This is a genomic window from Gymnodinialimonas sp., from assembly GCF_059726805.1.
Genome location: NZ_AP041059.1, coordinates 2581085 through 2637061 on the forward strand (window position 1 = coordinate 2581085; position 55977 = coordinate 2637061).

Below are 55977 nucleotides of genomic sequence, written 5' to 3' on the forward strand. Positions count from 1 at the left end.
GACCGACATTTCTCACGCGCAACTGGATGCATTGTCCGGCGGTCAACGCCAACGGGCCTATATCGCGATGGCATGGGCGCAGGCCACGCCGTACCTATTGCTGGATGAGCCGCTCAGCGCGCTTGATCCGCGCATTGCGAAGGCCATCATGGGGCGGCTGCACGACCTGTCCCGCGAGGGGCGCGCCGCCATTATCGTGCTGCACGATCTGCAAATCGCAGCGCAATGGGCGGATCATGTGATCGCCCTGAAAGACGGCGCCTTGTTTGCCGAAGGGCCCGCGGCGGAGGTCCTTGCCGATGGCCCCCTCAGCGCGCTTTACGACACCGAGATCACCGTGCGCACCCTTGAGGATGGGCGGGTCGCGGTGCTGACTTAGCGGGCCAGCTTCGCCTCATCCTCGGCGGCTTCCGCGTTCTTTACCTTCTGATGCTCATCCTCCGCCAAGCCGATCCGCCAATACCCTGAGGCATAGACATCCCCACGCGGCAACGCGCGGTCTCCGCGCAAGTGGAGGCGGAGTTTCCGGATGACACCTGTCTCTCCGGCGACCAATGTCTTGATCCGTCCTTTTGGCAGGGTCAACGCCTTGATCCGGTCCACGGCCTGCGTCGCCTCAACCTCAGCGTCATCGTGGATCAGCCAATGCTGCGCGATGCCTTCGGGGGCGTCGATAGGTTGGCGGTCGGCTTCACTCAGCACCTCAAAGAAGGCGATGCCTTTGGCGTCCTTCGGCAGCGCTTCCAGCCCGGCAGCGGCCACCGGAAGGGCCGACATATCTGCTGCGATCAGGTAGAAATCGGCACCCATGTCGGTCAACTTCGGCTGCCCCGGACCGGCAAAGCCAAGGAAGTCACCGGGTTTTGCGTGCGCGGCCCAGGCGGAGGCTGGGCCCCCGTCCGCAGTCGTGTCTCCGTGGGCGACGAAGTCGATGTCGATCTCGCAGGCCTCGGGCCGGGCATGGCGGATGGTGTAGGTGCGAGTGGTGGGTTTGGGTCCGTCAGCCATTTGCCTCCCGAGGTCCTCGGCGGTTTGCCCAACCGCAGGCACCATGATCTTGCAATGGCCGCCCGCAATGCTGGCGGGGATGTCCGCCATCTCTGCGCCCTTTAGGGTCACGCGGATCATATTGGGCGTCACATAGCGAGACGTCACAACCTCCAACACACAGGTGATACGCTTTTGGGCGGCGGGTTTGGGCGGGGTCATATCATTCGGCATCTGTTGTCCTTTCGGGCCTGGAAGGGAAGGATTGGGTGGCCGAATGGCTGCCTTATGAAGCGTTTAACCATAGGTGCCCCCGTTCATCGCGCGCAGGGGCACGACCAGCGGCAGGTCACTGTCGGGGCGCGCCATCACGGCGCATTTGATGTCAAATACAGTCTCAATCGTGGTGGAGGTCAGGATTTGCCGCGCCGGGCCCTCAGCCACGACCTCTCCGGCTTTAAACATCACGATCCGGTCCGCGACCATCGCGGCCATGTTCAGATCATGGAGCACGATCACCACGGTCTTGCCGCTGCCCTGCGCCATGTCGCGCACCAGCGTCAGGGTGGAAAGCGCATGGGACATGTCGAGGTGATTTGTCGGCTCGTCCAGAAAGATCACTGGCGATTGCTGCGCCAGCACCATGGCGAGCCAAGCGCGCTGCATTTGCCCGCCGGACAGATTGGCCAGCGGCGTATCGGCTAACGCCTGCGCGTGAGTCATCTTGAGTGCCGAGGCGATGGCGGCGCTGTCCTCCACATCAAGCCCCGCAAAGGGCTTGCGATGCGCATAGCGCCCCAGGGCCACCAGATCACGCACGCGCATTTCCTCGGGCGCGGACGGCGTCTGCCCCAGCATCGCGACGGCCCGCGCAAGCGCTTTCACATTCCACTGCCCAAGCGGCATCGCATCCAGAATGACCTGACCCGCTGTCAGTGGCAGCACTCCGCGCATCGCTTTGAGCGCCGTGGATTTCCCGCAGCCGTTGGGCCCACAAAACGCCGTCACCTGTCCCTTTGGGATTGTGAGGGTCAGAGCATTGAAGACCGGCGCGCCTCGGTAACCGATGGTCGCCGCATCGAGGGTAATCAATGGCTCAGGCATTGGCACGCCCCAGTCTCAATAACAGATACAAGAAGTAAGGCGCGCCGATCAGGGCCGTGACAGCACCCGCAGGCACCTCCAACGGTTGAAACAGGACCCTCACGAGAAGATCCGCCGCCAGCACCATGCCCGCTCCCAAAGACGCGGCACCAGTCAACTGCCATGCCGCGCCGGTGCCAAACAGCAGCCGCGCGGCATGGGGTGCGATCAGGCCCACAAAACCCACACCGCCCACGATGCTGACCATCGCGGCAGTCAGCAGGACCGAGACCACCAACGCGCCGATGCGTGTTCCGTTCACGGAAAGCCCGGTGGCTTGCGCGCTCAGGTCATCGAGGTGCAGCTGGTCAAGCGGGCGGACCAACGCAATCAGGAACGGCATCGCGATGAAGATAGCCGTGGCAAGCATCCAGACCTCTCGCCACTCCGAGCTTTGCACGGATCCTGCGAGCCAGATCAGCCCTTGTGAGGCACGGTACACCGGCCCCGCGATGATCAGGAGGATGACGACCGCATTGGCAAGGGCCGCCAAGGCGATGCCGTACAGGATCAGGGTCATTGGGCGGGCGATCTCGCGGGCAGCTAGGCGGGCCACAAGCAACGCAAAGACAACAGCGCCGAAGATCGCCGCCACAGGCTGCCAGGCGATGGAAACCGTCAGGGCATTGGCTTCATTCGAGAACAGTAGCAGAAACAGCAGCACACCGACCGCCGCGCCATCGACGATGCCAAGCACACCGGGAGAGGCTAGGGGATTGCGCATCGCCCGTTGCAAAAGCACGCCCGCCAAGCCAAGCCCCGCGCCCGCCAACATCGCCATGGCCACACGCGGCAGGCGCAGGTTCCACAAGATGACGGTATCGGGGCGGCTGCCCTGGCCGAGCAGCGCGGCCACAACGCGGTCCAACGGCATGAAAGAGCTGCCCATCGCCGTCGCAACAAGGGCCAGCGCCACGAGGGCGACGGGCAAGCTGAACCGTGCGGCGGTCATGCCAACCGCATCCGGGCGCTGCGCAACAGGCCGATCAGGATGGGTACTCCAATTAGGGCCATGACGGCGCTGACCGGAGCCTCGGTCGGGTACAAAACAAATCGCGCGATGACATCCGCCGAAAGCGCCAGGACCACGCCGCACAAGAGCGTGCGCGGGATCATCTGTGCGTGCCCGACTGCCCCGCTGAGCCGTGCCAAATGCGGCGCCACAAGGCCGAGGAAGGCGATCGGACCCGCCAGCGCCACGGCACAACCCGCGAGCAGCGCCGCCCCGCCAAGCAGCAAAAGCCGCAGCCGTGCGACATCCACGCCGAGACCAGTGGCAGTCGCGTCATCGGCGCGCAAGGCATCAAGGGCAGGCGCATGGAGAAGGCACATCCCTGCCCCGACGCCAAGGCCGCCTGCCACGATCCAAACGCCAGCCAGCGGCCTGTCCGCGAAAGAGCCTGAAAGCCAGAAAACCAACTCCTCCAGCGTTTGCTCATTCACGATGACCAACACCTGAACGCCCGCCATCAACAGCGCCGCGACGCTGACGCCCGCCAAGAGCAAATGCACCGGCGTGATTGCCGCGCCCACGGACAGCGCGAGGCCAAACACCAGCGCCGCCGCCGTGCCTGCGCCGAACGCCGCGGCCGCCATGATCGCCCAGAAACCGACGCTCGGGTTGAGCGTCAGCAGAACCACCACAGCAAACGCCGCGCCCGCGTTGACGCCCAGAAGACCCGGCTCGGCCACCGGGTTGCGGGCCACGGATTGCATCATCAGCCCCGATAACGCCAAAGCGGCGCCGACCAGAGCGGCCAACACCATCCGGGGCACCCGCAGATCCCGCACGATGATCGCGGTGGCGTCCATTTCAGCGCTCGTAACGGCGCGCCAGACCTCCCAGGGTGCATAGGCGCGCACCCCGACGTGCAGGCCCAAAACCGCCACGCAGGCAGCCACGCAAATCAGCAGGATGTTCACGGTGCGCATTGGTCTCTTGTAATTCTGACAAATTCAGTCAACTTATTATCTGACAAAAACACTCAACTTCAAGGATGAACCTCCATGCGCCCCCCTTATTCTTGCCGCCGCCAGCGTCATTGCTTTCGCTGGTGCCGCGTTTGCCGACACAATCATCCACGCGATGGGCGAGACAGAGGTGCCCGACGCGCCCCAGCGCATCGTGATCCTGACCAATGAGGGCACGGAAGCGCTGTTGTCTTTGGGCATCACCCCCGTGGGCGCGGCGAACAGCTGGCTCGGCGATCCGTGGTATGATCACATCACGCCCCTGATGGAGGGGGTGGAGCCCGTCGGCCGGGAAAGCGGCATCAATCTGGAGCTTGTCGCGGCGCTGGAGCCGGACCTGATCATCGGCAACATGCAGCGCCATGAAGAGGTCTACACGCAGCTGGACGCCATCGCTCCAACGGTCCTGTCCGAGCGTCTGCGCGGCGATTGGCGGGTGAACTACGAGCTTTATGCCGAAGCCGTTGGTATGGCCGATGAGGGCGCCACCGTGCTGGCCGAGTACGACGCCGAGGTCGCAGAGTTGTCAGCGGCTTTGGGCGATCACCTTACTGAGGAAGTCTCCATCATCCGTTTCCTCGCCTCACAAATCCGCATCTACCAGCTCGATAGCTTCTCTGGCGTGATCCTGAGCGATCTTGGCTTCGCACGGCCGGAAAACCAGGACGTCGAAGACTTCGCCCTGCGTGTGGGCCGCGAAAGCATCCCCGACATGGACGGCGACCGGATCTTCCACTTCACCTACGACAATGGCAACGGCGAAGGAAACACAGCCGCCGCAGCCGCTCTGGCCGACCCTCTTTGGCAGGGCCTCAGCGCGGTGGAAGCGGGACGCGTTCATCCCGTCAGCGACGCGGTTTGGAACACGGCAGGCGGCATTCTTGCGGCGCGCTTGATGCTGGGTGACATCGCGGAGATTTATGGCGTTGAGTAATTAGCCGCGCCTGCGGACAGTCATTTGGGGCGGTGGTGGCACAGCTCATACTGGACCTGAGCCACGAAATTTTTGTCCCGAAGTGTTGCTTCCCCGAAACGGCTCTCGCACTCATTGAGGCGTGAATAGTCCTCAGACCAACTGATGAGGACAATCTCGCCGTTCCCATCAGATTTTTCAGGGCATGGTCATGGCTTGGCGCACCATGACCCTTCTTCTGTGCCTTTTGCGCAGCTTCAGAGCCGCAATCCGGGACACCCATGCCCAAGGATTGCTGAGTTTCACTGTCACGCTCAATACCTGTGCGTTCCTCGCCTAATTATACACCAAGGTATGGGTCCTTTTAACGAGGTGTACTTTCCGGTACGCGCTACAATCAGAGACGGAGACATCGCTCCCGTGATCGCGCCGGGAAAGATCTTCAGCATCTCTAACGCTGTGAGTTGGTAAGGTCGTTCGTTTGTCGATGGATACAGAAGCTAAAGAATTCAAAGAACAGGTAAAGATACCTGCAATTTCGAGACGCCGGGAGCTTGAAGGTCTCTATGACGGCATATTCACAAGGAATTCATTTTTGCACAGCAGTTTCAACATCTTACGCACTCAATTGATAATCGAGTGGGAGTGAGGACCGGATGAACGTAAGGCAGTTCGGTCGGGTCCTTGGCTTCTGTCTGATGGTTTATGTGGCGACCATGGCCGTGGTGGCCGCTGTCCACGTCTATTGGCCAAGCGACAGCGCGTCGGCGGAGGCCGAGGCCATCGTCTGCCTGGGCGGCGGGTCAGAGGACGGGGTTCTGTTTCGCAGCAGCGGCTACCGGACGTTACAATGCATGGCGTTGTTCGAGGCTGGAGCCGCCCCCAGAATCGTTTTCACGGGCAGTGGAGCCGCACCCCTGATGGCGGATTATGCCGCCGCGCAGGGCGTGCCGCGGGAGGCGATGGTGGTGGAAAGCGACAGCCGCTCTACCCTACAGAACGCGCTCTTCACCTCGCGGATCGTGCCGCCAGACGCGCGGGTCATCGTGGTCAGCGACGCCTACCATTTGCCGCGCGCTTTTGTGGCGTTTCGGGTGATGGGGTTTGAGAACATTGCCCTTGCCGCCTCGACCTCCAGGCACCTGCGCCTCAAGTCCATGGCGCGTGAAGCGGCCGCCGTCTGGTTCAACTTTGCCCGTGTAGTGCTGTGGTGGGCGACGCCCTGGCTGCCAGACAATACGCGCGAGGCGCTATTGATCTGAAATAGGTGAGCGTGCCACGCGCTTGGGTGAAACGCCTACGCTACGGTGCCAAGCGCGTCAGCGGAACGCGGTCAGACGTCCGTCCTCGGTCACGACCAGAAGGGTATCGCCGACCACGATGGGATGGGCGGCAGCGCCCTGGCGCATCGCGACCGAGCCCACCAGCGCGCCGGATTCGGGGCTGAAGAACCGGATATTGCCATCGCCCGAAGCCATGACCAGGCGTCCGCCCGCAAGGATCGGGCCGTAATGGGTGAAGACCGCGCGGCGGCGACGCTCGCGGTCATTGACGTAAAGCGGCAGTTCCGTGCCCCAGATCCGCGCGCCGCTGCCCGCGTCCAGGCGGATCAGCTCATTGCGGTCAGAGACGAAGAACAAATCACCTCCGGTATGGAGGACCGGCGAATAGGCCCCTTCATTGGCTTGCCAGATCTGCCCGCCCCGGGCGGCATCGAATGCCACAACGCGGCCCGACTGGTTCCCGGCATAGATGCGGTTGCCCACGATCACAGGATCACTGGTGACATCATTGACGTTGGCATAGGCCACGCCGTTGCGCCCGGCCGCGACGGAGGTGTTCCACAGGAACGCGCTGGAGCGGCGCAGGACGCCGCCGATCTCGCCAGAGCCAAACGGCATGATGACAAGACGGTCGGTGATGGCGGGCGCAGCGCCGCCAGCCAGAAGCGCGGGGGATTCAGTCCCGGGCACGTTCCATTCCAGGCGGCCGGTGTCGACGTCAATCGCCCACCCCTGATTGTTGCGGCTGACGACATAGATGGTGCCGCCGGCGACGGTCGGCGCGCCGATGCCCGCATCCAAGCGCTGACGCCAGGCGATGCCGCCGGTGGCCGCGTCCATGGCAATCAACTCACCAAACCCGGTCGTCACATAAAGGCGCCCGCCCGAGACCGCCAGGCCGCCGCCCGAGACATTGCCGCCCCGGTCAAAGCCCGGCTGCAGGTCGGCGGTCCACAGGGCCTCGCCCGATGTCAGCGAGGTCGCCACGACGCCTGCCCGGCTGTCGAGCGTGAAGACACGCCCATCAGCGGCGACGGGATCGGCGGAAATGCGGTGACGGCGCGTGTTGCCCTGGCCGATCTGCGCGGTCCAGACCTGCGTGAGCGCGGTGCCGAGCGCTGCATGGGGCGTCCGGTTGAGCGCGTTATACCCGCGCTGGTCCCAGGAGCTGAGGCGCACCGGATTGGGCAGGCTGATCGCACGCGGCGCATCTGCGGTGACTTCAACACCCGTGCCCCCGTTCAGGACGGCATCAACGGACAAGCGCTCTCCCGGCAGGATCGTTTCCCGGTCACACCCCACAAGGAAGAGCGTCGCGGCCAGTGCCACGCCTGCCGTCAGATGCCTGCGGGAAGGGAAATTCGTGTCTACAAGGCTCATGCCACGTCCACCACTCGTTTCGGGACCATGGGATGCGGGCTGATGCCCGAACCGGTCCTCGCGTTGCTCGTCATGTGGACCTCGGGCGCGGGTGCGCGCGGGTCCTAGTTTTCCTCGGCCTCCGCCTCGGTTTCGCCCTCGGGCGCGGCGCCGTTTTCGGCGGGCGCTTCCTCGGTTGGTGCCTCCTCTGCGGGCGCGTCATCGGCCGGCGCCTCCTCGGCAGGCGTTTCCTCTGCCGTCGGGGCCTCTTCAACCGGCGCGTCCACCAAGACTGCACCACTTTCCAGCGCCACAATCAACTGCGCCGCGCGTTGTTGCAAGCCTGCCGTTGCAACCGCGCTGCGCTCGATCGCGCGCAAGCGGTCAAGTCCGGCGTCCAAATCGCCTGCACGCACCTCCATCAGGGCCAATTGCTCTTCGGCCAGCGCCGAATAGGGTGCGCCTGGGGCGGCCAGGGCTTCCAGGGTGGCGCGCGCCTCGGCCTCGGGCGCGGGGTCGAGCATTTCGGCCTTCAGAAGGGCAAGGTCAATGTAGCGGCGCGGCAGTTCCGGCGCTTGGGCAGCGGCGCGCAGGCGCGCAGCGGCATCGGCCCGGTCCTCGCCATTTGCGGCCTCTCCAGCGGTCAGAAGCGCCAGGATGATGCCCGCCTCGGCAGAGGGCACCTCCACGGCCTCCAACGCCGCGATGCGCGCCTCGGTATCTTCGCCGTCAAGGGCCGTCAGAAGCGCGTCCCCAAAGGCTTCGGCCTGGGACCGCGCCTGGGCGCTTTGCCATTCGAAATAAGCTGCGCCGCCGACGATGCCGACAACGATCAGGATGGGGATCCATCCCCACCGGCGCATCAGCGCATAAAGACGGTCGCGGCGGACCTCTTCGCTGACTTCATCGATAAAACTGTCGGTATTGGCCATGGACGCCGCCCCACCCCGGATCTTGCTCTGTTGCGTAGGGGCTTACCCCGCCTTGACCCATGGGGGCAAGGGCCGGTTAACGCCGCCCGCGGGCCTGCATTGCACAAGGCGTCCCAGGCCCGCGTGCCAGGCGGCGAGTTGGTGCCGAAATGGGCTATTCTGAACCGTTCAGTTCACCCTTGTACCTCAATACCATAAAAAGTAATCTGAACTGGTCAGTTCACCGTAAACGAACTGATGCGTGCATGAAGTTGGTTCGATGCCGTGTCCCGGATGCGAATCGAACCATGAGAGGTTTAGGGATGAAGTTGTTTCCACTGCTGACCGCAGCGCTTGTCTGCGTGGTCCTCTATTTTGCCATTCTCGACCGCGATACGCTGGTTGAGTTCGCCGAGCGCTATGTCCCCGAGCCGAATAACACCCCGACCGAGCTTGCGGAAAGCGATGAGGATGTCGCGCCCGAGGCCGCGGACGGGTTGATCAACGTCGTCGTGCGCCGGTCCGAGGCACTGGTGACGGAAAACGCCGTCCTGCTGCGGGGCCGGACCGAGGCCTTGCGCCTCGTCGATGTCGCTTCCGAAACGTCCGGGCGCATCATCTCCACCCCCATCCGCGCCGGTGCTTTCGTAGAAGAAGGCCAGGTGATGTGCGAAATTGATCCAGGCACATCCCAGACAGCCTTGGAAGAAGCGCAGGCGCGGCTTGCCGAAGCCCAGGCCCGGGTGCCGGAGGCCGAGGCGCGAGTGCCCGAAGCCGCCGCGCGCCTGCCCGAGGCGCGGGCCCTTCTGGCCCAGGCCGAGGCGCAGCTTACGGCTGCAGAAATTGACGGCAACGCGGCCTCGCGCCTGGCCGAAAGCGGTTTTGGCTCAGACACCCGCGCGGCATCGGCTGCCGCCAGCGTCGCAGGCGCCGAAGCGGGCGTGGAAAGCGCCATGGCCGCCGTTCAGGGCGCGCAGGCGGGCGTTCAGGCGGCGGAAGCCGGGGTGCAATCCGCGCTTGCGGGCGTGCGCGCCGCAGAAGCGGCGGTGACCCGCGCGGAAGAAGCCATCACCCAGTTGACGATTCATGCACCGTTCTCGGGCCTGTTGGAGACGGACACCGCCGAATTGGGCTCTCTCATGCAGCCCGGCGCTGTCTGTGCCACGATCATCCAGCTTGACCCGATCAAGCTGGTGGGTTTCGTGCCCGAAGCCCAGGTCGACCGTGTTCGCGTTGGTGCCACGGCAGGTGCGCAGCTGGCCTCTGGCCAGCAGGTCCAGGGCGAGGTGACGTTCCTGTCGCGCTCCGCGGATGAGCGGACCCGTACGTTCCGGGTTGAAATCACGGTCCCGAACTCGGCTCTCGCGATCCGCGACGGTCAAACCGCTGATATCCTGATCCAGACCGAAGGCACGCCCGCGCATTTGCTGCCCTCCTCGTCGCTGACGTTGAACGACGACGGGCTTCTGGGGGTTCGCGTCGTGGAGGACGGCGTGGTCCAGTTCATCGAAGTGCAACTGATCCGCGACACGCCGCGCGGGGTGCTTCTGGCAGGGCTGCCCGAAAACGCCGATGTGATCGTGGTGGGCCAGGAGTTCGTCACCGCAGGCATCGAGGTGGCGACAACGCTTGAGGAGTTGACCCAATGACGGGCCTCATCGACTGGGCCGCAGACCGCGCCCGCATGGTCATTGCCTTCGTGCTGCTGTCCCTGACGGTCGGCACCGCAGCCTACATCGGCCTGCCCAAGGAAGGCGAGCCGGACATCGATATCCCCGGCCTTTTCGTCTCGGTCCCCTTCCCCGGCATTTCCGCCGTCGATAGTGAACGCCTGCTGGTCCAGCCCATGGAGGCCGAATTCCAGGACCTTGACGGGATGCTGTCGATCAACTCGACCGCCGCCGAAGGCTTTGCCGGCATCTTTATCGAGTTCGAGTTCGGCTGGGACAAGTCCGGCACGATCGCGGATGTCCGCGACGCCATGGGCCGCGCGGAAGCGCAGTTTCCGGCAGGCGCGGAGAACTACCAGATCGACGAGATCAACTTCTCGGAGTTCCCGATCATCGTGGTCGCGATGTCCGGCGACGCGCCCGAGCGCACGCTTTTGCGCCTTGCCGACGAGATGCAGACCGAGCTGGAGACTCTGGCCCCCGTGCTGAGCGCGGGCATCGCAGGCTCGCGCGACGAGATGCTGGAGGTGATCCTCGATCCCCTCGCGCTGGAAGCCTACGACGTCACCGCCTCGGACCTGATCAACGCGGTGCAAGGCAACAACCAGTTGATCGCGGCAGGTGAAGTGACCAGCGAGAATGGCGCGATTTCCGTGACCATCCCGTCAAGCTTCAACGACGCGCAAGACGTCTACGACCTTGCCATCACCGTGAACGGCGACCGCGTCGTGACCCTGGGCGATCTGGCCGACATCCGCCTGACCTACCAGGACCGCGCCGGAACCGCGCGCTTCAATGGCGAGACGACGGTGGCGCTTCAGGTGATCAAACGCCTCGGCTTCAACATCATCGACATGGTCGAAGAGGTGCGCATGACGGTTGACGCCGTCCAGGCCGATTGGCCCGAAGACCTGCGTGCTTCCGTGCATGTGGAAACGTCGCTTGACCGGTCGGTCGAAGTGGACAGCATGGTGCGGCAGCTGGAAGGCTCGGTGCTGACAGCCATCGCCCTGGTGATGATCGTGGTGCTGGCCGCCCTAGGCACGCGCTCTGCGCTATTGGTGGGCTTTGCCATCCCGACGTCGTTCCTTTTGTGCTTCATCCTTCTGGGGATCATGGGGATCACGATTTCGAACATCGTGATGTTCGGCCTGATCCTGGCGGTGGGGATGCTGGTGGATGGCGCCATCGTTGTCGTGGAATACGCCGACCGCCGCCTGAAAGAGGGCGCGCGGCCCATGCAGGCCTACACCCAGGCGGCCAAGCGGATGTTCTGGCCCATTGTGTCCTCCACCGCGACGACGCTCTGCGCCTTCCTGCCGATGTTGTTCTGGCCCGGTGTGCCCGGCGAGTTCATGGGCATGTTGCCCGTCACGCTGATCTTCGTGCTCTCCGCATCGCTGATCGTGGCGCTGATCTACCTGCCGGTTCTGGGCGGTGTGGCCGCCCGCGCGAGCCGCCTGATCGATGAGGCGGCGGGTACCCTCAAAGGCCTCGTCCCGTGGTACCTCGTGCGGTTGGCCGCCACCATCGGCGCGGGCTACCTGATGTTCCTGAGCGCGCTTCAGGTCGTGCGCCCCGGCGTCCTCTTCCCGCTGCCCGAAAGCATCTCGCCCCTCGCGCAGACCGGTATTAGTGGTGCGATCTTCGTGGCCTTGTGTTTCGCGATGTCGATCCTGCTCGCCTCTGTGCAAATCCAAACACGCGCCAAGAAGGTGAAATCGGGCTACCGTCGCAGCTGGTTTGGCTGGATCATCCATGGGTTGACCGGCAACCCGGTGATGCCGGTGGTCTCCATCATCACCGTGGGCATCTTTGTCGCCAGCGTGTTCTCGTACTTTGGAGAGAACAACAACGGCGTCGAATTCTTCGTCTCGACCGAGCCTGAAAGCGCCATCGTCTACGTGCGCGCGCGCGGCAACCTTTCGCTGGACGAGCAGGACGTGCTGGTCCGTCAGGTCGAAGAAATCGTGCTGACCCAGGACGGCGTGCGCGATGCCTTTGCATTCGCGGGCGCCAGCGGGCTCGACAGCAACACCGGGGGCGCGGCGGTGCCCGCCGATACCATCGGCCAGGTGCAGATCGACCTGGAACCCTGGGGCACGCGCCCCGCCGGTCAAAGCATCCTGGATCAATTGCAGGCGCGCCTGTCGGTCATCCCGGGCATCCGGACCGAGATCCTGGCCGCCAGCGGCGGGCCTGGCGACGCCAAGCCCGTGTCCCTGCGCCTTGCGGGCAACAATTGGGAAGAACTGCAGGAAGCAACGCGCATGGTGCGCGGCTTTTATGAAGACCTCGACGGTCTGATCCTGATCGAAGACACCCTGCCCCTGCCCGGCATCGACTGGGAGATCGACGTGGACGTCGAGGCAGCCGGTCGCTTCGGGGCCGATGTCTCGACCGTTGGCGCTATGGTGCAGTTGGTCACACGGGGCATTCTGCTCGACACGATGCGGGTGCCCACCTCGGACGAGGAAATCGACATTCGCGTGCGCTTCCCCGAGGAAGCTCGGGTGCTCTCCACCCTTGACAGCCTGCGCGTGCGGACCAATGACGGCCTCGTGCCGCTGTCGAACTTCGTCAGCTACGCGCCGACCCCGCAGTTGGCCGAGATTGCCCGCCGCGATCAAAGCCGCATCTTCGAGGTCAAGGCCGATGTCGTCGACGACGTCACGATCTACGAGGTTGTCCCCCTGTCCGTTGAAGGGGAGCCGCTGGAAGATGACGTCATCTCACTCGGCTATGGCACCCGTGTCACCCAGGAAGAGATCGACGCAGGCGCCGAGGCCAATCTGATCATCCGCACGCCCCCCGCGGGCCTCGCGGCGCTTTTCGGCGGCGCCGAGACCGTGGCTTATCACAACGTGCCCGATTACGACGGCGCACAAAGCCTCGACGCTTTGGCAGGTGATATCATGGCGGGCGAAGCGGAGCTGCGCACCACGCCAATGACACCCTCCGAGCGGATCGAGCGCATCACCGAGTGGCTGGAGACGGAAACGCCCCTGCCCGCCTCGGTCTCGTGGGAATGGGGGGGCGATCAGGAAGAACAGGAGGAATCCGGCCAATTCCTGATGAGCGCGTTCGCCGCCGCCCTGGGCCTCATGTTCATCATCCTGCTGGCGCAGTTCAACTCGATCTACAACTCCGTGCTGGTTCTGTTGGCGGTGGTTCTGTCCACGACCGGCGTGCTGATCGGCATGCTGGTGATGGATCAGACCTTCTCCATCATCATGACTGGCACCGGCATCGTGGCGCTTGCGGGGATCGTGGTGAACAACAACATCGTGTTGATCGACACCTACCAGGAATACTCCCGCTTCATGCCGAAGCTGGAGGCCATCGTGCGCACCGCCGAGGCGCGCATCCGGCCCGTCCTTCTGACGACGATCACAACCATGGCGGGCCTGGCGCCGATGATGTACGGCATCTCGCTCGACTTTGGCTCGGGCGGCTACACCATCGACAGCCCCACAGCGCTGTGGTGGAAGCAATTGGCCACGGCAGTCGTCTTCGGCTTGGGCATCGCAACGGTTCTGACGCTGGTCTTCACGCCGTCGCTCTTGGCCCTGCGGGTCTGGTTCTGGACCATCCTGGGCGGCTTTTTCAGCGGCCTCGCCCGCCTGGGTGCCCGCCGGATGAGCAAGCGCGGCCAGGATTGGGCCCTGCAACGTCAGGCCCGCCGCACTCGGGAGCCGGTGATCTATTGGGATGAAGAGCCCTTCGTCGAGGAAATCGCGCCTGTCGCGATGCCAAAGGCGGAAGAGGCCCCTGCGCCCGAGCCCGAGCCTGAGCCCGAACCGGCCTCACCAGCCCCCGTCGCGGAAGAGCCTCCAGTGCCCCCGGCCCCGGAAGACCTGCCCGACACGCCCGATCCGTTTGAGGATACGGAACTCGACAGTGACATCGGGCCCCAGCCCCCGCTCCGCGCCGCAGAATAAGACACAGCGGAGCGGACACGGGCCCCTAAAGGAAGGCGCCAAATGATCTCCTATGTCACCGTCGGCGCAGACGACCTGGACGCCGCAAAGCGGTTCTACACCGCGTTCCTGCCGGCCCTGGGCTACGGTTTGAAAGAAGGACCTGAGGGCCTGAGTTTTGCCCTGCCCGTCCAACCAGACCAAAGCGTCATCCCGCCGGACTTCTACGTCAAACCAACCTTCGATGGGCAACCGGCCTCGGCTGGCAACGGCGCAATGGTCGCGTTCGAGGCCCCAGGCCAAGCCCAGGTCGACGCCTTGCACAAAGCTGCCCTGGCAGCGGGCGGCACAGACGAAGGCAGCCCCGGCTTCCGCGCATCCTATGGCCCGCAGTTCTACGTCGGCTACCTGCGCGACCCGCAGGGCAACAAGATCGCCCTGTTCTCAAGTAATCCACAAGAACCCGGCCGCGACGGGTAACGCTGCGAGGAGCGTAGCGAGGAGGGGCGGTCGCCCGAAGGGCGAAAAACGGCGCTCAGGCCGCCTCTTCCTCATCGGCAACCTGGCGATGCCAGAGCTGCGCGTAACGCCCCTCTTGTGCCAGCAGCGCGTCGTGCGTGCCCTCTTCCACGACCTCGCCTTTCTCCAGCACCACGATCCGATCCGCGTCCACGATCGTCGACAAGCGGTGCGCGATGGTCAGGACCGTGCGCCCCTCTCCCATCGCTTTCAACTCGGCCTGAATCTCCATCTCGGTGTCGGTGTCCAAGGCCGATGTCGCCTCGTCCAGCACCAAGATCGGCGGGTCCTTGAGCAGCGTCCGCGCGATCCCCACACGCTGCTTTTCACCGCCTGACAGCTTCAAGCCCCGCTCGCCCACGGGCGTCTCATACCCCTCCGGCAGCGACAGAATGAACTCATGGATCGCCGCCGCCTTGGCCGCCTGCTCCACCTCGGCCCGCGTGGCGCCATCGCGCCCATAGGCGATGTTGTAATAGATCGAGTCGTTGAACAGCACTGTGTCCTGGGGCACCACGCCAATCTGCGCATGGACGGAGGTCTGCGTCACATCGCGCAGGTCCTGCCCGTCGATGGTGATCTTCCCCTCGCCCACATCGTAGAAGCGAAACATCAGCCGCCCGATGGTCGACTTGCCCGACCCGCTGGAGCCCACAACCGCCACCGTCTGCCCCGCCGGAATGTCGATATCCACGCCCTTGAGGATCGGCCGGGCGCTGTCGTAGCCAAACTGCACCCCCTCCAGCCGCACATTGCCGCCATCCACCTTCAACGCAGGCGCACCCTCGGCGTCTTTCACCTCTTGCGGTTGCTCCAGCAGATTGAACATCTCGCCCATATCGACCAGCGCCTGGCGGATCTCGCGGTAGACCGTTCCGAGGAAATTCAGCGGCATGGTGATCTGGATCATATAGGCGTTGACCATGACGAAATCGCCCACAGTCAAGGTGCCGTTCTGCACCCCAAGCGCCGCCATGACCATGACGACGACAAGGCCCGTGGTGATGATCAGGGACTGACCGAAGTTCAGGAATGCCAGCGAATAGGAGGTCTTCAGCGCCGCCGCCTCATAGCCTTCCATCGCCGCATCGTAACGGTCCGCCTCGCGGGTCTCGGCGCCGAAATACTTCACCGTCTCGAAGTTCAGCAGACTGTCGATGGCCTTCTGGTTGGCGTCGGTGTCCTGGTCATTCATCTCTTTGCGGATGCGCACGCGCCATTCGGTGACCTTGAAGGTGAACCAGATATAAAGCGCAATCGTGACAGCCAGAACGATCAGGTAATTGATGTCAAAGACGACGGCCAGGATGATGCCGGTCAGCGCCAGTTCCAGCACCAGCGGCCCGATGGAGAACAGCATGAAGCGCAACAGGAATTCGACGCCCTTGACGCCCCGCTCGATAATCCGAGACAGCCCGCCGGTCTTGCGCTGAATATGGTAGCGCATCGAGAGCGCGTGGATGTGTTGAAACGTCTCCAGCGCCAACTGCCGCAACGCGCGCTGTGCGACTTTGGCAAAAACCGCGTCGCGTAGCTGGTTGAAACCCACGGTCAGCGCTCGCGCCATACCGTAGGCGATTGTGATGCCAATCGCGCCCATCCCCAGCAACCAGGCCGGATCAAGTCCCTCCCCGGCCAAAAGGTTCACCGCCTCGCGGTAAAGAAACGGCGTGCCCACCGCGATCACTTTGGCCATCGCCAACATGATCAGAGAAATCACCACGCGCTGCTTCACCCAAGGCTTGTCATCGGGCCAAAGATAGGGGGCGACCTTGCGGATCGTGCGCCAGCCCGAGCGGCGTTCTTCCTCTTCCAACTGCGCGATGGCCCCGGCCTCTGCCTCTTGGGCAGGGGTGAGCGTAGGATCTGTCTGGGTGGAAGTATCGGCTGGCATATCGCGGGCGTCCCTTGGCTTATCCCTTACCTAGGATGCCAAAGGGCCAGAGACCAGAGCGCGCGGGTCAGTTCCCGTCCGCGACACTGTCTAAATCGGGCATGCGGAAGATCTGGCCCGGGAAGATCCAATTCGGATCCCGGATCTGGTCGCGGTTTTCCTCGAAGATCTGCACATATAGGATGCCTTCGCCGAAGGTATCCCGCGCCATGCCCCAGAGCGTGAAACCGGGCTGCACAGTGATAACGTCAATGCCGGCGGCCTCTTGCACCGGCGTCTCCGCGACCCGTTCCGGGTCTTCCCGCAGGAACGGCGTCTCCACCCGGCTGACCGGGGCGCCGTCCTCTGACAGCTCCGTCACCGCCAGCGTGTAGGTACCCGGGTCCACGTCAGGCAATTGGAGCGACCAATCGCCCCCCGGCCCCACTTCGCCCAACTGGATCGGCTGGTTGTTGAGGGTGATCTGGATGTTGGCGGCCACCGGGCCGCGCCCGGCCAGGATCACCGCACCCTCGGCATCGTAAGAGATTGCGTCCAGGCGGACGGAGGTCTGCACCGCAGGCTCATCCGCCGGGCCCTGCACCACGCGCAGGCCTTCGGGGCTGGCGATCACCACGGACGGGGCCATGGCACGGGCGGGTTGCAAGGCGGCGGGCCGCGTGTCGGCGTTCAGGCTGGCCGGGGCCGCTGTGACCGACGGCGCCGCAAGGGCGGCGGGCCCTGCGGCGAGCGCGCCGGGGGCTGCGGGCGGCGGTGTTTCGGCGGTTGTGGCAGGCACCTCTGGCTGCGGGATGTCGACGGTTACGATTGCGGCGATGTCTTCGGCGGGCGCGGCTTCTCCCGGTATGACGTCTTCGGCTGCGGCCAGATCTGGCAGGGGATCTTCGGGCACGACACTTGCGGGCGTCACGTCATCTGGCGCGGGATCTACCTCCGCGACGATGACCTCTGGCGCGGCGGCTTCGGGCACGTCCGCTGGCGTCTCAACTGGGTCAGCGGCGGCTATTGCTTCGGGGACCACGTCGGGTTCGGGCGCTGCGAGGGGTGCGACCAGCACCGTCTCGACGCCTGCCAGAACCGCACCGCTCTCGGGCCGGGCCTCGACGCTCAGAAGGCGCGGCGCGTCGGAGAAGGGAAGGTTGAGCAGGACGACGAAATCGCCGCCCGCGTCGGCGCGGGTCTCGGCAATCTGGAGACCGTCGAGCAGCAAGGCCACCGGCAGATCAGGCGAGGTGCGCCCGGCGATCACCGTGTTGCCGCCCGGGTCTACGCGGACAAGATCAAGAAGAGGCGCGATGAATTCAGGGGCAGCTTCCGGGCCTTGAGCGACCTCAGGCTCGGGGCTTGGGGTTGGGCTTGGGCTTGGGCTTGGATCCGGCGCAGGCTCAACCGCTGCCACCGGTGCCTCTTCAACCAGGGCTGCAGGGGGCGGCGCGGGCGGTTCCGGATCGGCGTTGAAAACGGTCACGCCGATGGCTCCGCCGACCAGGACAACGGCCCCCACGGCGGTCGCGCCAATGGCGCCCGAGCTGGACCCGAACATCGCCGCAAGTTTCATCGCGTGACCTCTGGCACGGTTTCCCCCTCAAAAAACCTTGCAGTCCTAGCTTGGATCCGACCCACATCGAGCGTGCTTGAGACCCCTGCCGATGCACAGTATTAGGGCTTAAAGGATTTTGAAGCGCAAGGTATTGATATGAGACGGCTGTCATTATGTGTTTACTGTGGCTCACGCGCCGGGGCGGACCCGGCATACGAGCAGGCTGCAACCGCCCTTGGCCAGGCCATGGCTGAGGCGCAGATCAGGCTGGTCTACGGGGCCGGTGACGTTGGGCTGATGGGCGCCGTGGCGCGCGCGGCCCAGATCGGCGGGGCCGAGACCTTCGGCGTGATCCCCACCCATCTGATGGACCGCGAGGTCGGCAAGACCGACCTCAACACCTTCGTCGTGACCGAGACGATGCACGAGCGCAAGAAGGTGATGTTCATGAACGCCGATGCCGTTGTCGTGCTGCCCGGCGGCGCGGGGTCGCTGGATGAGTTCTTCGAGGTGCTGACCTGGCGGCAGTTGGGCCTGCACGAAAAGCCGATTTTCCTGCTGAATACAAATGGTTACTGGGATCCCCTGCGTGGGCTGCTCGACCATGTGGTGGCGCAAGGGTTTGCGGACGCCAGCCTGTTGGCCTTCGTGCAAACTGTCCCGGATGTGCCCGCGCTGATGGCGCAACTGGCGGACACCGCGTGATCCGCTGGACCCTGCGCCTGATCGCGGTTTTCGTGCTGGTCGGGTGCGTGGGCCCTGGCCCTGCTGCAGGCCCCCCGCCCCCGTCCGGCACAGTGCCCGATGCGCTGCGGCTGGCGACGTTGAACGTCCACTACCTACGCCCCGCCAACCGCAGGGGCATTGCGTCGATGGCGGAATGGGACCGCCGCCGTCATCCCCTGAATGCCGCGTTCCGCGCCATCGATGCAGACATATTCGCGCTGCAAGAGGTGGGGCTTTTCCCCTGCTGCGCCCAGAACGGACCTAACCCGGCGCTCGATTGGTTGCTGCAGCACAATCCCAATTACGGTGTTGCGGCCCATGGTCCCGCGGCTGAGTTTCCCCAGAACCAGCCCATTCTCTACCGCCGCGACCGCGTTACGCTTCTCGATCAGGGCTGGTTTTTCTTCTCGGAGATGCCTGAGGTTCTGGCCACCCCGGGCTTTGCCGAAGGCTCTTACCCGACGTTTGCCAATTGGGCCACGTTCCGCCACCGGGGCGAGGTCCTGCATGTCGTCAACACGCATCTGGACGTCACCAGTTGGTCCAACCGCCGGATCTCCTCGGCGCTGGTCATGCACCGGATCGCGCCCTGGCTGGAGGCCGGAGAGCGGGTTGTGTTCATGGGCGACATGAACTCTTTCGCGTTCACGCGCCCCGTTCGCGTGATTGAAAACAATGGTCTCGCCCTCGCCCCCGTGCGGGGGCCGACGTTTCATTTCTACCGGGGTCTGCACCTTTACGGCGCCATTGATCATATGGCTTACTCCGACGGCGTGACGCCGGTGCGCGACCCCGTCGTGGTCCGCCAGCAATTCGACGGCGGCTGGCCGTCGGATCATTACCCGGTTTTCATGGATGTCGTGCTGGAGTAACCCGCGCCGCTTGCAGCAGGTGCTGGATGTGCGTTGCACTCAGCCCCTCCTCCACCCTATACGGGTGTCCTCGCAGCTGTCACGATAGGCGCAGGTCGGGGAAGTCGCGGTAGGCCTCAAAATCGAGCTTCTGGAAGCCGCGCATCACCGTGCCATCGCCCAGGGCATAGGAGACGGAGACCCCAATATCCCCCGTCGTATTGTGCACGAAAAAGGCGGCGTCTCGGTCGACGGCGACTTCGATCTCTTTGCCCGGCGGCATGATCGCGAGGCTGTCCCAAAGCGCAAGTCTGGTGATGTCCACACGCCCCCCCATCCCCAGGATCCTCGGGCGAAAGGCCACCCGCACGTCGTGGACCGCATGGGGCGCGATGTTGTGCAACACGAGGTAGAGGACCGCCGCCCGCCAGCGGATATCAACCACGACATCGGGATCTTCGGTCCGCTGAGGTGACGGCTTGGGGGTGTTCATGGAGGAAACCTTAGCAGAAAATCCCCCTTCTGACACGAAAACTATGGTAGCTTTACCCTCTAACCCGTTCTCGCCAGACACGTTTCAGGAGCTGGACCATGCCGATCAAAAGAGACACGCCCTATGTGGATTACCTGTTCAGGTTGGAGATTGCCGACCAGGAGCAGGTGGATTTTTCCGAGGTCAGCGGCGTTTCTTTAGAACGCGATGTCATTGAATACTGGTCGAGTGCGCGGAAACTTCCCGTCAAGATGCCGGGGCGGTCCCATGCCTCGGACGTGACGCTGAAACGCGGCGTTACCGGGTCAATCGAGCTCTACTCGTGGTATCAGGAGGTGCTACTTGGGGAAGATTTTCGACGCGATGTCACGTTGAGCCTGCTGAACGAAAAGGATGAGGCGGTTTTCGTCTGGCGGTTGCACAACGCGTGGCCGCGCAAATACGTAGGCCCAATCCTGAATGCGCGTGGCGGAAATGACGTGGCAATTGAAGAGCTTGTCATTGTCAGCGAAGACATCCGCGTGCTCTGACGCGCAGCGTCCCGTCAAAGGCACGAGCGTCCCGCGCAAACAAAAAGGCCCGCCCGAATGGGGCAGGCCTTTTTCGTGTCGTAGGGGTCAGCTCACATGCGCGAGGCGACGTTTTCCCAGTTGACCAGGTTGTCGAGGAAGTTGGTCAGGTAGGCCGGGCGCTTGTTGCGGAAATCGATGTAGTAGGAATGCTCCCACACATCGCAGCCCAGAAGTGCTGTTTGGCCAAAGCAGAGCGGGTTCACGCCGTTCTCGGTCTTGGTCACGGCGAGCGAGCCGTCGGCGTTCTTCACCAGCCAGCACCAGCCGGACCCGAACTGGCCCGCGCCCGCGGCGGAGAACTGGGACTTGAACTCATCAACGGAGCCGAAGCTCTCGGTCAAAGCGGCTTCCAGCTCGGACGGCATGGACGAGACACCGGGGCCCATCATCTCCCAGAACTGGTTGTGGTTCCACAATTGGCTGATGTTGTTGAAGATACCGTTCTGCGCGACGGCGGAGGCGTCGTAGGTGCCGGTGATGATCTCTTCGAGGGATTTGCCTTCCCACTCCGTGCCTTCAATCGCCTTGTTGCCGTTGGTGACATAGGCGTTGTGGTGCAGGTCGTGGTGAAATTCCAGCGTCTCGGCGGACATGCCGTGGGCGGCAAGTGCGTCGTGGGCGTAGGGAAGGTCGGGAAGTTCAAAGGCCATGATCGGTCCCCCTTAGTTGCGTGTGTGGTGTTACGCCACAGATGGAGTGCGCATGGGGGGAACGTCAAGGGGCAAGCGGCGCGGGGCCTGTCACTTGGACAGAACGAGCGGCCGGACATCAAGGCGCGGAATGCTGGCCGGATCGCGCGGCCTGTTCTCGGGCCTGCGCCCGTACATGTACCAGGTCCGGCAATCGGCCCTTGGCACGTCAAGGACGCTTTGCGCACCCTCCGGCCCGTTGAACGCAACGCCGATGGTCTGCACGGGTCCTGCGAACAAGCCGCCAAGCCGGACGCACAGAAGCGGCCCATAGTGCTGCATCGGCACCGCGTCTTCCGGCACTTCGGCCACGCCGATCTGGATCCGGAAGGTCTGGCCATCGTAGTCAAACCCCTGAAGTCCCGTTTCAGTTTGCGGATAGGGGATGTCTGCGATCCTCTCCACTTCCCAATAGGTAAGCTCCTTCGTGACCATTCCGCGGAGCGAGGCAAAGAACATCCAATCCCAGGCGATGGTGCCGACCAGAACGCAGGCAATGACGATCCGCGCGCCCCGCGCTTTGGGGGCCGTGCGCAGGCTATGGAGGGTGAAGCCCAAGGCCACTGCCGCCGCAAGGCCCACGACCAAGCCGATGAACAGCAAGGTGTGGCGCTGGTCGCGTATGAATTCGGCGGGCATGTAGTAGCCGCCATCGATCCCGCGCGAGACGACAAAGGCCTGCGCGAAAAGCGATGGCGCGACCCCGATCAGCATGGCAAATACGATCAGGCTCGGGCCGGGACCCTGGGGGAAGAACCGGGTCCGGGGCGGTTGAGCGGTCGTCGGGGCCAGCGCGATCGCGCGCGCGGGGCTATGGGGCGTAAAGGACATCCGGACCTCTGACGAATGGAGCGTGCCCGGTCTGGATATTGCTTGGATGCGGCCAGATTGTGGCGCTTAGCGCGGGGTGAAATACCCCACGTCGCCACCCGGTGCCGCGGCATTGCTGAGCAGGTCAAACGCGTATTGCGCGACGGAGCGGAAGCAGATGACGGTGGCCGTATCGCCCTCGATCCAGAGCGCGGCTGGAACCTGCGCCAGACGGGACCGTCGGACTTCGCCCGAGGCCAAAGCGCCCAGGTCAGCGGGTGTCAGCTTGCCGAGCACGTCTTTGCACGCCGCGCCTTCCAGATGGAACACCGCGCGCGCGTCGGAGACGTTGACAGCCAGATGGTGCTGGCCTTTGAGCGCCTCGGACAGCTCGGACACCAGCGCGTCGGCACGCCCGTGATCGCAGAGGATCAGCACCTCGTCCGGGGCCATCCAGGCCACCGAGATGTCACCCCGCGCGATGCGCCGGGCCTCGGGGATATCCTGACCCGTGACCGTTTTGACCGCAGGTGCGGCCTGTGCCAGATCCGCCTTCAGCGTGATCATCCCGTGAAGGCCCGCTTCCGCGACACGCACTAGGCCCGCATAAACTTCGCCTTGCAATACACTGACAGCATTAGACATTTTGCTTGGCTCCTTCCGGGTCAAAGAACACAGGATTGACGATTTTTGCCGGCACCGTGCTGCCGTCCACCTTGTTGAGCTGGATCGTCTCACCCATCCGGTCCGGGCCGTTCAGGACCAGCGCCATCGCGATGCCGCGCTTCATGGTGGGCGAGTAATAGGTGGAGGTCACGCGCCCCTCGACATTGGCCTGTCCGTTGGCGTTGGTGCCCGCAGCGACCGCATAGGCGCCGTCGGACAGCACGGATTTGTCTTGCGTCTCCAGGCCCACCAACTTCCAGCGATTGGGATCGACCATATACTGCCGCTCCTGCCCGCGTTTGCCGAGGAAGTCCTCTTTCTTCTTGGAGATCGCCCAGTTGAGGCCGAGGTCCTGGGGGATCACCGTGCCGTCGGTCTCATCCCCGATCATGATGAAACCCTTTTCGGCGCGCATGACATGCAGCGCCTCGGTCCCATAGGGCGTCGCGTTGAACTCCGCGCCCGCCGCGTGCAGCGCCTCCCAGAACGCGAGGCCTTGGGAGGCCGGGACGGCGATCTCGTAGCTTAACTCGCCCGAGAAGGAGATGCGGAAGACGCGGGCATCGAACCTGCCGATCTTGCCCTCGGCCATGCCCATGAAGGGCAGGTTTTCGGCCGACAGGTCGAAGTCCGCGCCCAGTTTCTCCAGCAGTTTCCGGGCGTTGGGGCCAACGACCGCGACCTGCGCCCATTGCTCGGTCACATTGGCGGTGAAGACCTTCCAGTCCCACCACTCGCACTGCAGCCAATCCTCCATATGGGCATGGACGTGATCGGCGCCGCCCGAGGTCGTGTGGCAGAGGAACGTCTCCTCATCGAGGCGGACGACGACGCCGTCATCCATCAGGAAGCCGTTCTCGGAGCACATCAGACCATAGCGGCATTTGCCCGGTTTCAGACTGCTCATCATGTTGGTGTAGAGCATGTCCAGGAATTTGCCCGCGTCCGGGCCTTTGACGATGATCTTGCCGAGGGTGGAGGCGTCCAACAGCCCGAGGGACGTGCGGGTGGCGTTGATCTCTCGCGTCACGGCCTGGGCGTGGGTCTCGCCGTTTTGGAGGTAGGTGTAGGGGCGGCGCCAGCCGCCGACGGGTTCCATGTAGGCGCCCTTCGCCTCGTGCCAGGCGTGCATGGGGGTACGGCGGAGGGGCTGGAAGATCTCGCGGCTCGCTTCGCCTGCGATGGCACCCATGGAGATGGGGGTATAGGGTGGGCGGAAGGTGGTGGTGCCGACGCGCGGGATCTCTTCATTCAATGCATCAGCTAGGACCGCGAGGCCGTTGATATTGCTGAGTTTCCCTTGATCTGTGGCCATGCCAAGCGTCGTATAGCGCTTGGTGTGCTCGACGCTCTCGTAGCCCTCGCGCGCTGCCAGCTGCACGTCGGAGACCTTCACATCGTTCTGGAAATCGAGCCACATCTTGGAGCGTTTCTTGTAATCTGCGCCGTGGGGCATGACCCAGACAGGCGCCAACCCCTCCTCGCTTGCGCTCCTCGCAGTTGATCCTTGGCTTGCGGTCTTTCCAAGCGTTTCCAGCACCTTGCCGGTGTTTGTTGATGTGTTTTCTAGCGTCTCGGCAGCCAACACCGCGCCGTCAGCGCTGCCGACACAGGTCACGAAACCTGCACCGTCCTGGTTCAGGGGCGGACGCGTGGGATCAGGGCGGAAGAAGGCGTTCGCGGCGTCCCAGGTCAGCTTGCCACCGCAATGGGACCAGAGGTGGACGACGGGCGACCAGCCGCCGGACATGGCCACTGCATCGCAGGGCACTTCCTCGGTGATCAGCCCGTCACCATCCTGCGCGCAGAGCGCGACGGAGACGACACTGCGCAGGCCTTTGACCTTTGCGATCGCCGTATTCACTTTAACTTTGATGCCCAACGCGCGGGCTTTGTTGGGTAATTCGCCTTCCGCTGAAGGCCTCGCGTCAACGACACAGGCCACCGACAACCCGGCCTCCACCTGTGCAATCGCCGTGCGGTAGCCGTCATCGTTATTGGTGACGACGACGATGTTCTCGCCCGCCGCCACGCCGTAGTTCACCAGATAGTCGCGCACGGCGGAGGCCAGCATCACCCCCGGTTTGTCGTTGCCGGAGAAGCTGAGCGGCCGCTCCAATGCGCCGGTGGCCGAGATGATCTGGGCCGCGCGGATGCGCCAGAGGCGGTGGCGCGGGCCGTCCAGATCGGGGGCGTGATCGGTGAGGCGTTCATACCCCAGCACGTAGCCGTGGTCATAGACGCCCGCCACCATCGCACGAAGGCGGAGATCCACATTCTCCATGCTTTCAAGCTCTTGCACGGCGTTCTTCACCCACTCCTCGGCGGGCATTCCGTCCACTTCAACGCCGTCGACCGGCGCGCGCCCTCCCCAATGGGCGGTCTGCTCCATCAGCAGCACGCGCAGGCCCGCGCGGCCCGCGAGAAGCGCGGCTTGCAGGCCCGAGATGCCGCCGCCTGCGATCACCAGATCGACATGGGCGAAGAAGTGCTCGTATTTTTCGGGGTCGCGCGTTTCCGGGTGCGGGGCTTTGCCGAGGCCCGCGGATTGGCGGATGAACGGCTCAAACACATGTTTCCAGAAGGCGCGCGGGAAGAGGAACGTTTTGTAATAGAAACCGGCAGGAAGGAAGCGGGCGACCAGCCCGTTGACCTCGCCCACGTCGAACTCCAGCGAGGGCCAATGGTTCTGGGACGTGGCCTCCAGCCGCTCGAACAACTCGGTCGTGGTGGCGCGCTGGTTCGGCTCGTGGGTGACGCCCGAGCCGAGGTTGACCAGCGCATTGGGTTCCTCCGCACCGCTGGTCATGATGCCGCGCGGGCGGTGGTACTTGAACGAACGGCCCACCAGCGTCTGACCATTGGCCAAGAGCGCCGAGGCAAGCGTATCGCCCGCATGGCCGCGCATCCATTTGCCGTTGAAGGTGAACTTTACGGTGGTCGAACGGTCGATCAGACGACCCTTGCTTTTAAGACGAAGGCTCATGGCTCTGCCCTCCAGCCGGGTCGTTTGGCGTCGATCTTGGCGATGATCTCGGCGGGCGGCTCCGTCGTTTGCGCGGAATACGTCCCGAAGACCTCCAGCGTGGCCGTGTCGCGGGCGGCCAGGAACCACTTGCCGCAGCCTGCCGCGTGGCGCCAGCGTTCAAAATGGACGCCTTTGGTGTTGGGGCGCATGAACAGATATTCCTCGAACTGGTCATCGGTAGAGCCCGGTCCGAAGCGTTTCAGATGCGCCTCGCCCCCGGGCGCAAGCTCGGTTTCGCAGGCGGAGATGCCGCAATTGGGGCACGTGAGGGTAAGCATGATCTACGGGTCCTCGGAAGGGTCAGCGGTCAGGGGCAAGGGGTCGGTGGCGTCGAGCACATGGGCCACGTCGTCAAAAAGCTGCGGGTCGGGCGCGCCCTCGTATTTGTCGAGGGTGGTGCCCCAATGATGCTCCGCATAGATGCGGCCGGGGCCGTCGTAACGCGGCGCATTCTTGTTTTTGGGAACGACGAAGTAAGCGGGCCAGATCCGCAGATCGCGGATCTCTTCGCGGTATTTCTCTACCAAACCGCGCAGGAACAGGTTGCCGACGCTGATCCAGGGCTGGCGCGCGGTCTCGGGCGCATCGGCGTAGGTGGTGTGGATCTCGTCCAGCGTCAGGGCCAGCGTGTGGGTGCCGGGGGCCGAGGCCAGGAAGGGCGTCAGCTTGCAGCGGCCCTTGGGATAGGTGTCATAGCAGGTGTAGGTGCAGGGCTCGTTGAACAACTCGTCACAGTTGCGCAGCGCCTCGAAATCGGATCCGGGGATGAAGCCGCCCTGCTCAAACAGGATCTCGTAGCGCATCAGGTCGGCCACGCCTTCGAACCGGCGCTGGCGAAAGAAATGCGCGATCAGGCGCTGGTTGCGCCAGCGCCGCCCGGTTAGATAGGCGTTGTCATAAAGAGTGTAGGCCCAATCGGGATGCAGATCGCGCCAGGATTGCAGCCAGCGCTTGGGCGCGGGCCGGTCCCCGATCCAAATATGGCCGAGGCTCTTGGGGATGGCGACTGCGCTCATCGGGCGGTGCCTGCGACTTTGGGCGAGGTTGCCCCCGCCCAAAGGTTAACGCCGTTAATCCACGATGACAGGCGCGGTTGGGTCGACGACGGGCGCCCCGTCCGAGGGCGCGACCGCAGCAGGTGCCGCCCCTTCCTCGGGCAACGTGCCGCTGCCCCCGCCCATGAACAGCATGGCGAGAATGAACAGCACGATGATCCCGGCGATGAAGATAAGCGCGCCGGACCCAGAGCCGCCGCGCGAGGGCGGGGCGTAGTCGAAGTTGCGATTGTGTTGGTCGTAGTCAGACATGAGGTGTCCTCCATTTCTGCATGCCCAAGTGTGGGCGTGCAGGTGGAGGCGGCATAGGACAGGGGCAAAACCGGGCGTTTTGCGCCAAAAAGGGCCGGATCGGGCGTATTTCGTGCGCTGAAACGTGCCGCGTCCCTGTACGATGACGTATTTCGATCAGGACTTGATGATCGAGGAACGTTAACGAAAAATCCAGATTTTGACATCTAAAGCCCCCAAGACCGGAAAGCGTTTAGAAGTAAATCACCAAAACCCCAGATGGTAGTTGCGAGCAATAGCGTCGAGAGCTCGTACGTCCTCAGGTCCAATTCCCATTTCTCCAGAACGTCCTCAAATGCCGTTTTGCTTGCGTGCGCATGTTCCATGGCGTCCCTTTGCATGGGCATCGATTGATCGTAATTCAGCTGTAGCCCGATTTGAGAGGCAAAGTTCTCTAACTCAGTTCGCGCCACTACTCTTATGTTATTGTCCAGACTCTGGCGTCCAAAAAAAGAGATTATGCGCCGTTCAGCCTGGATCTTTAACAACGTAAAACCAGCCATCGCCAATGCAGCAATCGTTGCTGCGGCTCCCAATCTAGCGAATTCTTCTGGTGAACAGACCGCAGCGCCTGCCCCAAGCACTGCACAACTTCCGTACCAAAGGACGCGCGGGCCATACAACGCAATCAATTGGCTAAGCCGTTCGCGGCTCAAAATGCGAGTACTCGCGCTCAATGCGCCACCCCTGCCGCCACGCTTTCGTCGATGAACCGCCCCTCGCGGAAGCGCTCCATGCCGAACTCTGCCGTCAAAGGCGAGTGCCCCTTGGCCATCAGTTCCGCAAAGCCCCAGCCCGAGCCGGGGATAGCCTTGAACCCGCCGGTGCCCCAACCGCAGTTCATGAACATGCCTTCCACCGGCGTCTTGCTGAGGATCGGAGAGCGGTCGCCCGTCACGTCCACGATCCCGCCCCATTGGCGCAGCATCTTGAGGCGTGAGAGCATCGGGAAGGTCTCGATCAACGCGCGCACGGTTTCCTCGATGTGGTGGAACGACCCGCGCTGGGTGTAGTTGTTGTAGCCGTCGGTGCCGCCGCCGATGACCATCTCGCCCTTGTCGGACTGGCTCAGGTAGCCGTGGACCGTGTTGGCCATGACGACCACGTCCATGCAAGGCTTGATCGGCTCACTCACCAGCGCCTGCAGCGCAACCGACTCCATCGGCAGACGGAAGCCCGCCATCTCGGCCAGGACGCTGGAATGGCCAGCCACCACGCCGCCCAACTTCTTGCAGCCGATGAACCCCTTGGAGGTCTCGACGCCCGCAACCGCGCCGCCCTCAACCCGCACGCCCGTCACTTCGCACTGCTGGATGATGTCCATCCCCATGTCCGAGCACGCCCGCGCATAGCCCCAGGCCACCGCATCGTGGCGGGCCGTGCCGCCGCGAGGTTGCCAGAGCCCGCCCAAGACCGGATAGCGCGGGCCTTCGATGTTCATGATCGGCACCAGGCGTTTCACCTCATGCTTGTCGATGAACCGCGTTGCCACCCCTTGCAGCGCATTGGCCTGGGCCGTGCGCAGGTAGCCGCGCACCTCGTGGTGGGTCTGGGCCAACATGATCACGCCGCGGGGCGAGAACATGATGTTGTAGTTCAGATCCTGGGACAGCGTCTCATACAGAGACCGCGCCTTCTCGTAGATCGCCGCCGACGGGTCCTGCAGGTAATTCGACCGGATGATCGTCGTGTTGCGGCCGGTGTTGCCGCCGCCAAGCCAGCCCTTCTCGATCACCGCGACATTGGTGATCCCAAAGTTCTTGCCCAGGTAATAAGCCGAAGCCAACCCGTGGCCCCCTGCCCCCACGATGATCGCGTCGTAGCTGGCCTTGGGCGTGGGCGAGCGCCAAGCACGCTCCCACCCGTCGTGGTGACGGAAGGCTTCTCGGGCAATGGCAAAGGCAGAATACTTACGCATGGATGGGGCTCCGAACCTGTCTCTTTGCTTTTGGGGGGACGCGCGAAAAAGAGGATACTGCCCGCGACCTATGAAGTGCAATTTGCGACGCCCTGCCATGTTGTCGCGCCCCAAGGGGAAATCGGCTTTGCGCGCGCCCCGCGCCTTTCGTTTTGGGCCGGGGCATCTTATGTGAGGCAGGCAAGAGGGAGAGGGACCGCACGACATGGCATTCTGGATTGCAGCGGGCTTTATTTGCGTTGTGGTGGCGGGCATCGTGTTCCTCGCCGCACGCCGCCCGGTCCAGGCCGCCTCCCCCGCTGCCGCCTATGATTTGCAGGTCTACCGCGATCAATTGGCCGAACTTGACCGCGACGTCGCACGCGGCACCCTGTCCGAAGATGAGGCCGAGCGTGCCCGTACGGAAGTCAGCCGCCGGATCCTCGATGCCGACCGCGCCTTGAACGCGGGCCAGCGCACGGAAGGCGCCTCGCGCACCGGGACAGCGATCATCGCCTTGGGGCTTGTGGCGACCATTGCGGGCGCCCTTTGGACCTACTGGCAGATTGGCGCGCCCGGCTACCCGGATCTGCCGATTGACCAGCGCATCGCGATGATCGAGGAAGCGCGCGAAAACCGCCCCTCCCAGGAACTGGCGGAAGAGCAAGTGCCAGACGTCCCCGCGTCCGACGCCGACCCAGAGCGTGCCGCGATGGTCGCGCAGCTGCGCACGGTGATGGAGCAGCGCCCCGACGACACCGAGGGCCTGACCCTTCTGGCCGCGAACGAGGCGATGTTGGGCAATTTCCGCGCCGCCCACCGCGCGCAGACGCGCCTGATCGGGCTTCTGGAAGGCGACGTGACGGGTCGCCACTACATCGACCTGGCCGAGATGATGATTTTCGCCGCCGGCGGCTATGTCTCGCCCGAGGCGGAAGAGGCCCTGCGCATCGGCCTGCAGTTGGAGCCCCGCGACGGCACCGGACGCTACTACGCCGGAGAGATGTTCGCCCAACAGGGCCGCCCCGATCTGGCCCTGCCGATCTGGTCCAACCTGCTGGCCGAATCCCGCCCCGAGGCGCCCTGGGTCCGGCCCATTCGGGCGCAGATCGCCGACATCGCCTTTGCCGCAGGGGTGGAGCTGGACCCTGCCCTCCTTGCCGCCCCGCGCGGTCCCACGGCGGCGGATATGGCCGCGATGGAGGGGCTCGATCCTTCCGAGCAGCAGGCGATGATCGAGACGATGGTCGAAGGTCTGGCGGATCGCCTGGGCACGGAAGGCGGCACGCCCCAGGATTGGGCGCAGCTGATCACCGCTTACGGCGTGTTGGGTCGCACGAATGCGGCGCAGATCGTCCATGAAGAGGCGTTAAGCGTTTTTGCGGAGTTCCCCGAAGCGCTGGAAATCGTCGAAAGCGCTTTTCGCGCCGCGATGGCCCGAACCGGGTCTGCGGACGACGGGCAATGATCTTTGAAACCCTTGAGGATTTCGCCGGGGCGCTCGCGCCGATGCGTGGCCTTGTGGGGCTGGACCTGGGGACCAAAACCATCGGCGTGGCGCTCTCGGACCGGCTTTTGACCTCGGCCAGCGCCCTGGAAACCGTGAAACGCAAGAAATTCGGGCTAGATGCGGATGCGCTGGCAGGGGTGATCGCCAAGCATGAGGTTTGCGGGATCATCCTGGGGCTGCCCCGCAACATGGACGGCTCCGAAGGCCCCCGCGCCCAGGCCACCCGCGCCTTCGCCCTCAACCTGTCGCGCCGCGCCGATTTCGCGTCGCTTCCCATCGGCTTCTGGGATGAGCGGCTGAGCACCGTCGCGGCGGAACGCGCGTTGATTGAGGCGGATACGACGCGAAAACGTCGCTCCGAGGTTATTGATGCGGTCGCCGCAAGCTATATCTTGCAAGGCGCGCTGGATCGTCTGCGCCATTTGAGGACTTCGGCATGACAGACACCAACTCCAAGCGCGCTTCCAGCGACGACATTTGGAAACGCGATGAGATCCAGTCGCCCTGCGTCAAGATCTGCATCATCCATCCCGAGGCGCGGCTCTGCACCGGTTGCCTGCGTTCCATCGACGAGATCACCCAGTGGTCCCGCCTCACCCATGAGGCCCGCGCCGAAGTGATGGCAGACCTCCCCTCGCGCGCGCCGCAACTTCTCAAGCGGCGCGGGGGACGGGCGGCGCGGCTGCGGCGCGGCACCTAGTGGCGCGCGCGGGCGAAAGCTTCGGGCCGAACAAGCAGCGGCCCCAGACCCCGGCAGAGCATCGGCGCGCGTCGTGGTTGATAGCGGGCTTTGCGGGCAGCTGGATTGGCCTTTTGGTCTTCTACCCCATCGTGATGGTCTTCGCGCTTGGCGACGGCGATCTCGCCGCTGGGTGGGCTGCCGCGACTGAAGGGGGCATGTTCCTGATCATCCTGCCCGGCATCGTCCACCTGATCCTTGGCCCTGCGCCGGTCTGGGCTGTCATGGCGTTCTGGCTCGGGCGGCAGGGCGACCGCGACCCGGGCGCGGCCCCCGCCACGGCGGTGAACTTCGCCGTCGCGGTCCTGGCGCTGGTGCTGGCACAGGTCCTGGTGGTCGGCGCCTCAAATCTCGCGCGCGTCGCGACCTCGCCGCAGATGCTGGCCAATATCGGGGTGCTGGCGGTGATGTTCATCACCTACCGCGCCCGCCTGCCCCGCGCGCAATCCTAAGGCGCCGTCAGCCAGCGGTCCGCATCCTCGAAACACGGCCTGAAATACGCAATCGCTCGCCCCTCCGTCGCGGCCATTGCCCCCTCGCGCCAGGGGGCCACGCCGTGGATCGTCATCCGATGCAGAAGCACCGTATCGCCGGGCGTGAGCGGCACTTCGATCCTGGGGCAGGTTCTGAACACCTCGTCGCGCGCCGCCTTGTAGAGGTCTGTCACGTCGGTTTGCGACCAATCGCGCGGCGCGATGCCATCGAAAGCCCGCGTGAAGGCGCGGCGGATCACCTCATGGCTCTTGTGCCAAATGACCAGGGGGGCCGCATCGGCGTCCGCCTCTGTCAGGGGCAGCCCGATGATCCAGGCGTGGGGCTCTTGCAGATGCCGACGCTTGTCTGGCCCCACCGGCAACAGCCCGTCCAGATGAGCGGCGTCGCGGTCGCGGCGGAAGCGATGGTTGGCCGCGCTTTCCCCGTCATCCTCCCGCGGGTAGCCCGGATAAGTGACCGAGACCTGCGCCCTATGCAGCCCTGCCACACCCGTCACCGCGACAGCTGCGTCAAACGCCCGCCCGCCCAAGGGCGGCCCGCCTGCAACGCGCCCGGCGGCGTCATTGTCCAACGCATCAACACCCACGCCCCAGGTGCCGCCATGGCGACGCGGCTCCTGTGCTGCGGCTTTCAACGCAGGCCCGCGCGCCGCCGCGATCCAGGCCTCTACCGCAGGCTCTGGCCCAAATACCTGCCATCCCGCGTCCAGCCAGCTCAAAACCCAAGCGCCTTGCGCAGCATGTTGAGCGCCATGACCATGATGAACACCGCGAAAATCCGTTTCAGCGGCTTGGGGTCCATCGCATGGGCCAGCTTCACGCCCAGGGGCGTTGTGACCAGCGTCATGGCAATCACCGCGACGAAAGCCACCAGGTTCACTTGCCCCAGGGTAAACGGCGGGCGCCCCGCGCCCTCTGCCGATGTCAACAGGAAGCCGATGACGGCGGGCACGCCGATCAGCACGCCAAAGCCCGCCGCCGTGGCGACGGCGCGGTGAATGGGGACCGAGAAGAGCGTCATCAGGGGCACCCCGAAGGACCCGCCGCCGATGCCCATCAGGACCGACAGGAACCCCAGCACCGGCGAGGTTGCCACCGTCCCCACGCGCCCGGGCATCTGCGCGCCCAACCGCCATTCCGCCCGGCCAAACGCCATGTAAAGGCCCACGCTCAGGCCCAGGACACCGAAAATGCCCATCAGCACCTCGTTGCGCAGCCCGCTGGCCGCCACCACGCCCAAAGCTGACCCAATCGCGATCCCCGGTCCCCAGGCGCGCAGGATCGCCCAATCGACCGCGCCTTTCTTGTGGTGGCCGATGACCGAGCGCACGGAGGTCACCACAATCGTGGCCAGCGAGGTCGCCAGGCAGATCTGCATCAACCCGTCAGTCGCATAACCAAGCCCCTCAAACGCAAAGAAAAACGCAGGCACAAGCACGATGCCGCCGCCCACGCCCAAAAGTCCGGCGATGACACCGGACAGGGCGCCGATTGCCAGGATCAGCGCCAGCATCGGCAGAAATTCGGCTAGTTCCGGCATCTTGCCCCCCTTCTTCGCGCCACGCTCTAACGCGCCCGCGACAGGGGGGAAAGGTGGAAAACTATTCGGCGGCCTCGTGCGTGACGGTTCCACTGGCCTCCAGCATCGCCAGCAAATCCTCGCGCTGGATCGCCGCCTCATGGCCGTTTTGCTCCTGGACCGGACCAAAGCCGCGAATGCTCAGCGGCAGTTCCGCCAGCGCCAGAAGCGCCCCCTGGGGCAGCGCATCTGCGCGCGGCAAAAAGCGGGCCATGTCGGTCTCGTATTGTTTGATCCGCGCGCGCTCCGTCCGCCGTTCCGAGCTATAGCCGAAGACATCCAAAGGCGTGCCCCGCAGGCGCTTCATCTTCGCCAGAACCTTGAAGACACGACCCACCCAGGGGCCGAATTCCCGCTTCCTGGGACGCCCCGCCGCATCACGCCCCGGTAGCATCGGCGGCGCGAGATGGTAGGTCATCTTGAAGTCGCCCCCGAAGGTCTCGCGCGCCTTGGCTTCCGTCTCCAGATGAAGGCGGGCGACCTCGTATTCATCCTTGTAGGTCAACAGCTTATGGTAGCCCTTGGCGACGGCCTCTTTCAGGGTCGGCTCCTCCACACTGTCGACCAGTTTGGCATAGCGCTTGGCCAGCCGCTTGCCCTGATACGCCTCCAGATGCGCTTTGCGGAAAGCGATCTTCTCGTCCAGCGTCTTCGGCTTTCCCACAACGTTGGACGTGGTCAACCGCGTCGCCTGATCGGGGTTCACGACCGCCCAACGGCCCATCTCGAAGGCCTGTTTGTTGGCCTCGATCGCGGCGCCGTTCATGGCGATGGCCTCCACAATGGCGGCGTGGGTTAACGGGATTAACCCCATCTGCCAGGCCGCGCCGAAGGTCATCATGTTGGAATAGATCGAGTCCCCCAGCAGCACGCGCGCCAGCTCGGTCGCGTCAAACAACACCAGCTTGTCACGGACCCGCGCTTGCAACGCGACCTCCAGGTCCTTGCCCGGAATGGTGAATTCGGTGTCGAGGGTGAAATCACCGGTGGTGATCTCATGGCTGTTGACCGCCGCCCCGGTGCGGCCCGCCTTCATCTGGCTCAACGTCTTGGCCCCGCCTGTCACCACCAGATCGCCGCCGATAACAGCGTCAGCCTCTCCGGCCCCCACCCGGATCGCAGCGATATCCTCGGGCTTGTTCGCCAGCCGCAGGTGAATCGCCACCGCGCCGCCCTTCTGCGCCAGGCCCGCCATCTCGATCATCCCCGCGCCCTTGCCGTCGAGCTGTGCGGCCTGCGCCATCACCGCGCCGATGGTCACGACGCCCGTGCCGCCGACGCCGGTGACCAGCACGTTGTGGGTGCCGGTGATCGCGGGCAAGCTCGGCTCCGGCAGCCCGTCCAAATCGACAGACGCGCTGGCCTCTTTCTTGATTACCGCGCCTTCCAGCGTCACGAACGACGGGCAAAACCCTTTGACGCAGGAGAAATCCTTGTTGCAGGTCGATTGATCAATCGCCCGCTTGCGGCCCAATTCGGTTTCCACCGGCACGATGGACACGCAGTTCGACTGCACCCCGCAATCGCCGCAGCCCTCGCAGACGTCGGTGTTGATGAACACGCGCTTGTCGATATCGGGGAACGTCCCGCGCTTGCGACGGCGGCGCTTTTCGGCGGCGCAGGTCTGCACGTAGATGATCGCCGACACGCCCTTATGCCCACGGTAGACCTCTTGCACCTTCATCAGATCGTCGCGCTCAAACCGCTCCAACCCCTTGGGAAAGGCGCTGAAATCAACCTCTTCCTTGGGGTCATAGACCAGCGCGATATGCTCCACCCCCATGGCCTTCACCTCATGGGCGATGCGCGCGGGGTCCAGATCGCCCTCGTTATTCTGGCCGCCGGTCATGGCGACGGCGTCGTTGAACAGGATCTTGTAGGTGATGTTGGTGCCTGCAGCCAAAGCGGCGCGGATCGCCAGAATGCCGGAGTGGTTATAGGTCCCCTCGCCCAGATTCTGGAACATGTGATCGCGGGTGGAAAACAGGCTCTCGCCGACCCAGTTCACGCCCTCGCCACCCATGTGGGTGTAGGCCTCGGTCTCGCGGTCCATCCACTTGGCCATGAAGTGACACCCAATGCCCGCGCCCGCGCGAGAGCCATCCGGCACCTTGGTCGAGGAATTATGCGGACAGCCCGAGCAGAACCACGGCGTGCGTTTGGCCAGATCCGGCGCATTGGAGGCGCGCATCGCCTCTTCCACCTGCGCCATGCCCGCGCGGATGCCGTCGGTGGCGCAGCCTTCTTCCTCCAGGATCGCGCCCAGTTTCATCGCGATATCGGCAGGGTCCAGGGCAAAATGCGTCGGGAACAGCGTGTTACCGTGGCCATCGCGGTGGCCATAAACGCGGCGGCCCTGGCGATCATCAAAGATCGCCTCTTTCACCTGCACCTCGATCAGCTTGCGCTTTTCTTCCACCACAACGATCAGGTCCAGCCCCTCGGCCCAATCATGGAAGCCGCGCATGTCGAGCGGCCAGGTCTGGCCAACCTTGTAGGTGGTGATCCCCAGCGCCTCGGCTTGGGGCCCGTCAATCCCCAGCGCCTCCATCGCCGACAGCAGGTCGAGCCAGTTCTTGCCCGCCGCCACAAACCCGATCTTCGCGCCCGCGCGCCCGTGGACCCGCTTGTCGATTCCATTGGCGTGGGCGAAGGCCTCGGCGGCGTAGCGCTTGTGTTCCACCAGACGTTCTTCCTGGGGGATCCAGTGATCGCCCAAGCGGATGTTCAGCCCGCCCTCGGGCATCTCGAACTCAGGCTCCACAAAGGTCATCCGGTCAGGCCGCGCATCGACCACGGCCGTCGCCTCCACGTTGTCCTTCACGCATTTCAGCCCGACCCAGACGCCCGCGTACCGGCTCAACGCATAGCCGTAGACGCCGAAATCAAGGATCTCCTGCACGCCCGCCGGGCTCAGCACCGGCATATGGGCATCGACCATGGCAAAATCGGACTGGTGGCACACGGTGGAGCTTTCGCCCGTATGATCATCGCCCATCGCCATGATCACGCCGCCATGGCGCGACGTGCCCGCCATGTTCACATGGCGCATCACGTCGCCCGTGCGGTCGACGCCGGGGCCCTTGCCATACCACAGGCCGAAGACGCCATCGAAACGCCCCTCCCCCCGCAGCTCGGCTTGCTGCGCGCCCCAATGGGCGGTCGCGGCGAGGTCCTCGTTCAGGCCCGGCTTGAAGGTGATGTCAGAGGCCGCCAGCCGCTTGCCCGCGCGGGCCATCTGCAAATCGACCGCCCCCAGGGGCGAGCCACGATAGCCGCTGACAAAACCCGCCGTGTTCAGTCCCGCCGCGCGGTCCCGCTCCTTCTGCATCAGCATCAGGCGGACCAGCGCCTGGGTGCCGTTCAGCAAGACCGGGGATTTCGTCAGATCGAATTTGTCGTCAAGCGAGACCTGCTGCACTCCCATAGGGACCTCCCGTGCGTCAAATATCTGTCACCACTATAGGTCACAAATACTGACCTGTCTACGCGTGTCTTCACCCGATGCCGCCCTTGGCGTCAGAAAGCCTTTGCACCCGCAGCATCGCCTCCCTACGTTAGCGCCATCAACGGGAAGGTTGGGTCATGGATTGGGACAAGTTACGCATTTTTCATGCAGTGGCCTCGGCTGGGTCGCTGACCCATGCGGGCGATACGCTCCACCTGTCGCAGTCCGCCGTGTCCCGCCAGGTCCGCGCGTTGGAAGAGAACCTGGACACGACGCTGTTCCACCGCCATGCCCGGGGGTTGATTCTGACGGAACAGGGAGAGCTTCTTTACGACGCCACCCGGCACATGACCAAACGGCTCGACACCGCCTCGGCGCGCATCCGCGACAGCGAAGAAGAGGTGTTCGGAGAGTTGCGGGTGACCACCACCATCGGCTTCGGCTCCCTCTGGCTCGCCCCGCGCCTGCCCGCGCTTTATGAGAAATACCCCGATCTGAAAATCGACCTGATGCTGGAAGAACGCCTGCTCGATTTGCCGATGCGCGAGGCTGACGTCGCCATCCGCATGAAAGAACCCAGCCAGGCCGATCTGATCCGCCGCCGCCTGATGACGATCAACATGCGCCTCTATGCGACGCCCTCGTACCTAGAGAAGAACGGCACGCCGACCAGCATCGAGGACCTGGGCGATCACCGCCTGATCTCGCAAAACGCCTCTGCCGCGCAGGTCAGCGCGGGCGCCATTCTGGTGCGCGAGTTGATGAGCTACGATGTCGGCTCCACCCTGTCGGTGAACAACTACTTCGGAGTGCTGCAAGCGGTGATCCATGACCTGGGCATCGGCGTCCTGCCCGATTACCTGACCCAGGATTTCCCCGACCTCGTGCGCGTGTTGCCCGAGATCGAATCCGCCGAAGTGCCTGTTTTCCTCGCCTATCCCGAAGAATTGCGCCAATCCCGCCGGATCGAAGTGTTCCGCGATTTTGTCAGTGAAGAGGTCATCGCCTATCGCCGCCGACAGCGCGAAGTGGAGGCTGCACCGCCTGCTTAATGCTTGTGCAAACGGTCCCTAAGTCTGTGTGCTATGCGCCACAGACATATCAGGTTTGCGTGCGCAAGCCCCTATTTGCCTTGATTGTGAGCCAATTGATTAATAGTTATTCGGTATTGAAGAGGCCGATCTGGTCACTTCAATACCTCCCTGTTGGACTTCGGCCGAGATTCGTCTCGGCCTTTTTTTTGGGGTGATGCCAAGGCCTTACGGGAGGGCTTCGTGACTGTTTCGAAAATAGAAACAAACCCGGATTTCGCCGACTGGGCCGCGCTGGAGGCGCTTTTGCGCGCGGCCTATGCGCCCATGGAAGGGCGCATCGATCCGCCCTCGTTCCTGACCACCATGACACTTGCCGATATCGCTGCCAAGGCGCGGGATGAGGATCTGTTCCTTGCCCGTGACCAGGGCCAACCCGTCGCCTGCGGCTTCGGCACGGCGCGCGGGCGGCTCTATGAGGTCGGCAAGGTTGCCGTAGCCGCCTCGCACCGCAAACAGGGTTTGGCGCGGATGTTGATGGAGGCCGCCGCAACCCGTGCCCGCGACAGGGGGCTGGAGGCTCTGCAGCTCTATGCCCGGGTCCAGCTGGTCGAAAACCACGCCACCTATCTGGCCCTTGGGTTCAAGCAGACAGGCACCTTCACCCACCCCGGCTTCACCCAACCCACGGCGCTGGTGTTCCAGCGGCCCCTCTAAGGCTTCCAACCGCCCGCAAGGCCGCTTATAGAGCCCCCAAGACAGGGGACAGGGCGGTCGCAGCCGCGCAAATCTGGGGAATACGCATGACCGAACCCGCCATCACACCCGATGTGATCGCCGCCCACGGCTTTACCGACGACGAATGGGCCGAGGTGCAAAACATCCTCGGCCGCGCGCCGAATTACACCGAGATGGGCATTTTTTCGGCCATGTGGAACGAGCATTGTTCCTACAAATCCTCCAAGAAGTGGCTGCGGACGCTGCCCACGGAAGGCCCGCAAGTCATCTGCGGCCCTGGAGAGAACGCCGGCATCGTGGATATCGGCGACGGCCAATGCGTTGTTTTCAAAATGGAAAGCCACAACCATCCGTCGTATATCGAGCCCTATCAGGGGGCGGCCACCGGCGTTGGCGGCATCCTGCGCGACGTCTTCACCATGGGCGCGCGACCCATCGCGGCGATGAACTCGCTGTCCTTTGGCGAAACCGCCCACCCCAAGACCCGCCAGCTTGTCCACGGCGTCGTGGAAGGCGTCGGCGGCTACGGTAACTGCTTTGGCGTGCCGACTATTGGCGGAGAAGTCCGCTTCCACGCCGCCTATAACGGCAATTGCCTGGTCAACGCCTTTGCCGCCGGTTTGGCCGACACAGACAAGATTTTCTACTCAGCCGCCTCGGGCGTTGGCATGCCCGTCGTCTACCTGGGCGCCAAGACAGGCCGCGATGGCGTCGGCGGGGCCACCATGGCAAGCGCCGAGTTTGACGACACGATTGAGGAAAAACGCCCCACCGTCCAAGTCGGTGATCCGTTCACCGAGAAGCGCTTGTTGGAGGCGACGCTGGAGCTGATGGCCTCGGGCGCCGTGATCTCGATCCAGGATATGGGGGCAGCGGGCCTGACCTGCTCCGCCGTGGAGATGGGCGACAAGGGGGGCCTTGGGATCCGCCTTAACCTCGACGACGTGCCGGTGCGTGAAGAGGCGATGACCGCCTACGAGATGATGCTATCCGAGAGCCAGGAGCGGATGCTGATGGTCCTCAAGCCCGAGTTGGAAGACGTCGCGCGGGCGATTTTCGTGAAATGGGATCTGGATTTCGCCATCGTGGGTGAGACGATCCCCGAGGATCGCTTTTTGATTGTCCACAAAGGCGAAACAAAGGCCGACCTGCCGCTGTCCAAGCTGGCCTCCACCGCACCGGAATACGACCGCCCCTGGGTGCCGACGGAACCGGCGGCAGAGATGGACGCCGTGCCCGAAGTCGACCCCATCGACGCGCTGCGCGCGCTGGTGTCTTCGCCCAATTATTGCTCGCGCCAGTGGGTCTATCAGCAGTACGACCACCAGGTGATGGGCGACACAGTCGTCTCGCCGGGCCTCGGCGCGGGTGTGGTCCGGGTCCATGGCACCGGGAAGGCGCTGGCGTTTACCTCTGATGTGACGCCGCGCTACGTGAAGGCGAACCCGGTGGAAGGCGGCAAGCAGGCGGTGGCGGAAGCTTACCGCAATCTGACCGCCGTGGGGGCCAAGCCCTTGGCCACGACGGACAATATGAATTTCGGCAACCCCGAAAAGCCCGAGATCATGGGGCAGTTTGTGGGGGCGATTCAGGGCATCGGTGAAGCCTGCAAGGCGCTCGATATGCCGATCGTGTCGGGCAACGTCTCGCTTTATAACGAGACCGATGGCGCGGGCATTCTACCCACGCCCACGATCGGCGCGGTCGGTCTCCTCCTCGATCACGTCCGTGATCTCCTCGCAGGTGTTGCGCGGGAGGGGCATGTGCTTTTGTTGGTGGGCGAGACCACCGGTCATCTAGGGCAATCGGCCCTGCTGTCTGAGGTGTTCAACCGCGAGGACGGCGATGCGCCTGCGGTCGATCTGGAGGCCGAGAAGCGCAACGGCGACTTCATTCGTGACAACCGCGAATGGATTGGCGCCTGCACGGACCTGAGCGATGGCGGCCTGGCGCTGGCCGCTTTCGAGATTGCCCATGCGGCGGGCTGCGGCATCACCCTGGACGTTGCCGATACCCCGACGCTTTTTGGCGAAGATCAGGCGCGCTATCTGATTTCCACCTCCTTCGATAAGGCCGAGGCCTTGATGGTGGCCGCAGGTCGCGCGGGCGTGGCGTTGAGCACCGTGGGCAAAGTGGGGGGCGATCTGGTGCGCATTGGCCCCTCGGACGCGCCGCTGGCGGCCTTGTCGGACGCCTATGCATCCAGCTTTGCACAAACCTTCGCGTGACATGCTTGCGGCGGGGGTATCCCCGCCCTACATTTCTGTTCGATATCCAAGGAGCCGCCCATGCCGATGCAAGCCTCTGAAATCGAAACGCTGCTGCGCGAGACGTTTCCGAACGCCAAGATTGAAGTCAGCGGCAATGACGGCGTCCATATGGCGGCGATGGTGGTGGACGAGAGCTTTCGCGGCAAGAACCGCGTGCAGCAGCAACGCGCGGTCTATGCGGCGCTGAAGGGCAAGATGGACGGCCCCGCGGGCGATTTGCATGCGCTGGCCCTGACCACGAAAGCGCCGGAGTGATGCGCCGGCTCGCTATCGCCATCTGGCTTGCGCTGTTTGAACCACTTGCCCTCTGTCTCCGCCCCGTGCGGACCCAAACCATTCCCCTGCGCATTCGCCAGGACGACCAAAGGAACATGAGACAATGAGCGCTGAGACCCAGATCAAAGAGACCATCACCGGCAACGACGTGGTGCTGTTCATGAAGGGCACAAAATCGATGCCGCAGTGCGGGTTCTCCTCCCGCGTGGCAGGCGTGCTGAACTACATGGGCGTGGATTTCGCCGATGTGAACGTGCTTGCCAATGAGGAAGTCCGCCAGGGGATCAAGGATTTCTCGGACTGGCCGACGATCCCGCAGCTTTACGTGAAGGGTGAGTTTGTCGGCGGTTGTGACATCATCACCGAGATGACGCTGTCGGGGGAGTTGGACACGCTGTTCGCCGAGAATGGTGTCAGTTACGACAAGGACGCGGCGGACAAGATCCGGGAAGCGAACGCTTAAGGGATGTCGCCCTGGCCTTCGGCCTGGGCGACCGAGCGGGGGGCCAGCCCCCCGCACCCCCGGGGATATTTGGAGAACGGGGAATGAGGGGGTGGCGCGAGAGCGTCACCCCTTCTTTGTTTCGCCCTTTTTGACGTGTTTGTTGAGACGCGAGGGGGTTGATTTCTTGCGGTTCTTGTAGGGGTTATCCTCGGCCTGGCTGCGCATGTAGAGGCGGATCGGGGTGCCGGGCATGTTGAAATCCTGGCGCAACCCGTTGATCAGGTAGCGCGAATAGGCCTCGGGCAGCAGTTGCGGGTGCGAGCACATGACGACGAAACCGGGGGGCCGGGTTTTGACCTGGGTCATGTAGCGCAGCTTGATCCGACGGCCGCCCGGCGCGGGGGGCGGATGCGCTTCGATCATCGCCGAGAGCCATTGGTTCAGGCGTGCGGTCGAGACGCGGGTGTTCCAGGTCTCGTGGATCTTCATGATCGCGGCGTGCAGTTTGTCGAGGCCCTTGCCGGTCTTGGCCGAGACCGTGACAAGGGGCGCGCCGCGCAGTTGCGGTAAGAGCTTCTCGAACCCCACCCGCAGGTCTTTCAACTTTTGTTGTTTCTCGGGCTCCAGGTCCCATTTGTTGACGGCCACGACGACGGCGCGGCCTTCGCGCTCGGCCAAGTCGGCGATGCGCAGGTCCTGGGACTCAAACGGGATCGCGGCGTCCAAAAGGACCACGACCACCTCGGCGAATTTGACGGCACGCAGCCCATCGGAGACGCTGAGTTTCTCCAGCTTTTCTTGCACCTTGGCGCGTTTGCGCATGCCTGCGGTGTCAAAAATTCGCATCGGCACGTCGTCCCAGTCAAACGTCAGGCCTATCGCGTCGCGGGTGATCCCGGCCTCCGGGCCGGTCAGAAGGCGGTCTTCGCCGATGATCTGGTTGATCAGGGTGGACTTGCCCGAATTGGGTCGTCCGACGACGGCAATTTGCAAGGGTTTAGAGCGTGTTATGACGCGATCTTCACCTTCTACATCAACGTCGGTTTCGGGCTCATCCGTGGGTTCCATGCCCTCAATCAGGGGGCGCAGCACGGCGGCGAGGTCGGCCATGCCTTCGCCGTGTTCCGCCGACAGCGCCAGGGGCTCACCCAGGCCCAGGGAATAGGCGTCCAGCAGGCCGGATTGACCCGCATTGCCCTCGGCCTTGTTGGCGGCCAGCACCACCGGGCGGCCCGATTTGCGCAGGATGTCGGCGAAGACCTGATCGTTCGCGGTCACGCCCGCGCGCGCGTCCATCACGAAAAGCGTCGCGTCGGCCATGGCCACGGCGCGTTCTGTCAGGCGGCGCATGCGGCCCTGCAGGCTGTCGTCATTGGCGTCTTCCAGACCCGCCGTATCGATCACCGTGAACCGCAGGTCGGCCAGCCGGGCCGCCCCTTCGCGCAGGTCGCGGGTTACGCCGGGTTGGTCATCGACCAGCGCGAGTTTCCGCCCGACAAGGCGGTTGAACAGCGTGGATTTCCCGACATTGGGACGGCCAACGATGGCGAGCGTGAAGGACATGGGGTCACCTTTGAAACAGACCGCGGCTCTACGCCCCTTTGGCCCCTATTTCAAGCGGCCTCGCACCATAGAAGCTGTGCGCTTAAAGACGCCGGAGTGCCGTCTCCAGCGCATTGGAAAACGCCGAGCGGTCGGCTTTGGAAAAGGGCTTCTGCCCGCCGATCCCCTGCCCGTCCAGGCCCGCGCGCAGATCGGCCATGATCGCGCGGGTCGCGACCTGCGATCCGATGGAATTTGCGGTGAAGGCCACGCCTTTATGGTTAAGCACCACGGCGCCGCCCGCCAGGCAGCGCTCGGCCAGCAGGATATCGGCAGTGATCACCAGGCTGCCGGGCCCCGCACCTTCGGCGATCACATCGTCGGCGGCGTCAAAGGCGTCGCCCGCCATGACCATCGTGATCAGCGGGTGATCGGGGTGGCGCAGGTAGCTGGCGGCCACCAGGCGCACGGGGATCTTGTGGCGATAGGCGCAGGTGTAGACCTCCTCCTTCACCGGGCAGGCGTCGCCGTCGATCCAGATCAGGCGCCCCTCCGGCGCCGGGCTAGTCAAAATGTCCCTCCGGGAACGGGATCACCAGGGTGGCGCCGCCCGCCTCGCGCAGGTGTAACTCACCGCCGTGCAGCGTTATGTCCACGAGTTCAGACCAGCCCGGCGGGCGCGGCAGGGACACCAGGGCGTGGCGGATCACGTGGCGGCCCCCCAGGGGCAGGCAGGTGGGCAGGCCCATCGCGGTCAAGCGGTTGTCGGCACAGGACGCGGCCAGCCCCTCGCCGCCCATCGCGCAGCCATCCTCGATGCCTAAGACGCCCGCGTGACGGCTGTTCCAGGGCGGAAAGTCCCGCGCGCCGTTGGAGATCCAGAGCATCGTGACCGGCAGCACCGCGGCGTCTTTCAGCACGATCACCATATCGTCTTCGGCGTTGCGCATCACACAGGTCCACCCCAGCGTGCGCCCGCGCGCCTCGGCCAGGGTGCAAAAATCCTCCACCACGTGGCCCGAGGGATAGGTGCGCAGATCCCACTGTGTGCCGTCTTCGCAATCCAGTTTAAGATCGCCCCGTAACTGGTTGAGCGCCCATAGATTTGCGCCGACGTGTTGTGCCGTCGGATCGGTCAGGGCCACGCGTTTGGGGCTGAACGACAGGCGCCCGCCTTCGGCCATGCGCGTCATCGGATGGTGGGCGAAACTGACCTCGCCCGCGCCGCCGTCGACCACATGGGTCTGCAACAGGCACGGGCCCACCAGCCGGATTTCCTTTGTCACATGGGCGCCGAGGACGCCCGAGCTCAGCGCGAAGCGCGCCGTGGCGGCATCCTGCGCCACCAGATCCCACGGATCATTCGCCGTCGGGCCATGGATCGGGCCGCCGTGCACATCATCGCGGCCAAAGGGCATGCAGAGGAAATCGCCCGCCAGCCGCTTGTCCACCAGCGCGACGTCCGGGTCGTCCTGAACCGCGGCCTCATCGCGCCAGGGGGCCACGTGCAGCGGCACCCGCCCCGAGACCTGCCAATGGGGGATGTTGCCGACGCTGGGGTCAATCAGCGCCTCCGCGTCGCCATGGGCGATGCGGATCATGGGCGCGCCGCCAGGGCCGCAAGGCCCGCCCGCAACACGCCCGCGTCGCCGCCACAGCCGAGGAAATTCACCCCAGCATCGATCACCCGCGCCTCCATCTCGGGGCCGCTGACGATGATGCCTGCGGATTTACCACCGGCGCGGATCTTCGCAATCGACGCGTCGATCACCCGCCACAGCTTTGGGTTCATCAGGTCATCGCGGTAGCCCATGTCGGCGCCCAGATCGGCGGGGCCGACGAACACGCCGTCGACGCCCTCTGTGGCCACGATCGCCTCCAGATCGTCGATCGCGGCGCGGCTTTCGGCCTGTACAAGCACGCAGATCTGCTCGTTTGCCGTGGCGGGATAGCCCGCCACCGCCCCGAACCCACCGGCGCGCGCCACCATCGCGCCCATCCCGCGCGTTCCCTCGGGCGGGTAGCGGCAGGCGCGGACAACGCGGGCCGCCTCTGCCGCCGAATTGACCATCGGCACCAGAACCGTCTGAACACCCAGATCCAGGGCCTGCTTGAGCACCCATTCCTCGGCCACCGGCACCCGCACCACGGCAGGCGTGCCCGTTGCGGCCAGCGCCACCAGTTGATCGCGAATGCCCGCGGGGTCCCAGGGCCCGTGTTCCCCATCGATAAGGCACCAGTCGAACCCGGCGCGGCCCGCCATCTCGGCCGTCACACTGCCGGGCAGGTTTAGCCATAACCCACGCTGCAGGTCGCCGCGCGCAAGTGCTGCTTTGAGGGTGTTGATCGGGGCAGGCATCGCGCTCTCCTAACGACGGCAGGAGTTTCACTCGAGCAAATCGCCCGCCCGGGCGCAAGGCCAAGGGCACCCGAAAGAACGATATCCTCCTTACCTTGCGGAGGCGAAACGCCCCTTTCCCTTTGCCAAACGGGCCGCTAACCTGCCGCGCACCAAGGACAAGCAATGTCCACACCAGGGAGATACATGATGAAAAAGTTTTTGCTGGCATCCGCCGCATCCATTGCCTTGACCGGCGCAGCCGCCGCTGATGGCCACCAGGGCGACGTCACGCTTGGCGTGATCCTGGGCTTCACCGGCCCAATCGAATCCATCACGCCGGCCATGGGCGACGGCGCCGAGCTGGCGATGGCCGAAGTCACCGCATCCGGCGCGCTTTTTGGCGGCGCTTCCGTCACCTCGATCCGCGCGGACTCGACCTGCGTTGATAGCTCTGCCGCTCAAGCCGCGGCCGAGCGTCTGATCACGTCGGACAACGTCCACGGCATCGTCGGCGCGGACTGCTCCGGCGTCACCGGCTCCATCCTAGCCAACGTCGCTGTCCCGAACGGCATGGTCATGATCTCGCCGTCGGCCACCTCGCCCGGCCTGTCGACCGCTGAGGACAACGGCCTGTTCTTCCGCACCGCGCCGTCGGACGCGCGCCAGGGTGTTGTGATGGCTGAGATCATCATGGAGCGTGGCATCGACACCGTCGCGCTGACCTACACCAACAACGACTATGGCCAGGGTCTGGCCGATGCCTTCTCTGCCGCGTTTGAAGCAGCCGGCGGCACCGTGACCCTCTCCGCCGCCCACGAAGACGGCCGCGCGGACTACTCCGCAGAGGTCGGCGCATTGGCGTCCGCCGGTGGCGACGCCCTCGTTGTGGCAGGCTACGTCGACCAGGGCGGCTCTGGCGTGATCCAGGCAGCGCTGGACACCGGCGCGTTTGACACCTTCGTCTTCCCCGACGGCATGGTGTCCCAGGCGCTGGTCGACAACTTCGGTTCCGACATCGACGGCTCCTTCGGCCAGAACCCCGGCACCGACTCCGAAGGCGCAGGCATCTACCAGGCGATGGCAGAAGAAGCAGGCTTCGACGGCACCTCGCCGTTCTCCGCCGAAAGCTACGACGCCGCCGCCCTGATCATGCTCGCCATGGCCGCCGCCGAAAGCCGCGCCGCTGCCGACTACATGGGTGAGATCATGAACGTCGCCAACGCGCCGGGCACCGAGATCCTGCCGGGTCAGCTTGGCATGGCGCTTGAGATGATCGCCAACGGCGAAGAGGTCGACTATGTCGGCGCCTCCGCCGTGGAACTCATCGGCGGCGGCGAGAGCGCCGGCAACTACCGTGAGATCGAGATCGAAGGTGGTGAACTGGTCGTCGCTGGCTTCCGCTAAGTCCCAGACGATATCCAAACGGGCAGTCCGGGGAACCGGGCTGCCTTTTTCCATAAGGGCGCCCGCGATGATCGAAGTACACGACCTGCACAAACATTTCGGTGGCTTCCACGCCGTGGACGGCGCCAGCCTGAAGATCGAGACCGGGTCCATCACCGGCCTCATCGGCCCCAACGGCGCGGGCAAGACGACGCTCTTCAACGTGATCGCGGGCGTGCTGCCACCCACCTCTGGCCGCGTGGTCATGGACGGCGAAGACATCACCGGCCTGCCCCCGCACGAGCTCTTCGGCAAGGGCCTCTTGCGCACCTTCCAGATCGCCCACGAGTTCTCCTCCATGACCTGCCGCGAGAACCTGATGATGGTGCCCGAGGGTCAATCGGGCGAGTCGCTCTGGAACACCTGGTTCGGCCGCAAACGCATCGCCGATGAAGAACGCGCCCTGCGGGCCAAGGCCGACGAAGTGCTGGAGTTCCTGACCGTTGAACACCTGGCCGAGCAACCCGCAGGCCAGATCTCGGGCGGCCAGAAGAAGCTCCTGGAGTTGGGCCGCACCATGATGGTCGACGCCAAAATCGTCTTCCTCGACGAGGTCGGCGCAGGCGTGAACCGCACGCTTCTGAACACCATTGGCGACGCGATCATCCGCCTCAACAAGGAACGCGGCTACACCTTCTGCGTGATCGAGCACGACATGGATTTCATTGGTCGTTTGTGTGATCCGGTCATCTGCATGGCCGAAGGCCATGTGCTGGCCGAGGGCACGCTGGACGAGATCAAAGCCAACGACGCGGTGATCGAGGCCTATTTGGGCACCGGATTGAAGAACAAGGATCAGCTGGAGGAACCCGCGTGATCCTAGCCCACTGGGGAAAACTGGCCGCCGCAGCCCTCTTGCTCTGGGGCTCTGCGGGTTGGGCCGATGGCTCCGCCCCGCAAAACGGCGCCTGTTTCGGGCTGGACCCGGACGGCGCGCGGCTCTGTGTCCCGGTGCGCTTCTCCCTTATCGATCTGGGTGTGGATGGCACTAAGGTTTGGGCACATTTCGAAGATCGGCTTGAGGCCGTCACGATCTACATGAATGCCGAACCCCTGCCGCAAATGCCCCCCCTCGACGGCTTCCCGGAGGCGTTGGAGGGCACGCATCTGCACGGCGACGTCGAAAGCCTGGGCACGCGCGTGGAGCGTTTTGGCTCCGTACAGGTCGACACGATCACCGTTCACGAGGCGCTGTCATCGGCGGATGACGTGGCCGCCTACCATATCGAAATCACCCGGCCCGAGGACAACATGTTCATCATCCTCACCGATTTTTCGCCCGAGTTTGATGACACTCTGGTCGACTTCCACGACACCATCTCAGAGATCCGGCACCTTCTGCATTTCCAGAGGGTCTCACTCGGAACTCTATCTCCATTCGAAGCGCTGGAGCGCGTGCAATGACCGACAACCCCTACCACAACGATCGCGGCAACAAGGACCGTTCCCTTGGCAAGCCGGCACCGCCCTCCATGGGTGATCCCGTGGCCCAGGGAGGCAAGGCCGTCCCCGCCCCGGGCGATCATCCGTTCCTCATCGGCGACACGATGACCGGCGGCTATGGCAATGGCCCCGACATCCTCCACGATTGCACCATCGCCGTGAACCCCGGCGAGATTGCCGTGATCGTCGGCCCCAACGGCGCGGGCAAATCGACGGCGATGAAGGCGGTCTTCGGGATGCTCAACCTGCGCCAAGGCCACGTGATGCTGGACGGGCAGGATATCTCGGCCCTGTCCCCGCAAGCGCGCGTCGGCGCGGGGATGGGTTTCGTGCCCCAGACCTCCAACATCTTCACGTCGATGACGGTGGAGGAGAACCTGGAGATGGGGGCCTTCATCCGCAAAGACGACTTCCGCGCGACGATGGAGCAGGTGTTTGATCTGTTCCCGATCCTCCGCGACAAGCGCGCCCAGGCGGCGGGCGAGCTTTCGGGCGGCCAGCGCCAACAGGTCGCCGTGGGCCGGGCGCTGATGACAAAGCCCAAGGTCCTGATGTTGGACGAGCCCACCGCAGGCGTGTCCCCCATCGTGATGGATGAGCTCTTTGACCGCATCATCGAGGTCTCTCGCACCGGGATCCCGATCCTGATGGTCGAACAAAACGCCCGCCAAGCCCTTGAGATTGCGGACAAAGGCTATGTGCTAGTGCAAGGGCGCAATGCCTTTACGGGCACCGGCAAGGAACTTCTGGCCGATCCGGAGGTCCGCAAGAGCTTCCTCGGCGGATGACACGGGCGATCACACTGGCGGTGCTCTGCGCCGGGATCGCGCCGGGGGCCGCAGCGGCGGCGGAGCCCATCCCCTCGCCCCTGGCCTGTCGCTCCCACGAGGTGTGTTTTGACAATGGCGCGACCTGTAATGTGCTGCCGGACGGGGCGATCTTCACCCTGACGCGCGACGGCCAGGTCTGGACGCAGGTCTACGCCGACAACGCGGCCCGCTTCCGCATGTCGCTTGAAACGACCGAGGCCGCAGCCTTTGACGCCGCCCGGGCGGAACGCCTTAACGCAGCTGCGGTACAGGTGGGGATCGTCGCAGATGGCAGCGCCGAGGACGGGGCCCTGATTATCGATCAGTTCCTGCTGCGCGGTGAGGCGGTGGCCTCGAATATGTTCCGCCACCGGTGCACGGAACTGACGGAGATGACCGGATCATGATCGCGCGGATGCTCTGCCTGGCGACGGGTCTTTGTGCCGCAACCGGCGCCGCCGCAGCCCAGGACCTCAACTGCACCTTCACCACCATCTGCAGCCCCCTGACCGAGTGCCAGACCCACCCCGGCGTGCCCTTCACGTTCCAGGTGATCTCCGGCACCTTCGCGTTTTTTGACGACGCGCGGCCCGTCTTCGGCACGCTCCTGTCGCACCTGACCCCGCCGTCCTACGGCGCCCTGTTCCAGACCTCGCCCGACAGCACGATCTTGCTGACAGTCACGGGCCGGGGCGAGGCGGTGATGACGCAGCAAGACATCACCCAAGGCGGCGGCATCCAGTCGATCTCGTACTTCGGCACGTGCGAGCCGGACGCATGAGGCGGCCGGATCCGTGGACCTCCCCCCTGCCGCGCACTAACTTACACCCTGACACGTGCCCCAAAAGGACCCCCAAGATGCGCGCCGCCCTGACCGCCCTGCTCTGCGCCCTGCCCGCCATCGCCCCGGCCCAGGAAGCCCCGCTCAACTGGACCTGCGTGCTCGACATCCTCTGCCCCGATGTGGGCGCCTGCCGCGATTGGGATCAACGGATCACCATCGCGGAAGGCGAGGACGGCTGGCGCGTGACCTGGAACGCGGATCTGCCCTCGGACTACCAGCTAATCGCCGACTATTTGCCCCCCGCCGACGCGGTGGAACAAGTGCGCGTGCGCACGTTGATGTTCCTCAATGACCGCGCGCAATCGACCCAGATGGTGACCTTCGACAGCACGGGCCGCGTCGTTGTCACCGGCCACCAGCCCCAGGCGGGGACGCGGGTGGTCACGGGCCTCGGCCATTGCGAGGCCGCCGAGTGATCCGGGCCGTCGCAGCATTCCTGAGCCTCGGCGGGGCAGCCCAGGCCGAACTGCCCTCGCCGCTCTTCTGCAACACGGTGGCGCTCTGCCAAAGCGCCGGGGACTGCGTCGCGCCCGACGATGACCCTCACTTCGTGCTGCGCCAGACCGGCGGCGAATGGCTGAAAGAGGCCTCTCCCCGGGGCGCCGACACCTGGGTGATCCTGGGCGCCACGGCGCAGGCCGTCCTGGACACCGCGCCGGAGGGCGCGCGCATCGCGATGGTGGAGGCGGGCGCGACCGAGGACGGCGCGATCCTCCTGCACCAGCACATGTTGGAACCCACGGCGCTCAGCGCCGAGTACCTGCGCCATGAATGCCGCGCGGGCGACGGGGAGGCGGCATGAAGCAGCCCCTCCTCGCTACGCTCCTCGCAGCTGCCCCTTTGGCGGCAATGGCAGAGCCCTGGACCTGCCAGATGACCGTGCAATGCGAGAACATCGATTGCTTCGCCATCGACGACACCTATGAGGTCATCGCCGCCGACCACGCCGGAGAGCTGTTTCTCAGCTCGCCCGCAGGCGACCGCCCCGTGACGCGCCTCTCGGCCCCCGGCACCCTGCCCGCCGCCTATGGCAGCGCCGGGGCCCATGCGATTGGAGAGCTTCTGACCATCGCCGAGGATGGCCAGGCGCTGATGTCGATCCATGGATCCGATGGCCCGGCGCGCACGATCACGGTTTTCGGCACCTGCAACAGCCTTTGAGGGCGAATTTCCGCACGCCGCAGGCCTTTCAGGCCGGTCTTCGACTGGTCAATCGTGCCTGCGCGCGCTACCAAAAGTGAACGCAAGCGCCGCCATAAGGCGCTGCATCCAAGGGGAGACTTAGCGTGGATTTTCTCAACGCTCTCGTGGCACTGATGAACTTCGTCATCATTCCGGCCACGGCTTACGGCGCGCAACTGGCGCTTGGCGCGCTTGGCGTGACGCTGATCTACGGCATCTTGCGGTTCTCGAACTTCGCCCATGGCGACACGATGGCGTTCGGGACGATGATCACGATCTTCGGCACCTGGGGCCTGCAGGCCGCTGGCATCAGCTTCGGCCCCCTGCCCACGGCGCTGATCGCTCTGCCCCTTGGCATCGCGGTCACGGCGCTTTTGATGATCGGCACCGACAAGGTCGTCTACCGCTTCTATCGCCAGCAAAAGGCGAAACCGGTGATCTTCGTGATCGCGTCGCTCGGCGTGATGTTCATCATGAACGGCATCGTGCGCTTCCTCATTGGCGTCGATGACCAGCGCTTTGCCGATGGCGAGCGCTTCATCATCCGCGCGCGCGATTTCCGCGAGATGACGGGCCTGGACGAAGGCCTGGCCTTCCGCACCACCCAGGGCATCACCATCGTGGTGGCCGTGATCGCCGTTGTGGCGCTGTTCTGGTTCCTCAACCGCACCCGCACCGGCAAATCCATGCGCGCGTTTTCCGATAACGAGGATCTGGCGCTTCTGTCGGGCATCAACCCCGACCGCGTCGTGCTGGTCACCTGGATCATCGTCGCCGCGCTGGCGACCACGGCAGGCGTCCTCTACGGTCTCGACAAGAGCTTCAAACCCTTCACCTATTTCCAGCTTCTGCTGCCGATCTTCGCCTCGGCCATCGTCGGGGGCCTGGGCAATCCGCTGGGTGCCATCCTCGGCGGCTTTCTCATCGCGTTTTCTGAGGTCGGTGTGACCTATGCGTTCCGCAAGGTCGTGGGCTACCTCGGGCCAGAGGATTGGCAACCCGAGGGGCTGCTGCAACTGCTGTCCACCGACTATAAATTCGCGGTCTCCTTCGGCATCCTGCTGATCGTGCTGCTGTTCAAGCCCACGGGCATCATGAAGGGGAAATCGGTATGAGCGCTGTCACTGAACCCGCCCCGTCGCAGCTCAACGCCAAGAACATCCTGCTGTTTGCGCTGGTTGCCGTGCTCTTCCTCGGGACCGGGTTCATCCAGTCCTGGAACACCGCGCTGACGATCTTCAACATGGGTCTGATCAGCTGCATCATGGCGCTCGGCGTCAACATGCAGTGGGGCTACGCGGGCCTGTTCAACGTCGGTGTGATGGGCTTCGTGGCGCTGGGCGGCTTGGCTGCCGTCCTGATCTCATCCGATCCCGTCCCCGGCGCCTGGTTTTCCACGATCCCCGACGCGGGCGGTCCTTCCATTTGGACCTACGGCGGGCCGCGCATCCTTCTGGGCCTGATCCTGGGGGCCGCAACGATCCTTCTGGCGATCCTGGCCTATGCGAGGCTGCCCAAGGGCCTTTTGCGGACTCTCGCCATGCTGGTCATCATGATCGGCGGCTTCTTCTTCTACCGCAGCGTGATCGGCCCCGGCGTCCAGGTCGTCGAAGCGTTCGAGCCTGCCTCCACCGGCAACATCGGCGGCCTCGGCCTGCCGGTCCTGCTGGCCTGGCCCATGGGCGGTGTGCTGGCCGCAGGCGCGGCCTGGATCATCGGCAAGACGGCCCTCGGCCTGCGGTCAGACTACCTCGCCATCGCCACCCTCGGCATCGCCGAGATCATCATCGCCATCCTCAAGAATGAGGATTGGCTGGCGCGCGGTGTGAAGAACGTCACCGGCATCCCCCGTCCCGTCCCCTATGAGGTTGACCTGCAAGTGAATGAGCAGTTCCTGGGCCTCGTCGCCAGCACCGGCGCCGATCCCGTGACGGCCTCCACCATCACCGTCAAGATCCTCTACGCCGCGCTTTTCATCGCCGTGTTGGGCCTGTTGATCTGGCTGTCCGAGAAGGCCTGGAACTCGCCCTGGGGCCGGATGATGCGCGCGATCCGCGATAATGAGGTTTCGGCCTCGGCCATGGGCAAAGACGTCAAAGCGCGGCATTTGCAGATCTTCATCCTGGGCTCCGCCGTCTGCGGCGTGGCAGGCGCGATGATGACCACGCTCGACAGCCAGCTGGTCCCCGGCACCTACCAGCCCCTGCGCTTCACCTTCCTGATCTGGGTCATGGTGATCGTCGGAGGCTCCGGCAACAACTGGGGCGCTGTTCTGGGCGGCTTCCTGATCTGGTGGCTCTGGGTGCAGGTCGAACCCCTGGGCCTTTTGCTGATGGAAACCATCACCTTCTCCATGGAAGACGGCTACTGGCTGCGCGAGCACCTGCTCGATTCAGCCGCCCACATGCGCCTCTTGACCATGGGGTTGATCCTGCTTCTGGTCCTGCGCTTCAGCCCCAGGGGCCTGATCCCGGAACGTTAGGGGGCACGGTGAACGCTCAAAAAAGCTGCCCGCTCAGGCCATGGGCGGGCAGCTCCACGGCACGTTGGTGACAGCCACTCGCAGCCGATCACGCCCCCCCGTCCGCGCCAATATCCCGCGTCGATCCGCGCACTACGATCTCTGCCGGCAGCATCCTCGGCTCTGCCCGCCGGCCCGTCTTCAGCCAGGCCGCCATCGCGTCGGACGCGCTGACCCCCATTTCGGCCGCTGGCAGCTGGATACTGGTCATCCCCGGCACACTCGCCGCCGACCACTCCAGGTCATCGAACCCCATGATCGAGATGTCCCCCGGTACCCGCATCCCCAACCTCTGCAACTCGAACGATGCGCCCAAGGCCAGCACATCCGACAGGCACAAGATCGCCGAGGGTAACTGCCCCTTCCCGGCCATCTCCCGCACCCCGTCCGCCCCGCCCGAGACGTTCATCTCAACCGGCCAGAACGTGGTCATGCCGCCCCGATCCATCGCCTTGATCGCATCAATCCGCGCCGTGTTTCGGTCGTTCACATCACAAGGCCCATGGATCACCGCAATCGTGCGATGCCCCAATGAGCGCAGATAGGTGAACGCATTCGCGGCAATCGCCGCATTGTCGTAGCCGATGGTGGGATACCTCGCCCCTTCATCGAAATACGAGGTGATCAGCGTCGGCACGCGGAACCGGTCGACCAGGGCATCGAAACCAGCCGAGTGGGTTTTCCCCGAGATCAGAAGCCCCTCCACCCCCATGTCCAAAAGCCCGAAGGCCTTGCGCTCCTCCACCTCCGCGACGCCGCCGGTGATCGCCACGATCAAGGCATAGCCATGATCGGACAGGCGCTGCTCCAGCGCATTGAGGTAGCGCGCGAAAATCGAATGATCCAGCGTCGGCACCAGCGCCCCGATGGTGCGCGAGTTGCCGGAGTTCAGCGTGCGCGCCGCCGCACTCGGGACGAAGTTCAACGCCTCGATGGCTTGCGTGACCCGGTCGCGCGTCTCCTTGGTCACCAGGTCCGATTTGTTCAGGACCCGCGACACGGTCGCGACCGAGACCTTCGCGTGCCGCGCCACATCGCGCAGGGTCGCGCGTTTGGATCCGTCAAGTGCATTCACCCCGCCTGTGTCACAGCTTTTTGGAGTCTGATCAATCTGTTGACTCGTGAATTCCTTCCGTTCTAACAGTTTGTAACCGGTTACAAGGATGACCCCCCTCCATGCCCTCGCACCTGATTCATGCAATCGACAACGCTGCACTGGGCGCATCGCAGGGGATCGGGGCCCGCAACTTCCCCGGGCTTTCCTCCCCGCAATTGGGCCAATCCGGCCACCTCTGCCTGCGCCAGGCGCTCAGGTTTGAACTGGACGCAGGCGACCTCATCTCAATCCACGACCTGCGCGCCGAGCACCACATTCTCGTCTGCGCGTTCGACCAAAAAGGCCAGGACGCCCTCCCCGCTCTGGGCCTTTCCGGCACGCCCGCCCTCCCCCTTGAGATGTTCGACAGCGCCGAGCTTAAAGCATGGATCGCCGCCCAGGGCCTCGCCGGGGATATCGTGCCGCCCTCAGCCCGCCTTGCGGCCACAGACGGCCCGCTGATCCTGAAGGCCACCGCGCCCTGCTCGGTCTGGTTTGCCTCCTGCATGGACGCCGAAAGCCTCACCTCCGGCACCGCGCCGGGGCCGGTTGCCATTGGCATCACCCGGATGCCCTCGGCCAACGTGCTGCTGCCCCCGCCCCTGGGCGACATTCGCGAGGAATTCACCGTCACCCGCGGCACCGCCCGCGCCTATGAACTGCGCCCCGGTGAAATGGTGCAGATCATCGACGTCGAGGGGCAGCAATGCTCCGACTTCATGGCGTTCCGCGCCGAGGGGCTGGAGGCGAACCGTGTCGAGATGATCGACAGCACCGCCACACGCTCCATGGTACGCCGGGCGTTCCCCGGGCCGGGCCTCTTCGACAAATTCTACGACAGCGAGATGCGGCCCCTGTTGAATGTCCTGCAAGATACCTGCGGGCGCCATGACACCTACGGCCTTGCCTGCACCGCGCGCAGCTATGAGGAACGCGGTTTTCCGGGCCATGTGAATTGCTCGGACAATATCTCCGACAGCGTCGCCCCCTTCGGCGTGCCGCGCCGCAACGCCTGGCCCGCAATCAACTTTTTCTGGA

The 55977-nt window shown here is 64.4% G+C and carries 56 protein-coding genes (2 of these 56 only partly in view); 30 read left to right on the forward strand and 26 right to left on the reverse strand.

The window, feature by feature from the left end; translation table 11 throughout:
• Nucleotides 1-379: the 3' portion of an ATP-binding cassette domain-containing protein gene (locus tag AC6I9R_RS12570; RefSeq protein ID WP_461425905.1), read on the forward strand. It extends 374 nt beyond the left edge of the window; only the last 379 of its 753 coding nucleotides appear in the window; its start codon lies off the left edge, out of view; it ends in the stop codon at nt 377-379.
• Here the strand turns inward: AC6I9R_RS12570 and AC6I9R_RS12575 are convergent.
• The 4 genes from AC6I9R_RS12575 to AC6I9R_RS12590 form a co-directional block, all read right to left on the reverse strand.
• Nucleotides 376-1221: a siderophore-interacting protein gene (locus AC6I9R_RS12575; RefSeq protein ID WP_461425906.1), complete on the reverse strand. Its 846-nt coding sequence runs from the start codon at nt 1219-1221 to the stop codon at nt 376-378. The two genes, AC6I9R_RS12570 and AC6I9R_RS12575, sit on opposite strands and share 4 nt — an antisense overlap.
• Nucleotides 1222-1284: 63 nt before the next feature.
• The gene (locus tag AC6I9R_RS12580; RefSeq protein ID WP_461425907.1) at nt 1285-2091 is read right to left on the reverse strand and encodes an ABC transporter ATP-binding protein; all 807 of its coding nucleotides are present in this window, start codon (nt 2089-2091) and stop codon (nt 1285-1287) included.
• Nucleotides 2084-3082 carry a FecCD family ABC transporter permease gene (locus AC6I9R_RS12585; RefSeq protein ID WP_461425908.1) on the reverse strand — a complete coding sequence of 333 codons (999 nt, stop codon included), beginning with the start codon at nt 3080-3082 and terminating at the stop codon, nt 2084-2086. The genes AC6I9R_RS12580 and AC6I9R_RS12585 overlap by 8 nt, the downstream gene beginning before the upstream one ends.
• On the reverse strand, nt 3079-4062 hold the full coding sequence (locus tag AC6I9R_RS12590) for a FecCD family ABC transporter permease (RefSeq protein ID WP_461425909.1): 984 nt from the start codon (nt 4060-4062) through the stop codon (nt 3079-3081). The genes AC6I9R_RS12585 and AC6I9R_RS12590 overlap by 4 nt, the downstream gene beginning before the upstream one ends.
• Nucleotides 4063-4216: 154 nt before the next feature.
• Between AC6I9R_RS12590 and AC6I9R_RS12595 the strand changes: the two genes are divergently transcribed.
• Both AC6I9R_RS12595 and AC6I9R_RS12600 read left to right on the forward strand, forming a co-directional pair.
• Nucleotides 4217-5035 (forward strand): ABC transporter substrate-binding protein, encoded by an 819-nt coding sequence (locus tag AC6I9R_RS12595; protein ID WP_461425910.1) that lies wholly within the window; start codon nt 4217-4219, stop codon nt 5033-5035.
• 635 nt (nt 5036-5670) lie between these two features.
• On the forward strand, nt 5671-6276 hold the full coding sequence (locus tag AC6I9R_RS12600; RefSeq protein WP_461425911.1) for a YdcF family protein: 606 nt from the start codon (nt 5671-5673) through the stop codon (nt 6274-6276).
• Nucleotides 6277-6333: 57 nt separating this feature from the next.
• On the opposite strand, the gene AC6I9R_RS12605 is transcribed toward AC6I9R_RS12600, so the two are convergent.
• Together AC6I9R_RS12605 and AC6I9R_RS12610 are read right to left on the reverse strand one after the other, a co-directional pair.
• The gene (locus AC6I9R_RS12605; RefSeq protein ID WP_461425912.1) at nt 6334-7677 is read right to left on the reverse strand and encodes a PQQ-like beta-propeller repeat protein; all 1344 of its coding nucleotides are present in this window, start codon (nt 7675-7677) and stop codon (nt 6334-6336) included.
• Nucleotides 7678-7781: 104 nt separating this feature from the next.
• Nucleotides 7782-8588, reverse strand: a complete 807-nt coding sequence (locus tag AC6I9R_RS12610) for a hypothetical protein (RefSeq protein ID WP_461425913.1) — start codon at nt 8586-8588, stop codon at nt 7782-7784.
• A 302-nt stretch (nt 8589-8890) separates the two neighbouring features.
• Between AC6I9R_RS12610 and AC6I9R_RS12615 the strand changes: the two genes are divergently transcribed.
• From AC6I9R_RS12615 to AC6I9R_RS12625, 3 genes are read left to right on the forward strand one after another with little or no spacing between them, the layout of a single operon-like run.
• Nucleotides 8891-10216 (forward strand): efflux RND transporter periplasmic adaptor subunit, encoded by a 1326-nt coding sequence (locus AC6I9R_RS12615; protein ID WP_461425914.1) that lies wholly within the window; start codon nt 8891-8893, stop codon nt 10214-10216.
• Complete coding sequence (locus AC6I9R_RS12620; RefSeq protein WP_461425915.1) at nt 10213-14178, forward strand: efflux RND transporter permease subunit; 3966 nt, start codon at nt 10213-10215, stop codon at nt 14176-14178. The genes AC6I9R_RS12615 and AC6I9R_RS12620 overlap by 4 nt, the downstream gene beginning before the upstream one ends.
• A gap of 42 nt (nt 14179-14220) precedes the next feature.
• Entirely contained in the window at nt 14221-14637 is a 417-nt protein-coding gene (locus AC6I9R_RS12625; protein ID WP_461425916.1) for a VOC family protein, read from the forward strand.
• Nucleotides 14638-14692: 55 nt separating this feature from the next.
• Here the strand turns inward: AC6I9R_RS12625 and AC6I9R_RS12630 are convergent, their stop codons facing one another.
• Both AC6I9R_RS12630 and AC6I9R_RS12635 read right to left on the reverse strand, forming a co-directional pair.
• Nucleotides 14693-16570, reverse strand: a complete 1878-nt coding sequence (locus tag AC6I9R_RS12630; RefSeq protein ID WP_461425917.1) for an ABCB family ABC transporter ATP-binding protein/permease — start codon at nt 16568-16570, stop codon at nt 14693-14695.
• A 67-nt stretch (nt 16571-16637) separates the two neighbouring features.
• Nucleotides 16638-18128 (reverse strand): LysM peptidoglycan-binding domain-containing protein, encoded by a 1491-nt coding sequence (locus AC6I9R_RS12635; RefSeq protein ID WP_461425918.1) that lies wholly within the window; start codon nt 18126-18128, stop codon nt 16638-16640.
• A gap of 138 nt (nt 18129-18266) precedes the next feature.
• On the opposite strand from AC6I9R_RS12635, the gene AC6I9R_RS12640 reads away from it, so the two are divergent.
• Both AC6I9R_RS12640 and AC6I9R_RS12645 read left to right on the forward strand, forming a co-directional pair.
• On the forward strand, nt 18267-18815 hold the full coding sequence (locus AC6I9R_RS12640; protein ID WP_461425919.1) for an LOG family protein: 549 nt from the start codon (nt 18267-18269) through the stop codon (nt 18813-18815).
• Nucleotides 18812-19708 carry an endonuclease/exonuclease/phosphatase family protein gene (locus AC6I9R_RS12645; RefSeq protein WP_461425920.1) on the forward strand — a complete coding sequence of 299 codons (897 nt, stop codon included), beginning with the start codon at nt 18812-18814 and terminating at the stop codon, nt 19706-19708. The genes AC6I9R_RS12640 and AC6I9R_RS12645 overlap by 4 nt, the downstream gene beginning before the upstream one ends.
• A 79-nt stretch (nt 19709-19787) precedes the next feature.
• Here AC6I9R_RS12645 and AC6I9R_RS12650 read toward each other — a convergent pair whose 3' ends face one another.
• Nucleotides 19788-20180 carry a DUF8453 domain-containing protein gene (locus tag AC6I9R_RS12650; protein ID WP_461425921.1) on the reverse strand — a complete coding sequence of 131 codons (393 nt, stop codon included), beginning with the start codon at nt 20178-20180 and terminating at the stop codon, nt 19788-19790.
• Between the two features lie 98 nt (nt 20181-20278).
• Between AC6I9R_RS12650 and AC6I9R_RS12655 the strand changes: the two genes are divergently transcribed.
• Nucleotides 20279-20710, forward strand: coding sequence for a phage tail protein (locus tag AC6I9R_RS12655; protein ID WP_461425922.1), 432 nt, complete (start codon nt 20279-20281; stop codon nt 20708-20710).
• A gap of 92 nt (nt 20711-20802) precedes the next feature.
• Here the strand turns inward: AC6I9R_RS12655 and AC6I9R_RS12660 are convergent, their stop codons facing one another.
• From AC6I9R_RS12660 to AC6I9R_RS12700, 9 genes are all read right to left on the reverse strand, one after another.
• Complete coding sequence (locus tag AC6I9R_RS12660; RefSeq protein WP_461425923.1) at nt 20803-21402, reverse strand: superoxide dismutase; 600 nt, start codon at nt 21400-21402, stop codon at nt 20803-20805.
• Nucleotides 21403-21492: 90 nt separating this feature from the next.
• The gene (locus tag AC6I9R_RS12665) at nt 21493-22272 is read right to left on the reverse strand and encodes a hypothetical protein (RefSeq protein WP_461425924.1); all 780 of its coding nucleotides are present in this window, start codon (nt 22270-22272) and stop codon (nt 21493-21495) included.
• 66 nt (nt 22273-22338) lie between these two features.
• On the reverse strand, nt 22339-22896 hold the full coding sequence (locus AC6I9R_RS12670) for a sarcosine oxidase subunit gamma (protein ID WP_461425925.1): 558 nt from the start codon (nt 22894-22896) through the stop codon (nt 22339-22341).
• Complete coding sequence (locus AC6I9R_RS12675; protein ID WP_461425926.1) at nt 22889-25903, reverse strand: sarcosine oxidase subunit alpha family protein; 3015 nt, start codon at nt 25901-25903, stop codon at nt 22889-22891. Before AC6I9R_RS12675 ends, AC6I9R_RS12670 begins: the two co-directional genes overlap by 8 nt.
• Entirely contained in the window at nt 25900-26223 is a 324-nt protein-coding gene (locus AC6I9R_RS12680) for a sarcosine oxidase subunit delta (protein ID WP_461425927.1), read from the reverse strand. Before AC6I9R_RS12680 ends, AC6I9R_RS12675 begins: the two co-directional genes overlap by 4 nt.
• A 3-nt stretch (nt 26224-26226) precedes the next feature.
• A complete protein-coding gene (locus AC6I9R_RS12685; protein ID WP_461425928.1) occupies nt 26227-26961 on the reverse strand; it encodes a glycosyltransferase family 32 protein in 735 nt (244 codons plus the stop codon).
• 54 nt (nt 26962-27015) lie between these two features.
• The gene (locus AC6I9R_RS12690) at nt 27016-27252 is read right to left on the reverse strand and encodes a hypothetical protein (protein ID WP_461425929.1); all 237 of its coding nucleotides are present in this window, start codon (nt 27250-27252) and stop codon (nt 27016-27018) included.
• A 206-nt stretch (nt 27253-27458) separates the two neighbouring features.
• Nucleotides 27459-27968 carry a hypothetical protein gene (locus AC6I9R_RS12695; RefSeq protein WP_461425930.1) on the reverse strand — a complete coding sequence of 170 codons (510 nt, stop codon included), beginning with the start codon at nt 27966-27968 and terminating at the stop codon, nt 27459-27461.
• Nucleotides 27965-29209, reverse strand: a complete 1245-nt coding sequence (locus AC6I9R_RS12700) for a sarcosine oxidase subunit beta family protein (protein ID WP_461425931.1) — start codon at nt 29207-29209, stop codon at nt 27965-27967. The genes AC6I9R_RS12695 and AC6I9R_RS12700 overlap by 4 nt, the downstream gene beginning before the upstream one ends.
• 205 nt (nt 29210-29414) lie before the next feature.
• Between AC6I9R_RS12700 and ccmI the strand changes: the two genes are divergently transcribed.
• From ccmI to AC6I9R_RS12720, 4 genes are read left to right on the forward strand one after another with little or no spacing between them, the layout of a single operon-like run.
• Nucleotides 29415-30656 carry a c-type cytochrome biogenesis protein CcmI gene (ccmI, locus tag AC6I9R_RS12705; protein WP_461425932.1) on the forward strand — a complete coding sequence of 414 codons (1242 nt, stop codon included), beginning with the start codon at nt 29415-29417 and terminating at the stop codon, nt 30654-30656.
• Nucleotides 30653-31138, forward strand: coding sequence for a Holliday junction resolvase RuvX (gene ruvX / locus AC6I9R_RS12710; RefSeq protein WP_461425933.1), 486 nt, complete (start codon nt 30653-30655; stop codon nt 31136-31138). Before ccmI ends, ruvX begins: the two co-directional genes overlap by 4 nt.
• Nucleotides 31135-31398, forward strand: a complete 264-nt coding sequence (locus AC6I9R_RS12715; protein ID WP_461425934.1) for a DUF1289 domain-containing protein — start codon at nt 31135-31137, stop codon at nt 31396-31398. The genes ruvX and AC6I9R_RS12715 overlap by 4 nt, the downstream gene beginning before the upstream one ends.
• Nucleotides 31398-31889 (forward strand): hypothetical protein, encoded by a 492-nt coding sequence (locus AC6I9R_RS12720; RefSeq protein ID WP_461425935.1) that lies wholly within the window; start codon nt 31398-31400, stop codon nt 31887-31889. Before AC6I9R_RS12715 ends, AC6I9R_RS12720 begins: the two co-directional genes overlap by 1 nt.
• Here AC6I9R_RS12720 and AC6I9R_RS12725 read toward each other — a convergent pair.
• The 3 genes from AC6I9R_RS12725 to AC6I9R_RS12735 all read right to left on the reverse strand — a co-directional run bounded on the left by AC6I9R_RS12725 (nt 31886) and on the right by AC6I9R_RS12735 (nt 36937).
• Nucleotides 31886-32650 carry a hypothetical protein gene (locus AC6I9R_RS12725; protein WP_461425936.1) on the reverse strand — a complete coding sequence of 255 codons (765 nt, stop codon included), beginning with the start codon at nt 32648-32650 and terminating at the stop codon, nt 31886-31888. The two genes, AC6I9R_RS12720 and AC6I9R_RS12725, sit on opposite strands and share 4 nt — an antisense overlap.
• On the reverse strand, nt 32647-33471 hold the full coding sequence (locus tag AC6I9R_RS12730; protein ID WP_461425937.1) for a sulfite exporter TauE/SafE family protein: 825 nt from the start codon (nt 33469-33471) through the stop codon (nt 32647-32649). Before AC6I9R_RS12730 ends, AC6I9R_RS12725 begins: the two co-directional genes overlap by 4 nt.
• A gap of 61 nt (nt 33472-33532) precedes the next feature.
• The gene (locus AC6I9R_RS12735; RefSeq protein ID WP_461425938.1) at nt 33533-36937 is read right to left on the reverse strand and encodes an indolepyruvate ferredoxin oxidoreductase family protein; all 3405 of its coding nucleotides are present in this window, start codon (nt 36935-36937) and stop codon (nt 33533-33535) included.
• A gap of 158 nt (nt 36938-37095) precedes the next feature.
• Here AC6I9R_RS12735 and AC6I9R_RS12740 point away from each other — a divergent pair, with 158 nt between their 5' ends.
• The 5 genes from AC6I9R_RS12740 (at nt 37096) to grxD (ending at nt 41736) form a co-directional block, all read left to right on the forward strand.
• Nucleotides 37096-38010, forward strand: coding sequence for a LysR family transcriptional regulator (locus AC6I9R_RS12740; RefSeq protein WP_461425939.1), 915 nt, complete (start codon nt 37096-37098; stop codon nt 38008-38010).
• Between the two features lie 222 nt (nt 38011-38232).
• Nucleotides 38233-38706, forward strand: a complete 474-nt coding sequence (locus tag AC6I9R_RS12745) for a GNAT family N-acetyltransferase (protein WP_461425940.1) — start codon at nt 38233-38235, stop codon at nt 38704-38706.
• An 86-nt stretch (nt 38707-38792) separates the two neighbouring features.
• The gene (gene purL / locus AC6I9R_RS12750; protein ID WP_461425941.1) at nt 38793-40955 is read left to right on the forward strand and encodes a phosphoribosylformylglycinamidine synthase subunit PurL; all 2163 of its coding nucleotides are present in this window, start codon (nt 38793-38795) and stop codon (nt 40953-40955) included.
• A gap of 60 nt (nt 40956-41015) precedes the next feature.
• Nucleotides 41016-41252, forward strand: coding sequence for a BolA/IbaG family iron-sulfur metabolism protein (locus tag AC6I9R_RS12755; protein WP_461425942.1), 237 nt, complete (start codon nt 41016-41018; stop codon nt 41250-41252).
• A gap of 124 nt (nt 41253-41376) precedes the next feature.
• Complete coding sequence (gene grxD / locus AC6I9R_RS12760) at nt 41377-41736, forward strand: Grx4 family monothiol glutaredoxin (protein WP_461425943.1); 360 nt, start codon at nt 41377-41379, stop codon at nt 41734-41736.
• A gap of 105 nt (nt 41737-41841) precedes the next feature.
• On the opposite strand, the gene der is transcribed toward grxD, so the two are convergent.
• From der to AC6I9R_RS12780, 4 genes are all read right to left on the reverse strand, one after another.
• Complete coding sequence (gene der, locus AC6I9R_RS12765) at nt 41842-43281, reverse strand: ribosome biogenesis GTPase Der (protein WP_461425944.1); 1440 nt, start codon at nt 43279-43281, stop codon at nt 41842-41844.
• 82 nt (nt 43282-43363) lie between these two features.
• Nucleotides 43364-43831 (reverse strand): YaiI/YqxD family protein, encoded by a 468-nt coding sequence (locus AC6I9R_RS12770; RefSeq protein ID WP_461425945.1) that lies wholly within the window; start codon nt 43829-43831, stop codon nt 43364-43366.
• Nucleotides 43824-44861 (reverse strand): hypothetical protein, encoded by a 1038-nt coding sequence (locus AC6I9R_RS12775; protein WP_461425946.1) that lies wholly within the window; start codon nt 44859-44861, stop codon nt 43824-43826. The genes AC6I9R_RS12770 and AC6I9R_RS12775 overlap by 8 nt, the downstream gene beginning before the upstream one ends.
• Nucleotides 44858-45619 carry an HpcH/HpaI aldolase family protein gene (locus tag AC6I9R_RS12780; RefSeq protein ID WP_461425947.1) on the reverse strand — a complete coding sequence of 254 codons (762 nt, stop codon included), beginning with the start codon at nt 45617-45619 and terminating at the stop codon, nt 44858-44860. Before AC6I9R_RS12780 ends, AC6I9R_RS12775 begins: the two co-directional genes overlap by 4 nt.
• Nucleotides 45620-45808: 189 nt before the next feature.
• Here AC6I9R_RS12780 and AC6I9R_RS12785 point away from each other — a divergent pair, with 189 nt between their 5' ends.
• The 11 genes from AC6I9R_RS12785 (at nt 45809) to AC6I9R_RS12835 (ending at nt 53804) form a co-directional block, all read left to right on the forward strand.
• Nucleotides 45809-47005, forward strand: a complete 1197-nt coding sequence (locus tag AC6I9R_RS12785; RefSeq protein WP_461425948.1) for an ABC transporter substrate-binding protein — start codon at nt 45809-45811, stop codon at nt 47003-47005.
• Nucleotides 47006-47072: 67 nt separating this feature from the next.
• Entirely contained in the window at nt 47073-47861 is a 789-nt protein-coding gene (locus AC6I9R_RS12790) for an ABC transporter ATP-binding protein (RefSeq protein ID WP_461425949.1), read from the forward strand.
• Nucleotides 47858-48448, forward strand: coding sequence for a hypothetical protein (locus tag AC6I9R_RS12795; protein ID WP_461425950.1), 591 nt, complete (start codon nt 47858-47860; stop codon nt 48446-48448). Before AC6I9R_RS12790 ends, AC6I9R_RS12795 begins: the two co-directional genes overlap by 4 nt.
• Nucleotides 48445-49275 (forward strand): ABC transporter ATP-binding protein, encoded by an 831-nt coding sequence (locus AC6I9R_RS12800; protein ID WP_461425951.1) that lies wholly within the window; start codon nt 48445-48447, stop codon nt 49273-49275. The genes AC6I9R_RS12795 and AC6I9R_RS12800 overlap by 4 nt, the downstream gene beginning before the upstream one ends.
• Nucleotides 49272-49703 carry a hypothetical protein gene (locus AC6I9R_RS12805; protein ID WP_461425952.1) on the forward strand — a complete coding sequence of 144 codons (432 nt, stop codon included), beginning with the start codon at nt 49272-49274 and terminating at the stop codon, nt 49701-49703. Before AC6I9R_RS12800 ends, AC6I9R_RS12805 begins: the two co-directional genes overlap by 4 nt.
• Nucleotides 49700-50077, forward strand: a complete 378-nt coding sequence (locus tag AC6I9R_RS12810; protein WP_461425953.1) for a hypothetical protein — start codon at nt 49700-49702, stop codon at nt 50075-50077. Before AC6I9R_RS12805 ends, AC6I9R_RS12810 begins: the two co-directional genes overlap by 4 nt.
• Before the next feature lie 77 nt (nt 50078-50154).
• On the forward strand, nt 50155-50556 hold the full coding sequence (locus AC6I9R_RS12815) for a hypothetical protein (protein WP_461425954.1): 402 nt from the start codon (nt 50155-50157) through the stop codon (nt 50554-50556).
• Nucleotides 50553-50942 (forward strand): hypothetical protein, encoded by a 390-nt coding sequence (locus AC6I9R_RS12820; protein WP_461425955.1) that lies wholly within the window; start codon nt 50553-50555, stop codon nt 50940-50942. The genes AC6I9R_RS12815 and AC6I9R_RS12820 overlap by 4 nt, the downstream gene beginning before the upstream one ends.
• The gene (locus AC6I9R_RS12825; protein WP_461425956.1) at nt 50939-51301 is read left to right on the forward strand and encodes a hypothetical protein; all 363 of its coding nucleotides are present in this window, start codon (nt 50939-50941) and stop codon (nt 51299-51301) included. The genes AC6I9R_RS12820 and AC6I9R_RS12825 overlap by 4 nt, the downstream gene beginning before the upstream one ends.
• Before the next feature lie 125 nt (nt 51302-51426).
• Nucleotides 51427-52437 (forward strand): branched-chain amino acid ABC transporter permease, encoded by a 1011-nt coding sequence (locus AC6I9R_RS12830; RefSeq protein ID WP_461425957.1) that lies wholly within the window; start codon nt 51427-51429, stop codon nt 52435-52437.
• Nucleotides 52434-53804, forward strand: coding sequence for a branched-chain amino acid ABC transporter permease (locus tag AC6I9R_RS12835; protein ID WP_461425958.1), 1371 nt, complete (start codon nt 52434-52436; stop codon nt 53802-53804). Before AC6I9R_RS12830 ends, AC6I9R_RS12835 begins: the two co-directional genes overlap by 4 nt.
• A gap of 88 nt (nt 53805-53892) precedes the next feature.
• Here the strand turns inward: AC6I9R_RS12835 and AC6I9R_RS12840 are convergent, their stop codons facing one another.
• Entirely contained in the window at nt 53893-54918 is a 1026-nt protein-coding gene (locus AC6I9R_RS12840) for a LacI family DNA-binding transcriptional regulator (protein ID WP_461425959.1), read from the reverse strand.
• A gap of 101 nt (nt 54919-55019) precedes the next feature.
• Between AC6I9R_RS12840 and AC6I9R_RS12845 the strand changes: the two genes are divergently transcribed.
• Nucleotides 55020-55977 carry the beginning of a DUF1989 domain-containing protein gene (locus AC6I9R_RS12845; protein WP_461425960.1) on the forward strand. The gene runs 1379 nt beyond the window's last position, so the window shows 958 of its 2337 coding nt (coding positions 1-958); its start codon is at nt 55020-55022; its stop codon lies off the right edge, out of view.

Coding starts and splice junctions, on each gene's coding strand:
- AC6I9R_RS12575 (WP_461425906.1), bottom strand. CDS start 1,221: ATGCCGAATGATATGACCCCGCCCAAACCCGCCGCCCAAAAGCGTATC.
- AC6I9R_RS12580 (WP_461425907.1), bottom strand. CDS start 2,091: ATGCCTGAGCCATTGATTACCCTCGATGCGGCGACCATCGGTTACCGA.
- AC6I9R_RS12585 (WP_461425908.1), bottom strand. CDS start 3,082: ATGACCGCCGCACGGTTCAGCTTGCCCGTCGCCCTCGTGGCGCTGGCC.
- AC6I9R_RS12590 (WP_461425909.1), bottom strand. CDS start 4,062: ATGCGCACCGTGAACATCCTGCTGATTTGCGTGGCTGCCTGCGTGGCG.
- AC6I9R_RS12595 (WP_461425910.1), top strand. CDS start 4,217: ATGGGCGAGACAGAGGTGCCCGACGCGCCCCAGCGCATCGTGATCCTG.
- AC6I9R_RS12600 (WP_461425911.1), top strand. CDS start 5,671: ATGAACGTAAGGCAGTTCGGTCGGGTCCTTGGCTTCTGTCTGATGGTT.
- AC6I9R_RS12605 (WP_461425912.1), bottom strand. CDS start 7,677: ATGAGCCTTGTAGACACGAATTTCCCTTCCCGCAGGCATCTGACGGCA.
- AC6I9R_RS12610 (WP_461425913.1), bottom strand. CDS start 8,588: ATGGCCAATACCGACAGTTTTATCGATGAAGTCAGCGAAGAGGTCCGC.
- AC6I9R_RS12615 (WP_461425914.1), top strand. CDS start 8,891: ATGAAGTTGTTTCCACTGCTGACCGCAGCGCTTGTCTGCGTGGTCCTC.
- AC6I9R_RS12620 (WP_461425915.1), top strand. CDS start 10,213: ATGACGGGCCTCATCGACTGGGCCGCAGACCGCGCCCGCATGGTCATT.
- AC6I9R_RS12625 (WP_461425916.1), top strand. CDS start 14,221: ATGATCTCCTATGTCACCGTCGGCGCAGACGACCTGGACGCCGCAAAG.
- AC6I9R_RS12630 (WP_461425917.1), bottom strand. CDS start 16,570: ATGCCAGCCGATACTTCCACCCAGACAGATCCTACGCTCACCCCTGCC.
- AC6I9R_RS12635 (WP_461425918.1), bottom strand. CDS start 18,128: ATGAAACTTGCGGCGATGTTCGGGTCCAGCTCGGGCGCCATTGGCGCG.
- AC6I9R_RS12640 (WP_461425919.1), top strand. CDS start 18,267: ATGAGACGGCTGTCATTATGTGTTTACTGTGGCTCACGCGCCGGGGCG.
- AC6I9R_RS12650 (WP_461425921.1), bottom strand. CDS start 20,180: ATGAACACCCCCAAGCCGTCACCTCAGCGGACCGAAGATCCCGATGTC.
- AC6I9R_RS12655 (WP_461425922.1), top strand. CDS start 20,279: ATGCCGATCAAAAGAGACACGCCCTATGTGGATTACCTGTTCAGGTTG.
- AC6I9R_RS12660 (WP_461425923.1), bottom strand. CDS start 21,402: ATGGCCTTTGAACTTCCCGACCTTCCCTACGCCCACGACGCACTTGCC.
- AC6I9R_RS12665 (WP_461425924.1), bottom strand. CDS start 22,272: ATGTCCTTTACGCCCCATAGCCCCGCGCGCGCGATCGCGCTGGCCCCG.
- AC6I9R_RS12670 (WP_461425925.1), bottom strand. CDS start 22,896: ATGTCTAATGCTGTCAGTGTATTGCAAGGCGAAGTTTATGCGGGCCTA.
- AC6I9R_RS12675 (WP_461425926.1), bottom strand. CDS start 25,903: ATGAGCCTTCGTCTTAAAAGCAAGGGTCGTCTGATCGACCGTTCGACC.
- AC6I9R_RS12680 (WP_461425927.1), bottom strand. CDS start 26,223: ATGCTTACCCTCACGTGCCCCAATTGCGGCATCTCCGCCTGCGAAACC.
- AC6I9R_RS12685 (WP_461425928.1), bottom strand. CDS start 26,961: ATGAGCGCAGTCGCCATCCCCAAGAGCCTCGGCCATATTTGGATCGGG.
- AC6I9R_RS12690 (WP_461425929.1), bottom strand. CDS start 27,252: ATGTCTGACTACGACCAACACAATCGCAACTTCGACTACGCCCCGCCC.
- AC6I9R_RS12700 (WP_461425931.1), bottom strand. CDS start 29,209: ATGCGTAAGTATTCTGCCTTTGCCATTGCCCGAGAAGCCTTCCGTCAC.
- ccmI (WP_461425932.1), top strand. CDS start 29,415: ATGGCATTCTGGATTGCAGCGGGCTTTATTTGCGTTGTGGTGGCGGGC.
- ruvX (WP_461425933.1), top strand. CDS start 30,653: ATGATCTTTGAAACCCTTGAGGATTTCGCCGGGGCGCTCGCGCCGATG.
- AC6I9R_RS12715 (WP_461425934.1), top strand. CDS start 31,135: ATGACAGACACCAACTCCAAGCGCGCTTCCAGCGACGACATTTGGAAA.
- AC6I9R_RS12730 (WP_461425937.1), bottom strand. CDS start 33,471: ATGCCGGAACTAGCCGAATTTCTGCCGATGCTGGCGCTGATCCTGGCA.
- AC6I9R_RS12735 (WP_461425938.1), bottom strand. CDS start 36,937: ATGGGAGTGCAGCAGGTCTCGCTTGACGACAAATTCGATCTGACGAAA.
- AC6I9R_RS12740 (WP_461425939.1), top strand. CDS start 37,096: ATGGATTGGGACAAGTTACGCATTTTTCATGCAGTGGCCTCGGCTGGG.
- purL (WP_461425941.1), top strand. CDS start 38,793: ATGACCGAACCCGCCATCACACCCGATGTGATCGCCGCCCACGGCTTT.
- AC6I9R_RS12755 (WP_461425942.1), top strand. CDS start 41,016: ATGCCGATGCAAGCCTCTGAAATCGAAACGCTGCTGCGCGAGACGTTT.
- grxD (WP_461425943.1), top strand. CDS start 41,377: ATGAGCGCTGAGACCCAGATCAAAGAGACCATCACCGGCAACGACGTG.
- der (WP_461425944.1), bottom strand. CDS start 43,281: ATGTCCTTCACGCTCGCCATCGTTGGCCGTCCCAATGTCGGGAAATCC.
- AC6I9R_RS12775 (WP_461425946.1), bottom strand. CDS start 44,861: ATGATCCGCATCGCCCATGGCGACGCGGAGGCGCTGATTGACCCCAGC.
- AC6I9R_RS12780 (WP_461425947.1), bottom strand. CDS start 45,619: ATGCCTGCCCCGATCAACACCCTCAAAGCAGCACTTGCGCGCGGCGAC.
- AC6I9R_RS12785 (WP_461425948.1), top strand. CDS start 45,809: ATGAAAAAGTTTTTGCTGGCATCCGCCGCATCCATTGCCTTGACCGGC.
- AC6I9R_RS12790 (WP_461425949.1), top strand. CDS start 47,073: ATGATCGAAGTACACGACCTGCACAAACATTTCGGTGGCTTCCACGCC.
- AC6I9R_RS12800 (WP_461425951.1), top strand. CDS start 48,445: ATGACCGACAACCCCTACCACAACGATCGCGGCAACAAGGACCGTTCC.
- AC6I9R_RS12805 (WP_461425952.1), top strand. CDS start 49,272: ATGACACGGGCGATCACACTGGCGGTGCTCTGCGCCGGGATCGCGCCG.
- AC6I9R_RS12810 (WP_461425953.1), top strand. CDS start 49,700: ATGATCGCGCGGATGCTCTGCCTGGCGACGGGTCTTTGTGCCGCAACC.
- AC6I9R_RS12815 (WP_461425954.1), top strand. CDS start 50,155: ATGCGCGCCGCCCTGACCGCCCTGCTCTGCGCCCTGCCCGCCATCGCC.
- AC6I9R_RS12825 (WP_461425956.1), top strand. CDS start 50,939: ATGAAGCAGCCCCTCCTCGCTACGCTCCTCGCAGCTGCCCCTTTGGCG.
- AC6I9R_RS12835 (WP_461425958.1), top strand. CDS start 52,434: ATGAGCGCTGTCACTGAACCCGCCCCGTCGCAGCTCAACGCCAAGAAC.